Origin of the sequence: Streptomyces sp. NPDC058051 (assembly GCF_042885475.1) — a bacterium.
GTDB lineage: Bacteria > Actinomycetota > Actinomycetes > Streptomycetales > Streptomycetaceae > Streptomyces.
In genome coordinates this window covers 1-57,469 of the sequence record NZ_JBHVRW010000007.1, presented here as the reverse complement: position 1 = coordinate 57,469, position 57,469 = coordinate 1, and the positions used below count along the sequence as shown (strand labels likewise).

Annotated in this window: 48 protein-coding genes (1 of these 48 cut by a window edge); 24 read left to right on the top strand and 24 right to left on the bottom strand. The window is 70.4% G+C overall.

The annotated features are described in order from the left end of the window. On the top strand, positions 1-86 hold the end of the coding sequence (locus tag ACFVUT_RS13775; protein WP_389647851.1) for a tellurite resistance TerB family protein. The gene continues 370 nt to the left of window position 1, outside the view; only the last 86 of its 456 coding nucleotides appear in the window; the start codon falls outside the window, past its left edge; its stop codon occupies positions 84-86. A gap of 303 nt (positions 87-389) precedes the next feature. Continuing rightward, on the top strand, positions 390-779 hold the full coding sequence (locus ACFVUT_RS13770) for an SAV_915 family protein (protein WP_389647847.1): 390 nt from the start codon (positions 390-392) through the stop codon (positions 777-779). A 108-nt stretch (positions 780-887) separates the two neighbouring features. Here ACFVUT_RS13770 and ACFVUT_RS13765 read toward each other — a convergent pair whose 3' ends face one another. After that, on the bottom strand, positions 888-1,958 hold the full coding sequence (locus tag ACFVUT_RS13765) for a PucR family transcriptional regulator (protein ID WP_389647844.1): 1,071 nt from the start codon (positions 1,956-1,958) through the stop codon (positions 888-890). A gap of 297 nt (positions 1,959-2,255) precedes the next feature. On the opposite strand from ACFVUT_RS13765, the gene ACFVUT_RS13760 reads away from it, so the two are divergent. The 4 genes from ACFVUT_RS13760 to ACFVUT_RS13745 all read left to right on the top strand — a co-directional run bounded on the left by ACFVUT_RS13760 (position 2,256) and on the right by ACFVUT_RS13745 (position 12,629). Continuing rightward, positions 2,256-2,939, top strand: coding sequence for a hypothetical protein (locus ACFVUT_RS13760; protein ID WP_389647841.1), 684 nt, complete (start codon positions 2,256-2,258; stop codon positions 2,937-2,939). Between the two features lie 230 nt (positions 2,940-3,169). Continuing rightward, complete coding sequence (locus tag ACFVUT_RS13755) at positions 3,170-5,308, top strand: flotillin family protein (protein WP_389647839.1); 2,139 nt, start codon at positions 3,170-3,172, stop codon at positions 5,306-5,308. Between the two features lie 188 nt (positions 5,309-5,496). After that, on the top strand, positions 5,497-10,596 hold the full coding sequence (locus tag ACFVUT_RS13750) for a DNA repair ATPase (RefSeq protein ID WP_389647836.1): 5,100 nt from the start codon (positions 5,497-5,499) through the stop codon (positions 10,594-10,596). A 38-nt stretch (positions 10,597-10,634) separates the two neighbouring features. Next, a complete protein-coding gene (locus tag ACFVUT_RS13745; RefSeq protein WP_389647833.1) occupies positions 10,635-12,629 on the top strand; it encodes an NAD-binding protein in 1,995 nt (664 codons plus the stop codon). A 206-nt stretch (positions 12,630-12,835) separates the two neighbouring features. Here the strand turns inward: ACFVUT_RS13745 and trpS are convergent, their stop codons facing one another. Together trpS and ACFVUT_RS13735 are read right to left on the bottom strand one after the other, a co-directional pair. Then, positions 12,836-13,930 carry a tryptophan--tRNA ligase gene (trpS, locus tag ACFVUT_RS13740; protein ID WP_389647829.1) on the bottom strand — a complete coding sequence of 365 codons (1,095 nt, stop codon included), beginning with the start codon at positions 13,928-13,930 and terminating at the stop codon, positions 12,836-12,838. A gap of 259 nt (positions 13,931-14,189) precedes the next feature. After that, positions 14,190-14,609 (bottom strand): ATP-binding protein, encoded by a 420-nt coding sequence (locus tag ACFVUT_RS13735; protein WP_389647826.1) that lies wholly within the window; start codon positions 14,607-14,609, stop codon positions 14,190-14,192. Positions 14,610-15,132: 523 nt separating this feature from the next. On the opposite strand from ACFVUT_RS13735, the gene ACFVUT_RS13730 reads away from it, so the two are divergent. Together ACFVUT_RS13730 and ACFVUT_RS13725 are read left to right on the top strand one after the other, a co-directional pair. Beyond that, positions 15,133-15,996, top strand: a complete 864-nt coding sequence (locus ACFVUT_RS13730; RefSeq protein ID WP_389647823.1) for a helix-turn-helix domain-containing protein — start codon at positions 15,133-15,135, stop codon at positions 15,994-15,996. A 15-nt stretch (positions 15,997-16,011) separates the two neighbouring features. Beyond that, positions 16,012-16,221, top strand: coding sequence for a DUF397 domain-containing protein (locus ACFVUT_RS13725; protein WP_389647820.1), 210 nt, complete (start codon positions 16,012-16,014; stop codon positions 16,219-16,221). A 118-nt stretch (positions 16,222-16,339) separates the two neighbouring features. Here ACFVUT_RS13725 and ACFVUT_RS13720 read toward each other — a convergent pair whose 3' ends face one another. From ACFVUT_RS13720 to ACFVUT_RS13710, 3 genes are all read right to left on the bottom strand, one after another. After that, on the bottom strand, positions 16,340-17,479 hold the full coding sequence (locus ACFVUT_RS13720) for a Fic family protein (protein WP_389647817.1): 1,140 nt from the start codon (positions 17,477-17,479) through the stop codon (positions 16,340-16,342). Positions 17,480-17,577: 98 nt separating this feature from the next. After that, entirely contained in the window at positions 17,578-19,209 is a 1,632-nt protein-coding gene (locus tag ACFVUT_RS13715; RefSeq protein WP_389647814.1) for a hypothetical protein, read from the bottom strand. 1 nt (position 19,210) lies between these two features. After that, the gene (locus ACFVUT_RS13710) at positions 19,211-19,357 is read right to left on the bottom strand and encodes a DUF6126 family protein (protein WP_389648567.1); all 147 of its coding nucleotides are present in this window, start codon (positions 19,355-19,357) and stop codon (positions 19,211-19,213) included. A 168-nt stretch (positions 19,358-19,525) separates the two neighbouring features. Here ACFVUT_RS13710 and ACFVUT_RS13705 point away from each other — a divergent pair, with 168 nt between their 5' ends. From ACFVUT_RS13705 to ACFVUT_RS13695, 3 genes are all read left to right on the top strand, one after another. After that, on the top strand, positions 19,526-20,614 hold the full coding sequence (locus ACFVUT_RS13705; RefSeq protein ID WP_389647811.1) for an LLM class flavin-dependent oxidoreductase: 1,089 nt from the start codon (positions 19,526-19,528) through the stop codon (positions 20,612-20,614). A gap of 41 nt (positions 20,615-20,655) precedes the next feature. After that, the gene (locus tag ACFVUT_RS13700) at positions 20,656-21,309 is read left to right on the top strand and encodes an FMN reductase (protein WP_389648565.1); all 654 of its coding nucleotides are present in this window, start codon (positions 20,656-20,658) and stop codon (positions 21,307-21,309) included. A 153-nt stretch (positions 21,310-21,462) separates the two neighbouring features. Further along, complete coding sequence (locus ACFVUT_RS13695) at positions 21,463-21,885, top strand: universal stress protein (RefSeq protein WP_365689484.1); 423 nt, start codon at positions 21,463-21,465, stop codon at positions 21,883-21,885. A 165-nt stretch (positions 21,886-22,050) separates the two neighbouring features. Here ACFVUT_RS13695 and ACFVUT_RS13690 read toward each other — a convergent pair whose 3' ends face one another. Then, the gene (locus tag ACFVUT_RS13690; RefSeq protein WP_389647807.1) at positions 22,051-22,464 is read right to left on the bottom strand and encodes a hypothetical protein; all 414 of its coding nucleotides are present in this window, start codon (positions 22,462-22,464) and stop codon (positions 22,051-22,053) included. Positions 22,465-22,583: 119 nt separating this feature from the next. Between ACFVUT_RS13690 and ACFVUT_RS13685 the strand changes: the two genes are divergently transcribed. From ACFVUT_RS13685 to ACFVUT_RS13675, 3 genes are all read left to right on the top strand, one after another. Continuing rightward, positions 22,584-23,498 (top strand): hypothetical protein, encoded by a 915-nt coding sequence (locus ACFVUT_RS13685; RefSeq protein ID WP_389647804.1) that lies wholly within the window; start codon positions 22,584-22,586, stop codon positions 23,496-23,498. Between the two features lie 124 nt (positions 23,499-23,622). Further along, positions 23,623-24,669 (top strand): NADP-dependent oxidoreductase, encoded by a 1,047-nt coding sequence (locus ACFVUT_RS13680; protein ID WP_389647800.1) that lies wholly within the window; start codon positions 23,623-23,625, stop codon positions 24,667-24,669. Between the two features lie 53 nt (positions 24,670-24,722). Beyond that, positions 24,723-24,974, top strand: a complete 252-nt coding sequence (locus tag ACFVUT_RS13675; RefSeq protein ID WP_389647797.1) for a DUF2630 family protein — start codon at positions 24,723-24,725, stop codon at positions 24,972-24,974. A gap of 111 nt (positions 24,975-25,085) precedes the next feature. On the opposite strand, the gene ACFVUT_RS13670 is transcribed toward ACFVUT_RS13675, so the two are convergent. Together ACFVUT_RS13670 and ACFVUT_RS13665 are read right to left on the bottom strand one after the other, a co-directional pair. Further along, positions 25,086-25,487 carry an RNA-binding S4 domain-containing protein gene (locus tag ACFVUT_RS13670; protein ID WP_389647795.1) on the bottom strand — a complete coding sequence of 134 codons (402 nt, stop codon included), beginning with the start codon at positions 25,485-25,487 and terminating at the stop codon, positions 25,086-25,088. A gap of 113 nt (positions 25,488-25,600) precedes the next feature. Further along, the gene (locus tag ACFVUT_RS13665) at positions 25,601-27,112 is read right to left on the bottom strand and encodes a hypothetical protein (RefSeq protein WP_389647792.1); all 1,512 of its coding nucleotides are present in this window, start codon (positions 27,110-27,112) and stop codon (positions 25,601-25,603) included. 484 nt (positions 27,113-27,596) lie between these two features. Between ACFVUT_RS13665 and ACFVUT_RS13660 the strand changes: the two genes are divergently transcribed. Continuing rightward, on the top strand, positions 27,597-29,348 hold the full coding sequence (locus tag ACFVUT_RS13660; protein WP_389647790.1) for a VWA domain-containing protein: 1,752 nt from the start codon (positions 27,597-27,599) through the stop codon (positions 29,346-29,348). Here ACFVUT_RS13660 and ACFVUT_RS13655 read toward each other — a convergent pair. Both ACFVUT_RS13655 and ACFVUT_RS13650 read right to left on the bottom strand, forming a co-directional pair. Further along, positions 29,282-30,454: a sensor histidine kinase gene (locus ACFVUT_RS13655; RefSeq protein WP_389648562.1), complete on the bottom strand. Its 1,173-nt coding sequence runs from the start codon at positions 30,452-30,454 to the stop codon at positions 29,282-29,284. The genes ACFVUT_RS13660 and ACFVUT_RS13655 overlap by 67 nt on opposite strands. A gap of 89 nt (positions 30,455-30,543) precedes the next feature. Further along, on the bottom strand, positions 30,544-31,197 hold the full coding sequence (locus ACFVUT_RS13650; RefSeq protein WP_382217330.1) for a response regulator transcription factor: 654 nt from the start codon (positions 31,195-31,197) through the stop codon (positions 30,544-30,546). Between the two features lie 159 nt (positions 31,198-31,356). On the opposite strand from ACFVUT_RS13650, the gene metG reads away from it, so the two are divergent. Further along, positions 31,357-32,961 carry a methionine--tRNA ligase gene (metG, locus tag ACFVUT_RS13645; protein ID WP_389647788.1) on the top strand — a complete coding sequence of 535 codons (1,605 nt, stop codon included), beginning with the start codon at positions 31,357-31,359 and terminating at the stop codon, positions 32,959-32,961. Positions 32,962-33,050: 89 nt separating this feature from the next. On the opposite strand, the gene ACFVUT_RS13640 is transcribed toward metG, so the two are convergent. The 4 genes from ACFVUT_RS13640 to aspS form a co-directional block, all read right to left on the bottom strand. Next, the gene (locus ACFVUT_RS13640; protein ID WP_389647786.1) at positions 33,051-33,632 is read right to left on the bottom strand and encodes a Uma2 family endonuclease; all 582 of its coding nucleotides are present in this window, start codon (positions 33,630-33,632) and stop codon (positions 33,051-33,053) included. Positions 33,633-33,697: 65 nt separating this feature from the next. Next, positions 33,698-34,513, bottom strand: a complete 816-nt coding sequence (locus ACFVUT_RS13635) for a L,D-transpeptidase family protein (protein WP_389648558.1) — start codon at positions 34,511-34,513, stop codon at positions 33,698-33,700. A 292-nt stretch (positions 34,514-34,805) separates the two neighbouring features. Continuing rightward, positions 34,806-35,744, bottom strand: coding sequence for an intradiol ring-cleavage dioxygenase (locus tag ACFVUT_RS13630; RefSeq protein ID WP_389647784.1), 939 nt, complete (start codon positions 35,742-35,744; stop codon positions 34,806-34,808). 173 nt (positions 35,745-35,917) lie between these two features. Next, a complete protein-coding gene (gene aspS / locus ACFVUT_RS13625; RefSeq protein WP_389647782.1) occupies positions 35,918-37,714 on the bottom strand; it encodes an aspartate--tRNA ligase in 1,797 nt (598 codons plus the stop codon). Positions 37,715-37,909: 195 nt separating this feature from the next. Here aspS and ACFVUT_RS13620 point away from each other — a divergent pair, with 195 nt between their 5' ends. Next, entirely contained in the window at positions 37,910-40,000 is a 2,091-nt protein-coding gene (locus ACFVUT_RS13620; protein WP_389647780.1) for a SpoIIE family protein phosphatase, read from the top strand. Positions 40,001-40,117: 117 nt separating this feature from the next. On the opposite strand, the gene ACFVUT_RS13615 is transcribed toward ACFVUT_RS13620, so the two are convergent. The 3 genes from ACFVUT_RS13615 to ACFVUT_RS13605 form a co-directional block, all read right to left on the bottom strand. Continuing rightward, a complete protein-coding gene (locus ACFVUT_RS13615; protein ID WP_389647777.1) occupies positions 40,118-41,224 on the bottom strand; it encodes an AI-2E family transporter in 1,107 nt (368 codons plus the stop codon). 84 nt (positions 41,225-41,308) lie between these two features. Further along, positions 41,309-42,265 carry a pirin family protein gene (locus ACFVUT_RS13610; RefSeq protein ID WP_389647775.1) on the bottom strand — a complete coding sequence of 319 codons (957 nt, stop codon included), beginning with the start codon at positions 42,263-42,265 and terminating at the stop codon, positions 41,309-41,311. 132 nt (positions 42,266-42,397) lie between these two features. After that, a complete protein-coding gene (locus ACFVUT_RS13605) occupies positions 42,398-42,838 on the bottom strand; it encodes an SseB family protein (RefSeq protein ID WP_072487501.1) in 441 nt (146 codons plus the stop codon). A gap of 172 nt (positions 42,839-43,010) precedes the next feature. On the opposite strand from ACFVUT_RS13605, the gene ACFVUT_RS13600 reads away from it, so the two are divergent. The 3 genes from ACFVUT_RS13600 (at position 43,011) to ACFVUT_RS13590 (ending at position 46,799) form a co-directional block, all read left to right on the top strand. Next, on the top strand, positions 43,011-44,837 hold the full coding sequence (locus ACFVUT_RS13600; RefSeq protein WP_389647773.1) for an acyl-CoA dehydrogenase: 1,827 nt from the start codon (positions 43,011-43,013) through the stop codon (positions 44,835-44,837). A gap of 336 nt (positions 44,838-45,173) precedes the next feature. Next, on the top strand, positions 45,174-46,472 hold the full coding sequence (locus ACFVUT_RS13595) for a M18 family aminopeptidase (protein WP_389647772.1): 1,299 nt from the start codon (positions 45,174-45,176) through the stop codon (positions 46,470-46,472). Positions 46,473-46,577: 105 nt separating this feature from the next. Then, the gene (locus tag ACFVUT_RS13590; protein ID WP_389647770.1) at positions 46,578-46,799 is read left to right on the top strand and encodes a DUF6458 family protein; all 222 of its coding nucleotides are present in this window, start codon (positions 46,578-46,580) and stop codon (positions 46,797-46,799) included. Positions 46,800-46,913: 114 nt separating this feature from the next. Here the strand turns inward: ACFVUT_RS13590 and ACFVUT_RS13585 are convergent, their stop codons facing one another. Next, positions 46,914-48,740, bottom strand: a complete 1,827-nt coding sequence (locus tag ACFVUT_RS13585) for an NHL domain-containing thioredoxin family protein (protein ID WP_389647767.1) — start codon at positions 48,738-48,740, stop codon at positions 46,914-46,916. 64 nt (positions 48,741-48,804) lie between these two features. Between ACFVUT_RS13585 and ACFVUT_RS13580 the strand changes: the two genes are divergently transcribed. Beyond that, positions 48,805-49,296, top strand: coding sequence for an LURP-one-related/scramblase family protein (locus ACFVUT_RS13580; RefSeq protein ID WP_389647764.1), 492 nt, complete (start codon positions 48,805-48,807; stop codon positions 49,294-49,296). A 185-nt stretch (positions 49,297-49,481) separates the two neighbouring features. On the opposite strand, the gene ACFVUT_RS13575 is transcribed toward ACFVUT_RS13580, so the two are convergent. After that, positions 49,482-50,273: a carbon-nitrogen family hydrolase gene (locus ACFVUT_RS13575; RefSeq protein WP_389647761.1), complete on the bottom strand. Its 792-nt coding sequence runs from the start codon at positions 50,271-50,273 to the stop codon at positions 49,482-49,484. A 188-nt stretch (positions 50,274-50,461) separates the two neighbouring features. Here ACFVUT_RS13575 and ACFVUT_RS13570 point away from each other — a divergent pair, with 188 nt between their 5' ends. After that, on the top strand, positions 50,462-51,286 hold the full coding sequence (locus tag ACFVUT_RS13570) for a maleylpyruvate isomerase family mycothiol-dependent enzyme (protein WP_389647758.1): 825 nt from the start codon (positions 50,462-50,464) through the stop codon (positions 51,284-51,286). 240 nt (positions 51,287-51,526) lie between these two features. Here ACFVUT_RS13570 and ACFVUT_RS13565 read toward each other — a convergent pair whose 3' ends face one another. Both ACFVUT_RS13565 and ACFVUT_RS13560 read right to left on the bottom strand, forming a co-directional pair. Then, entirely contained in the window at positions 51,527-52,837 is a 1,311-nt protein-coding gene (locus ACFVUT_RS13565) for a nitrate/nitrite transporter (protein WP_389647754.1), read from the bottom strand. Beyond that, positions 52,834-53,568: a GntR family transcriptional regulator gene (locus ACFVUT_RS13560; protein WP_389647751.1), complete on the bottom strand. Its 735-nt coding sequence runs from the start codon at positions 53,566-53,568 to the stop codon at positions 52,834-52,836. The genes ACFVUT_RS13565 and ACFVUT_RS13560 overlap by 4 nt, the downstream gene beginning before the upstream one ends. Positions 53,569-53,918: 350 nt before the next feature. Between ACFVUT_RS13560 and ACFVUT_RS13555 the strand changes: the two genes are divergently transcribed. Next, on the top strand, positions 53,919-54,815 hold the full coding sequence (locus ACFVUT_RS13555; RefSeq protein ID WP_389647748.1) for a D-alanyl-D-alanine carboxypeptidase family protein: 897 nt from the start codon (positions 53,919-53,921) through the stop codon (positions 54,813-54,815). 111 nt (positions 54,816-54,926) lie between these two features. Here the strand turns inward: ACFVUT_RS13555 and ACFVUT_RS13550 are convergent, their stop codons facing one another. Both ACFVUT_RS13550 and ACFVUT_RS13545 read right to left on the bottom strand, forming a co-directional pair. Continuing rightward, a complete protein-coding gene (locus tag ACFVUT_RS13550; RefSeq protein WP_389647745.1) occupies positions 54,927-55,361 on the bottom strand; it encodes a VOC family protein in 435 nt (144 codons plus the stop codon). Positions 55,362-55,652: 291 nt separating this feature from the next. Beyond that, the gene (locus ACFVUT_RS13545; protein ID WP_389647743.1) at positions 55,653-56,564 is read right to left on the bottom strand and encodes an alpha/beta hydrolase family protein; all 912 of its coding nucleotides are present in this window, start codon (positions 56,562-56,564) and stop codon (positions 55,653-55,655) included. Between the two features lie 103 nt (positions 56,565-56,667). On the opposite strand from ACFVUT_RS13545, the gene ACFVUT_RS13540 reads away from it, so the two are divergent. Further along, positions 56,668-57,237, top strand: coding sequence for a TetR/AcrR family transcriptional regulator (locus tag ACFVUT_RS13540; protein ID WP_389647740.1), 570 nt, complete (start codon positions 56,668-56,670; stop codon positions 57,235-57,237). The last annotated feature ends 232 nt before the right edge of the window (positions 57,238-57,469 follow it).

Below are 57,469 nucleotides of genomic sequence, written 5' to 3'. Positions count from 1 at the left end.
ATGGCGACTTCGACAAGTCGGAGCAGGCGGTCGTGAGGGAGGCGTGCTTCGCGCTCGACCTTCCGCCGCACGAGTTCGACCTCTAAAGGCATTCCCTGACCGACGACCCGGCCAGGCCCGGTCCGTTGCCTCACCCCCTGTACTGCCGGAACAACCGCGGGCCGACTGACCACCGGCCCGTGTCCGGCAGGCCGGGGGTGCGCTACTCCCCCGATGCGCGCCCCCGGCCACCCCTCTTCGAGACCCCGCCCCCGCAGGACGCGTCAACGCCGCGTCATGGGGGCGGGGTTTCGCGCCACATACGCGTCAGGGCCGTACCGGCCGCCTTCACCGCGGGCATAACGTGAGCCGTGCAGCACTCACACCCGGGCCTGTCGAGGAGGCACCCCATGTCCGACCACAGCGGAACGGACGACCCCGAACCTCTTGAACCCGGCCCGGCCGGACCGCTCTTCGTTCCCGTCCGGCCGGGACCAGCCGGTTCTCCCACCGGTTGGACGGCACAGTTCTTCCGTACTCCGCTGGGCGACCGCACCGCTGTCGGCTTCACCTCCGCGCACCGGCTCGCCGCCACCCTGGGCGACGGCCAGCCCTGGATCAGGCTCTCCGAATCCGCCCTGCGCGCACTCGGCACACCGCTCGGTGTGGCCGTCCTCACCGTCGACCCCCAGCTGACCGCCCAGCCGCCCGGACGGTCCGGCACCCTTGCGGCCGGGGCGCGTCGACGCAGCCCGTACCCGAGGTCCGGGCCCGCCTCCGTCACCCGGTGCGGGCGTTGACGACACCGTGCGCCGGCCAGGGATCCCCCCTCGTCACCCGTCGCGCGCTCACCGCACCGCGCGAGAACCGGGGTTCCCACACAGGCGGGCCATCGGTGCGGCGCCGGGTCACACTTCCTTGGCCGGCCAGTCGAGCAGCCGGGCGCCGATGACCGCCGTCTGCAGGGTGTAACGGTTCATCGGGTCGGACGGATCGGACCCGGTCAGCTGATGGATCCGCTCCAGCCGGTACGTCAGCGCCCGCACGCTCAGCGAGAGGCGCCGGGCCGTCTCGGCGGCCACGCAACCCGCGTCGAAGTAGACGGTGAGCGTCTCCAGGAGAGGTTCGGCGCCGCCGCGCGCCTTCTTCAACGGGCTCAGCTGACTGCGTACCAGGTCGGCCATCGCCTGCCGGTCCCGGGTCAGCACCGGGTAGACGAGCAGGTCGGCGGCGTACAGCACCGGATCGTCCAGATCCATCCGCTCGGCGAGATCGAGTGCGTCGAGCGCCTCGTCGTACGAGTGGACCACGCCGCCGGGGCCGCGGTGCGCGCGACCGATCGCCACCTGTCCGCCCTCCGTCGCGGCATGCGACTGCTTGGCGAAATAGCGCAGGACGTCGGGCTGGCTGCCGGGGGCTATGCAGACCAGCCGCCCGTCCTTCGTCGTGATCAGGATCTTCCGGCCGCTGAAGCGCGTGAGCAGCGCCGACTCGACCGTGCGCGGCACGGAGTCCGTCTCCGTGTACGCCTCGGGGCCGGCCGCCACCGCGACCGCGTGGGCGCGCGAGAGCCGCAGCCCGAACCGGGTGGCCCGCTCGGCGAGCCGGCCCAGATCGCTGCGCCCGTACAGCAGATCGTCGATGAACTCGCGGCGCGCCGCCTCCTCGCGCCGGACGGTCAGCCGCTGGGCCCGCTCAAAGCCCTCGGCGAAGGCGTCGACGGCCTGCTCGACCGCGGCCAGCACGGAGTCCGCGGTGGCGGCACTGGCGGACGCGCCCTTCGGCCAGGAGGCGCGGGTCGCCGCGAGATGGAGGCCGACCAGGGCCCGCAGTTGGAATCCGGCCTCGGCGGCCTCCCGGCCCAAGCGCCGACGAGTGTCCAGTTCATCCCGATTCAACCGGCGCCCGGTGGAGGCCACCTCATCCAAAACGTGGGCGTAGCCCTCCAGATACTCCTCGGGAATCTCCGGCTCCGGCACACGCACTCCTCAAGTCCCCCACGCGACACTGACACTCGCTCAACGCATGGCGGCCGGTGCCGGTGCCCGGCACCGCGAACCGGTGAACATTGCCGGACTCCGGCAGTGCGACGTGCGGACCCGGCGTGACACGATCCGATCAGCACGAACGGGGGATACGGGGGATACGGGGAAAACAGGGGGATACGGGGGAAGACCCGGCTGCTGCGGCGCCGCCCATCGCGGAACCGCAGCGCCGGGGTCACCACCGGACCGCCCCGCACCCCGCACCGCCCGCACAGGACAGGGGGTGGACCGATGCAGGAGTTCCTGAACGCGGCAACTGCCTTTCCGGCCGTCCTGTTCGGTGCCGCGCTCGTCGTCGTCGTGTTCTTCTGGCTCCTGGTGCTGGCCGGTGCGGCCGACCACCATTCCTTCGACGGGGACCTCGACACCGGTACGGCCGGGATCGGCGGAGTGCCGGTGACCGTCTCGGTGTCCGTGATGGTCGTCGTCGGCTGGTTCACCAGCCTGACCGGTACGGTCCTGCTGCACCGCAGCGGAGTCACCGGCTTGGTCCGGGCGGGGCTCGCCGTCGCGGTGTTCGCCGGGGCGCTGCTGATCGCCTGGGCCGTGATGCGGCTGTCGGCTCGCTGGGTGCGCCGTCGTTTCGCGGACCAGCCCCCTCCATCGCGGCAGGACTTCCTCGGCCGGGTCTGCACGATCCGTACCGGTTCCGTCAGCTCCGACTTCGGTCAGGCCGAGGTCGCGGCGGCCGACGGTTCCACCGCGATCGTCCAGGTCAGGCTGCTCGGTCCGGCGGACGCCGCGGTACTCACCTCGGGCAGTACGGGACTTCTGTACGCGTACGAGGACGAGGGCGAGTTCTTCTGGGTCTCGCCGTACGACAGGGCGCTGGACCCGGGACCGCCGGAGCCGGACACGAGCCTGCGGCCCGGTACCCGCTCAGGTACGCGCCGGGACAGGCGTCGCTCGGGCTGACCGCCCCTGCCCTGCCCGTCCGTACCCGCGTCCCGTCCGCTTCCGCGCCGAGCCTCCCGTCCCGCGCGTTCTGACCCGCGCACTCCGTTCCGCGTTCTCCGTTCCGCGTTCTCCGTTCCGCCGATGCTGCCGCGCCGCGGCCGCATGTCGCCGAACCGCCCGAACCGCCCGGACCGTCCGGGCCGAACCTCGGTCCTCTTCACCTTTCACACCAGCCGCCAAGGAATGTCATGGATGCCATCACCCTGGGCTTCGCGGTGCTCGTAGCCGTTGTCCTGCTCATCGCCATCGCTCTGCTTCTCGTCATCAGCCGGCTCTTCCGCAAGGTGGAACAGGGCAAGGCTCTGATCATTTCCAAGACCAAGAAGGTCGATGTCACCTTCACCGGTGCCGTCGTCCTGCCGGTGCTGCACAAGGCCGAGTACATGGACATCTCGGTGAAGACCATCGAGATCCGCCGCACCGGCCGTGAGGGCCTCATCTGCCAGGACAACATCCGCGCCGACATCCACATCAACTTCTTCGTACGCGTCAACAAGACCGTCGAGGACGTCATCAAGGTCGCCCAGTCCATCGGTACGGAGCGGGCCAGCGACAAGGTGGCGATCCAGGAATTCTTCTCCTCGAAGTTCGCCGAGGCGCTCAAGACCGTCGGCAAGCAGCTGGACTTCGTCGACCTGTACACCAAGCGCGAGGAGTTCCGGGACCGGATCATCCGGGTCATCGGGACCGACCTGAACGGCTACCACCTCGACGACGCGGCGATCGACTTCCTTGAGCAGACGCCCCTGACGCAGCTCGACGGCGCCAACATCCTCGACGCGCAGGGCATCCGCAAGATCACCGAACTGACCGCGATCGAGCACGTGCGCACCAACGAGTTCCAGCGCACCGAGCAGAAGGAGATCACCCGGCAGAACGTCGACGCCCGCGAGACCATCCTGGAGCTGGAGCGCCGGCAGGCCGAGGCCGAGATCAAGCAGCGCCGCGAGGTGGAGACGCTGCGGGCCCGTGAGGAGGCCGCCACGGCCAAGGTCCAGGAGGAGGAACGGCTCGGCTCGCAGGCCGCGTTCATCCGCACCGAGGAGCAGCTCGGCATCCAGCGCGAGAACCAGGCCCGGGAGATCGCCGTCGCGCAGAAGAACCGTGAGCGCGTCATCGCCGTGGAGAACGAGCGCATCGAGAAGGACCGGCTGATCGAGGTCATCGGCCGGGAACGGCAGACCGAGCTCGACCGGATCGCCGCGACGAAGGAGGTCGAGGCCGAGCGCCGCGAGGTCGCGGACGTGATCCGGGAGCGGATCGCCGTGGACCGCACGGTCGCCGAGCAGGAGGAGTCCATCAAGACGCTGCGCGCCGTCGAGGAGTCGGAGCGCACCCGCAGGTCGGTCATCATCGCCGCCGAGGCGGAGGCCCAGGAGAAGCTGGTCAAGGACATCAAGGCGGCGGAGGCCGCGGAGGCGGCGGCCACCCACGTGGCCGCGGAGCAGCTGACGCTCGCCGAGGCCCGGCTGAAGACCGCCGATCTGGAGGCCCGGGCGAAGCTGCGGCTGGCCGAGGGAATCCAGGCGGAGTCCGCGGCGCCCGGACTCGCCGAGGTCCAGGTGCGCGACGCCGAGGCCGACGTCATCGAGAAGACCGGTCTCGCCGAGGCCGAGGCGGCATCCGCCCGGCTCAGGGCCGAGGCGGAAGGGTCCAGGCTCAAGGCGCTCGCGGCGGCGGAGGGCACGCAGGCCCAGGCGACGGCCGACGCGGCGATGATCGGCGAGAAGCTGAAGGCCGAGGCGGCGGGGCTCACCGAGAAGGCGGCCGCGATGGCGGCGCTGGACGACGCCTCGCGCGGGCACGAGGAGTACCGGCTGCGGCTCGCCGCGGAGAAGGAGATCCGGCTGGCCGGGCTCGATGTGCAGCGGCAGGTCGCCGAGGCGCAGGCGACGGTGCTGGCCACGGGGCTGGAGAACGCCGACATCGACATCGTCGGCGGGGAGTCGGTCTTCTTCGACCGGCTCGTCTCGTCCATCTCCATGGGCAAGAGCTTCGACGGGTTCGTCGAGAACTCGGACACGGCGAAGGCACTGGCAGGGCCGTGGCTGAACGGCACCTCGTCGTTCACGAACGACCTGACCCGGGTGCTGTCGTCGGTGTCGACGGGGGACGTCCAGAACCTGACGGTGTCGGCGCTGCTGATGCGGATGATGCGGACGCCGGGAGCGGGTGTGGCGCCGGAGCAGGTGCAGCAACTGCTGTCCGCGGCCCGGGAGCTGGGCCTGGCGGACGCACCGGTGTCCGCGCTGACGGGTACGCCGGCCGTGACCGGTGCGGATGTTTCCGACGTGCCCGCCTCGCAGAACGGGTCGCCGGTCGCATAGAGCGGCCACCGGCCCCCCGGCCACCGGCCACCAGCCGCCGGCCACCAGCCACCGGACGGACCGGAGCAGTTCGGGCCCGTCCGGCGGCCGAGTGACCCGGCGCGGCCGGCGGCCGCGCGGACACCGGCACCGGGACCGGCACCGGGACGCACCCGTACCCCACACACCTCGTAGAAAGAGCCGTACGTATGGAAACCGACACCACGACCGCTCCGGCCGCCGGCGGCCCCGTGGACGCGGGGACGTACGACGTGCTGCGCCGTCGGCTGACCGACCGGGCGGCCGACCTCGTACGCCGCGCCGAGGCCCTCAACACGCGCCGCACCGAGGAGTTCGGGTCGACCGAGCTCCGGCTCACCGGCACCGAGCAGATCCGTACCCGTCAGGCATCCGTACCCCGCGACCTGGTGGCCGTCGGCGGCCGGCTGCTGTTCGGGTTCGAACGGGGCCCGGGAGCGCCGGAGCCCGCCGAGATCGGCGACGTTCTCGCCCGGTACGGCCCCGAGTTGGCGGAACCGGACCAGCGGGGCCTGCTCGCCGACGAGGACTTCGTCCGCGAATTCGCCGCCCTGCACCGCTACTACCGCGACGCCCGCCTCCTCAGGCTGCGGCGCGTGGACGGCCGCCTGCTCGCCGTCTTCCGTACCGGCGAAAACGCCGACGGCATCCGCGTCCTGCGGTGGGCGCTCGCCCCCGACGGCTCGCCCGGGGCGTTCCTCGACGCGCGCGGCGACCGCGACCACGCCTTCCCGCCGTCGCACGACTTCACCTGGACCGTCGCGGGCCGCGCGTCCCATGTCCCCGGCCGGCACCCGCACATCGCCGTGGGCGGCGACGGGGAGGGCACGGGCGCCGTCCTCTTCGTCGACACGCTCGGCGGCACCCTCACCGTCAAGGCGGTCAACGACACCGACACCCCTGACGGGATCTACGAGGAGCCGGTCACCGAACCTCTTCAGTCCCTCGCCGACGCGGATGTCGAGTACGCCGTGTCCGGCCCGCTGGTCCTGCTCCGCGTCCGCCCGTACAACGAGGAGTCCTGGCGGTACCTGGTCTTCAACACGCTGCTCGGCACGGTGCTGCGCCTGGACCTCATCGGGCCCGCCTGCCACCGGCTCCCGGAGGACCAGGGGATCATCTTCCCCGGCGGCTACTACCTCACCACCGGCGCCGCCAAGACCTTCGACATCGCCGAACCGCTCACCGAGCCGGTCTTCGAGGGCGCCGTCCGCTCCCCGAACGGTGAGGACGTCCTCTACGTCTTCCGCTCGCCCGACGACGGCCGCAGCCTGCTCCTGCCCTACAACCTGATCCGGCAGGAGGTCGCCACTCCGCTGCAGGGCCGCGGCCACGCCCTGCTCGACGACGGCACGCTCGTCCTCCTGCGGGGGTCCGCCACCGGGGACGAACCGGCCCGGGTCCACCCGTTGCAGCGCTGGCAGACCCCGTTCGTCTCGGACACCTACGCCGCCTCCCGCCCCGCCGGGACCGGTCCGCTCGCCCGGGTCGGCAACGCCGACCTGGTGCGCGGCATCTCGGACTGCCTGGCGCTCGCGCACAGCGCCGCCGAGACGACACCGACCGCCGCCGTCTACGCACAGCTGGTCGCGGACTGCACCCGCGCCACCGACCGCTACCACTGGCTGTCCGACCCGGAACTCGGCTCGCTGTCCGCTCCGTTGGCCGAGCTGCGGGACACCGCGCGGCAGGTCCTCACCGAGTTCGAGACGGTGCGGGAGCTGACCCGGCAGGCCGCCGACGCTCTCGACGAGACCGCCGAGCGGATCACCACGCTCGTCCGCCGCATCCGCGGCGAGGCCCTGCACTCGGCCGCCGAGTGGGTCGGCCGGCTGACCGAACTCCGCGGGGCGCACGGCCATGTCGCGACGCTCGCCGACCTGCGGTACGCGGACCCGGAGCGGATCGCCGAACTGACCGCCGCCACGGCCGACGCCCTCGCCTCGGCCGGCCGGCGCGCTGTCGCGTTCCTCGGCCGGGAGGACGCGTTCGCCGACTACCACGAGGACATCGCGCGCCTGGCCGCCGAGGTGTCCGCGCTCACCACGGTCGTGGACGCCTCGGCGCTCGGCGACCGGCTGACGGAGATGGCGGACGGTCTCGGCACCGTCACGGAGGTCGTCGCCGGGCTCGACATCGGTGACGCGACGGTCCGTACGTCGATCCTGGAGCGGATCGCCGAGGTACTGGGCGGGGTCAACCGGACCCGCGCCGCTCTCGACGCGCGGCGGCGTGAACTCCTCGACCACGAGGGGCGTGCCGAGTTCGCCGCCGAGTTCGCCCTGCTCGGGCAGGCCGTCACGGGGGCGCTGGCCGCGGCGGACACCCCGGACACCTGTGACGAACAACTGACGCGGCTGCTCCTTCAGTTGGAGAACCTGGAGTCGCGGTTCGCCGAGTTCGACGACTTCCTCGCCGAGCTGGCCGAGCGGCGCACGGAGGTGTACGAGGCGTTCTCGGCCCGTAAGCAGACGTTGCAGGACGCCCGGGCCCGGCGTGCGGAACGGCTGGCGGATTCGGCGGGCCGGGTCCTCGAAACGGTCTCCCGGCGCCTGGCCGCCCTGCCCGACCTGGACGCCGTCCACACGTACTTCGCCTCCGACCCGATGGTCGCCAAGGTCCGCCGCACTGCGGACGAGCTGCGGGAACTCGGCGATCCCGTGCACGCCCAGGAGCTGGACGGGCGGCTCCTGGCCGCCCGCCAGGAGGCCGGGCGGGCCCTGCGCGACCGCGGGGAGCTGTACGCGGACGGCGGTGCGACGATCCGTCTGGGCCGGCACCGGTTCGCCGTGAACACCCAGCCGTTCGACCTGACGCTCGTCCCGCACGGGGACCGGCTCGCGTTCGCCCTCACCGGCACGGACTACCGGGCGCCGGTCAGCGACCCGGAGTTCGAGGCGACCCGCCCGTACTGGGACCGGACGCTGCCCTCGGAGTCCGCGCGCGTCTACCGCGCCGAGCATCTGGCGGCCCGGCTCCTGGACGAGCACGGCGCCGACGCCCTCGCCGCCCTGAGCGCGGCCGATCTCGCGGGTCTCGTGCGGGAGTCGGCGGCGGCCTCGTACGACGAGGGCTATCAGCGCGGGGTCCACGACGAGGACGCCACCGCGATCCTCACCGCCCTGCTGGCCCTGCACGCCGGGGCCGGTCTGCTGCGCTGCCCGCCCGCCGTGCGAGCGGCGGCGCAGCTCTTCTGGGCGTACGGGACGGACGAGGCCCGGCGTACCTCCTGGACCCGGCGGGCGGTGTCCCTGGCCCGCGCCCGCGAGACGTTCGGCCTCGCCCCGGCCGTCGCGTCCCTCCAGGAGGAGTGGGCGGACGCCATCCGGAGCGAGGGCGCCCCGGCCGCGCACATCGCGGACGCCGGCTCCGGGACGGTTGGCCCGGGGGCCCACGGCTCGGGGGCCGCCGGTTCCGACACGGCCGGTTCCACGACCGTCGGCCCGGGGATCACCGGCTCCGGGGCCGATGACTCGCGCGCCGTCGCCGCGTACCTCTTCGAGGAGCTGACGAGCGGACCGGCCGGATTCGTCACGAGCGCCGCCGCCCGCACGTTCCTGGACAAGTTCCGTCGCACGACGGGCTCTTCGGCGTACGACGACGATCTCGCCGCCCTCCACGACGACCTGCCGGCCCGGCGCCAGCTGGTCGAGGGCTGGCTGACCTCGTACGCCGCCGCGAGCGGCACGGAGATCGACGCGGGCGATCTGGCGGAGGCCGTCGCCGTGGAGCTCTGCCCGGAGCCGGTGCTCGACCGGTACGAGTGCGACGCGCCGCTCTCCACGACCGTGGACGGCCTGCTCGGCACCCACCCGCGCGTGGAGCGGGGCCGGCTGGCCGTGCGCCTCGACGAACTCCTCGCCCGGACGGCCGACTTCCGGTCCCGCTCCGTCCCCGGCTTCCGCGCCTACCAGCGCAGGCGCGGCGCACTCGTGGCCGCAGAGCGCGCCCGGCTGCGGCTGGACGACCACCGGCCGCGCGTCATGTCGGCGTTCGTCCGCAACCGGCTCCTCGACGAGGTGTACCTGCCGCTGATCGGCGACAGTCTCGCCAAGCAGCTCGGCACCGCCGACGCCGACCGGCGCACCGACTCGCAGGGCCTGCTCCTGCTCGTGTCGCCGCCCGGCTACGGCAAGACGACGCTCATGGAGTACGTCGCCGACCGGCTCGGCCTGGTCCTCGTCAAGATCAGCGGACCGAACCTCGGCCACGACGTGACCTCCCTCGATCCGGCCCAGGCGCGCTCCGCGACCGCCCGCCAGGAGATCGAGAAGATCAACTTCGCTCTGGAGGCGGGCAACAACACGCTCCTCTACCTCGACGACATCCAGCACACCTCGCCCGAACTGCTCCAGAAGTTCATTTCGCTGTGCGACGCCACCCGCCGCGTCGAGGGTGTGCGGGACGGCGAGCCGCGCAGCTACGACCTGCGGGGCAAGCGGTTCGCGGTGTGCATGGCGGGCAATCCGTACACCGAATCGGGGGCGCGGTTCCGGATCCCCGACATGCTCGCCAACCGGGCCGACGTGTGGAATCTCGGTGAGGTGCTGAACGGGCACGAGGACGTCTTCGCGCTGAGCTTCGTCGAGAACGCGCTGACCGCCAACCCGGTGCTCGCGCCGCTCGCCGGGCGTTCCCGCGACGATCTCGCGCTGTTCGTCCGGCTGGCCTCCGGCAGGGACACGGCAGCCGTCCCGGACCGGCCGGACCATCCGTACGCACCCGCCGAGGTGGACCGGATCGTCTCCGTCCTGCGCCATCTGCTGACCGCCCGGGACACGGTCCTGGCCGTGAACGCCGCGTACATCGCCTCGGCCGCGCAGACGGATACGACGCGCACCGAGCCGCCGTTCCGGCTCCAGGGCTCGTACCGCAACATGAACAAGATCGCCGAGCGGATCGTGCCGGTGATGAACGACGCGGAACTCCTCGCCGTCATCGACGACCACTACGCGGGCGAGGCCCAGACGCTGACCGCGGACGCGGAGTCCAATCTGCTGAAGCTCGCCGCACTGCGCGGGCGGCTCACCGCCGAACAGTCCGCGCGCTGGTCCGCGGTCACCGCTTCCTACGTCCGTCACCAGGCGCTCGGCGGCCCGGACGGCGATCCCCTCGCCCAGGCCGTCGCCGCGCTGGGGCTGCTCGCGGACCGGATCGCGGCGGTCGAGTCGGCGATCGTCCGCGTCGCGGACCCGCGCCATCTCCTCGCGGGCCCGGCTCCGGCGCCCCGGCACGCGGCACCGCGCACCACGGCACACGAAGATCACTGACCGGCCGGAACCGGTCGAACATCGGAGGTGGGCAAGGCATGCTGGGTTTCGTGTCCACACTTCCCCAGCAGCCCCAACGCCCCCCTCTCAGCGGCCACATGGTCATCTGCGGCGACGACGCACTCGCCCAGCGACTGGCGGTGGAGCTGCGGTACGTCTACGGGGAGCGGGTCACGCTGCTGCTCCCACCGGGACGCGACCCACGCCGCCCGGAGCTGCCCCTGACCCAACGCGGCCGGGCAGCAACGCTGTTCGGACGGATGTCGGCCGCGATGAACCGCAATCTCGGCAACGGCGGCGGGACCTGGGCCGGCTCCGACAACGACACCAACGCCGGGGTCGAGGCGGTACGCATCCTGGAGGCTTCGGAACCCTCCGACGAGGCATTCGAGGACGCCGGGGTCGAGTCGGCCGCCGCACTGGCGCTGGTCTACGACGACGACGAGCGCAACATCCGCGCCGCACTGACGGCGCGCCGCCTCAACCCGCGGGTCCGGCTCGTCATCCGGCTCTACAACCGCAAGCTGGGACAGCACCTGGAGACCCTGCTCGACCAGGCCGCGGCCGTCGCCATGCCCGGGCTCGACGCGACCGCGCTGGACGCCTCCACCACCGTCCTCTCCGACGCCGACACCGCGGCGCCCGCCCTCGCGGCGACGGCGGTGATCGGCTCCAGCAAGGTCATCCAGGCGGAGGGCCTGCTGCTGCGCGCCGCCGAGCGCACCCCGCCCGAGGACGGCCGGATCGCCGACCCCGGCCTGTGCACCCTGGCGCTGCTCTCCTCCACCACCCACGACCCGGCGGGTGCCGAGGGCTCCGACAGCAGTGGTGCCGAGGGCCCCCAACTCCTTCCCGACGAGCGGCAGGTGGCTGCCGCGACGGGCCGTGGCACGATCGTCCTGGAGGCGGTCAGCCAGGCGGACCAGACCGGTCCACCGCCCCGGATGGGCGGCCGGAGCGCACCGCTCAGCCAGTTCTTCTCCCGGCGGCTGCGCTGGTCGGCGCTGGGCGTCGGCCTGGCCGTCGTGGCCCTCGCCGTCGCCTCCACGCTCACCACCGGCGACAACCCGCTGCACGCCGCGTATCTGACGCTGTTGGACCTGTTCGCGATGGGCGACCCCGCGATCGGCGACCCGACGGCCCGTCAGATCATTCAACTCCTCTCCGGTGTAGCCGGATTGATGCTGCTGCCCCTGCTCGTGGCGGGTGTTCTGGAGGCGTTCGGCTCGCTGCGCACGGTGTCCTCGCTGCGCCGCCCGCCCCGGGGCCTGTCCGGTCATGTGGTGCTGCTCGGCCTCGGCAAGATCGGTACGCGGGTCCTCGTCCGGCTGCGTGAGCTCGACATCCCCGTGGTGTGCGTGGAGGACGACCCGGACGCCCGCGGCATCCCCGTGGCCCGCCGGCTGCATGTGCCGGTCGTCCTCGGCGACGTCACGCAGGAGGGTGTGCTGGAAGCGGCGAAGATCCAGCGCTCGCGCGCACTCCTCGCCCTGACCAGCATCGACACCACCAACCTGGAGGCCGCGCTCTACGCCCGCTCGATCAAGCCGGACCTGCGCGTGGCCCTGCGCCTGTTCGACGACGAGTTCGCGACCGCCGTCTACCGCACCCTGCGCACCGCGCACCCCCAGGCCCTGACGCGTTCGCGTTCCGTGTCCCACCTGGCCGCCCCGTCCTTCGCCGTCGCCATGATGGGGCGGCAGATCCTGGGCGCCATCCCGGTCGAGCGGAAGGTGATGCTGTTCGCGGCGATCGAGGTGGCGGGCCACCCGCAGTTGGAGGGCCGCACGGTGGAGCAGGCGTTCCGGGCGGGTGCCTGGCGGGTCCTCGCCCTGGACGCCACCCCGCCCGAGGACCGCCGCCCGGACCTGACCACGGCCACTCCCGGCACCCCGGACAGCCCGTCGGGCCTGATCTGGGACCTGCACCCGGGCTACGTGCTGCGCCCCCAGGACCGGGTGGTGATCGCCGCGACCCGACGCGGCCTGGCGGAGCTGCTGCGCAGGCGGCACACGGTGATACCGCGGTCGTAGCCGGGGTGCGTCGGGAGCGGCGCGGACGACGCCTGGAACATCGCCGCGCTGATCCTGGACATCGCGGCACGCGGCGCCTGGCCGGAGGCCGCCGGCTCACTGCACGGCTTCTGACCGGACGCGACCGCCTCACCGCAGAACGCCCGGCCGGGCGCCACCAGCCGGCCACGGGCGCCCGATCGGACACGGCACCTGGCCACGCGTCGCTACAGCACGCCTCCCATCACACCTCGTACCTCGGCCAACGTGGTCTCCGCGATCTCGTTCGCCCGCGCGTTCCCGGCCCGGAGCACAGACCTCACGTACGCCATGTCCCGCGCGTACGCGGCCCGCCGGGCCCGGATCGGCGCCATCCGGCTGTTGACGGCATCGGTCACCGTGCGTTTGAGCGCGGCGGCGCCCCCGTCACCGATCCCCTCGGCGACGGCGTACGGGTCGCGGTCCAGACAGAGCGCGGCCAGCAGCACGAGCGAGGACACCGCGGGCCGGGTCTCCGGTTCGTAGCTGATGTGCCGGTCGGCGTCCGTCTTCGCGCCCTTGATCAGCCGTGCCGTCTCGTCGGCGGTGGCACGGAGCGCGAGGGAGTTGCCTCGGCTCTTGCTCATCTTGGTGCCGTCGGTGCCGAGCAGGAGCGGTGCGGCGGAGAGCAGCGCGTCCGGCTCGGGAAAGACCGCCCCGTACCGCTCGTTGAAGCGGCGGGCGACGGTCCGCGTCACTTCGAGGTGCGGCAGCTGGTCCTGTCCGACGGGGACGAGGTTGCCCTTGCAGAACAGGATGTCGGCGGCCTGGTGCACGGGATACGTGAACATCAGCCCGCTGACGGCGGACTGCCGGGAGTGCGCGATCTCGTCCTTGACGGTGGGGTTGCGGTTCAGCTCGGCGACGGAGACGAGGCTGAGGAAGGGCAGCATCAGCTGGTTGAGTGCGGGCACGGCACTGTGGTTGAAGATCGTCGCGCGTTCCGGGTCGATGCCGATGGCCAGATAGTCCAGCAGCATCCCCTCCATGTGCACGGAGAGCCGGTCGGCGAGATCCCGGTCGGTGAGGACCTGGTAGTCCGCGATGATCACGAAGACGTCCACCCCGAGGTCCTGGAGCCGGACACGGTTGTGGAGGGTGCCGAAGTAGTGCCCGAGGTGCAACGGCCCGGTGGGCCGGTCCCCGGTCATCACCCGGAACCGGCCCGGAGCCTGCCGGATCTGCTCCTCCAGCTCGGCACTGCGGCGCCGGGCAGACGCGGCGGTGGCAGTGGCGGTGGCAGCGGCAGTGAGGGCTGATCCGGCGGCAGATGCGATGGTCATGGGTCTCTCTCTCCTCGCGCGTGCTGGTTGCGTGGAGGACGGCCCGCCAGGATCGGCATCCGTACCCGTACGAGGGCAGAGAAAAAGGGCCGTCCTTATCGAACGGCCCTGGTTCCGTGCAGATGAGGCGGCCGCTCCTAGAAGGAGCGCCACCAGTTTCGGCACGGTACGGAGGTCATGGGCCGATGCTAACGCGCCCCGCCGATCCGGTCACGGCCCATTTACCCGGTTCCCCGATCGGGCGGCCCATTCCCCAGACTCACAGACCGGGTGCCAGTTCCGCCCAGACGACCTTTCCGGGCCCGTGCCGCGCCCTGTAGCCCCAGCGGTCCGCCAGCGCGGCGACCAGCACCAGCCCCCGCCCGCCGCAGGCGCCAGGTTCCGGATCGCGCATCTGCGGCGCGTCGGCGGACGCGTCGTGCACCTCGATCCGTACGCCGTCGGCCACCGGCAGGAACCGGGTCTCGATCTCCCGGCCCGGCGAGACGCGCGCGTGCCGCCCCGCATTGGTCAACAGCTCGGACAGCACGAGCACAGCGGATTCCTCCAGCCCCGAGAGCCCCCAGTCCGCGAGTGCGGTACGCAATTCCGCCCGGGCCAGCGAGACGCACCGCGGATGCCGGCTCCAGCGCAGCACGACGGTGCGATCCGTCGTCGCGCCCGTCGTCCCGTCCCTCACCACGTCACCACGCCCAGGACGATGCTGGGTTCCGCCTCGATGCCGTGCTGAGCCAGCCACCACACCCGCCGCCGCTCCCGCCGGTACCGGTTCTCGGCCCGCTCCCAGCGGCCGAACGCGGCTTGCCCGGCGCTTGGTTGAAGCCTGACGGGTACCGGGAAGCAGGGAAGTACGTGCCCGTCGGGGAATGTGTCACCCCCTAAGGGCCGAGTCGGCTGATGCCTGAGTACGTCGAGGAATCGGACGATAAGGTTCAACACGTTGACGCCCCTTCGAAAGCGTTGGCCACGCCCCCGGACCGGTGCCACGGTCGCGGGGGTTTTCTGCTGAGGCAGCACAAGCCGCCACATCCACCCCACCGTGCTTGTTCAACCACGGACGGTGACTGCACGCCCAGCATGCTCTTGCACACACAAAGAATGCAAGGATTGCGTACTACTTCCATGCGTTCGAAGTGAGTTGAGGTGTCACGCAGTGACCATCCACACTCGCGGGTACCACCCAGGCAGCGAAGGGACGCACCGTGCCGGACAAGCGACAACGCCCTCCCACCGTGAGGCTCCGGCGTCTGGCCGCCGAACTGGGCCGACTTCGAGCCACGGCAGACCTGACCCGTGAAGACGTGGCCAAGGCGACGGGGATCAACGAGGCGACCCTCTACCGCATCGAAAAGGCACGTGCCCGGCCGCAGAAGCGGACTCTGATTGCCCTGCTGGATCTGTACGCAGCGGACGAGGCGCACCGCACAGATCTACTGGCGGTTCAGAGTGGCTCCAACGACATGGGTTGGCTGCGTCCGTATCACTCGGAGTTGCCCGAGGAGTACACCGCCTACATCGGCTTCGAGAGCGAAGCACGTACCGTCCGTAACTACGAGTCCCTCTTCATTCCGGGACTTGCCCAGACCGAGGCTTACGCCCGGGCCGTGGTCAAAGGCGTGTTGCCCACAGCGAGTCGCAAAGAGGTGGATCAACGCGTCCGAGCGCGCGTCGAGCGTCAGGTACTGCTCAGCGGGGAAGACCCGCTTCAGCTCTGGGCCATCGTGGACGAGGCCGCTGTGCGACGCGTGGTGGGTGGCAGGGAAGTGATGCGGGCTCAGGCCGGGCACCTGCTCCGACTGATGGAGGAACCCCACATCACGTTCCAGGTGATTCCGTTCGAGCAAGGTGCTCACGCGGGCATGACGGGCAACTTCGTTCACATGGACTTCCCGGATCCCGCAGACCCGGAGCTGGTCTACGTGGACACACCGGCGGGCGATCTCTTCCTGGAGTCCGAGGCGGAAATGCGACGTTACAAGTCGATGTTCGAGCACCTTCAGGCCGTGGCCCTGGGACCGAACGACAGTGCTGATCTGCTGACTAGAGTTGCAGAAGCGAGAGACTGAGAGCAGGTGTTGAGAGTGCAGTACGACCGCACGCAGCTCACATGGCGGAAGAGCAGCCACAGCAGCGGCAACGGACAGTGTCTTGAGGTGGGCGACGGCCTGCCGAACGTCATGCCTGTACGGGACAGCAAGAACGTTCAAGGGCCCCTGATCCTCTTCAGCACCTGCGCCTGGTCGGCGTTCGTGGCCGTAGCGAAAACCGGAGCCCTTTCCACCGGCGCCTGACGCTCAACAGCCCGGTGGAGCAAGCCTGTACGCGGAGGCAGGCCGTCGATGACGAGTGCGGTCACCGCGCCAAGCCGCTTGCCGCGGCAGAGCGGGACGGAACAAGGGGACGCCGCCGCTACACGGCGTACGGGTTACTGATCGTGTGGTGCCGTCGCGCGGTGGTCAGCACCCGCTCCGGGAACCGAGGGCCGGCGACGTAGTGGCGCCCCTTCGTCCGGCCCACGGCGGTGAGCAACTGGGCCTTGGTCAGCGCCTGGAGATCACGGGTCGCCTGCTGGGTGTTGATCGCTTCCGCCTTCTCGTAGCGGGAGCGGCGCACCCGGCCGGCCATCGCCACCTCATGGAGGGCTGTCACCTGTCGTTCGGTGATCCCGAACGCGTCGGCCTCCTGCGTGAGTTGCGTCCAGCAGTCGTTGGACCGGTCCACACGGTATTGCACCCGCTGAGTCTGCTGGTGATGGGCGAGCAGGTTGAACTTGATCCAGGGCAGCGTGTCCCGCTCCGGCGACCAGACGGGGCCTCCGACCTCGCGCAGCACCTTGTAGTACTCCCAGGTGTTGCCCGGCATACCCAGCCATTCCTCGATCGAGGAGAACTCGGGAGCAAGGACTCCGCCTCGGGCGATCAGCAGCGTCTGGAGGGAACGGGACATGCGACCGTTGCCGTCGGACCAGGGGTGGATCTTCACCAGGTTCAGGTGAGCCATCGCGGCACGGATCAGGACATGGCTGTCGAGATCGCCCTCGTTGAGCCAGTCCACGAGTTCACTCATGAGTCCGGGCAGCAGGTCCCTGTCCGGGCCTTCGTAATCGGTGGCGAGCTCGTCGCCGGGGGCGGTGATACGGATGGCCGTCCTGCGCCACTGGCCGGCGATCTTGCGCGGGTGGTGATGCCCCTGGAGCATCCAGTGGAGGCCGTTGAGGAGTTCCTTGCTGTACCGGAAGTCGGCGACGTCGTGGAGCGACTGGATGTATGTCATGGCCTGCTGGTAAGCCAGCGTCTCCGCTTTGTTCTCGTCGCTGGTCTCGACCTCGCGCTCACCGTCCATGAGGTCGGCGACATCCGCGGCGGCGACCTGGTACCCCTCGATGGTGTTCGACGCCGCGATGGCGCTGGCCGTCAGCGCCTTTCGCAGATCGAGTGTCCATTTCATTGGGGCCTGCTGCACCGCATATCGCAGCCGGTCGCGCATCGCATCGACCTGTTCCAGGACCCGAAGGTCGAGCGAGTCCAGGCGGGGCCTCTCGTACAGCATGACGCAATGATACCAAGCTTCTATCATTCAGGCAGGGGTGCCGACCGCAGCCGGCCCAGCGACCGCCACCGCCACCGCCACCGCCACCGCCACCGCCCCTACAACTGCCCGATCACCTCTCCGTACGCCGCGCTCCACCCCTCCTCCGGGCCGCAGTTGTCCTCCGCCCGCGCCAGGAGCACGACCCTCGCGGGTATGCCGGCCGTCGCGTAGGCGGCGAGCTTGTGGTGGCCGTCCAGGACCGCGGCGACCAGGAAGCGCTCGGGGTACTCGGCCTCGACCCAGATGTCCTCCACCCAGGCCAGGGCCAGGGCGGCGGGGCGGCGGCCTGCCGCGATCGCCGAGGTGTACCGGGCCACCGTGTCCGCGTCGAGCGCGTCCAGCGGCTGGCACGGGAGCAGCGCACCGTACGTCGGGGTCTCGCCGGGGATGCGGTCGCGCAGCTGGAAGTGGTCGGTGCCCGGCCAGTCGTCGAGGCCGTCCCCGCCGTACGGCTCGGCATCCCCGCCGTACGCGTCGTCCCGGCGCAGTTCGTGGCGCCGGGCCCACCAGGATGCCGCCGGGTCGGTCACCCGCTCCAGGTCGAGGTCGAGCAGGTGGGCCCGGTAGTGACCGGCCGGGAACTCCTCGATGAGGGGGACGGCCGCGTCGAATGCGCCGGCGCCCAGGTCGGCCACGTCGGCCAGTGCGGTGCGCAGACCGTCCGCACCCCGCCGGGCCGCACGGGGAGGCCAGCCGAGGAGGTGCATCGTCGTCTCGCACGTACCGCAGTCGGAACCGACGTGGTAGACCGGCTCCCCGTCGATCCGGAGGGACTTGCCCCAGCGGGGCCAGGAGGAGCCCGGTACGGGCGGGTCGTAGTCGATCCGGATGCGGCCCCGGCCGTCCTCGACCGTGAATCGCGCCCGGCGCGGGGAGCCGGGCACGAGGGGACCGACCGACGGGGTGCGCCGCCCTCTCGACCGGTGCTCCGACCAGACCCGGTACAGGAACGCGCCGTAGTCACCGCTCGGGGGCGTCGGCGGCAGCAGCGGGTCCTGCCCCGTCAGCGCGACCAGCGCGTCGTGCACATCGCCCGCCGGACCCTGCCCCTCCGCCAGCTCCCGCAGGAGGTGGGGTATCGCCGCGGGATCACCCATCAGCTTCAGGGCCGCGACGAGGGCGGCGTGCTCCAGCCCCGTCAGCCCGCCCAGACGCTCCGCGATCGGAACCGTCCATTCCCGTGCGCCGATCCGGCCCAGCGCCAGGGCCGCGCGCCCGCGCAGGTGCTCGTGGTCCAGCAGCCCTCCGAGGAACGGCGCGAAGCCGAGGTCCTCCGACAGACCGAGGGCGTCCACGAGAGGACCCGCCGGGCCGAGCTCCGCCGACAGTCTGCGCAGTTCGGCGGCGGGGAGCCGCAGCCGTCGCTGCACGGCCTTGCCGAGCAGGTCCTCCGCGTCGTCGCCGCGGCTCGTGCCCAGCAGGCGCAGGAGCACCGGATCGGCCTGTTCGCCGAGGCCCCGGAGCAGCCAGGAGAGGTGACGTCGCTCGTCCTTCGACGCCCATCCGTACCGGTCCTCGACAGCAGCGGCCAGGCCGTACGGCGGCTTCTCTACGAGCGCGAAGAGCGCTTCGTGCACGCTGTCCGCCGTGAGCGCCGCATCCAGGCGTGCCGGTGCCGTGCCATCCACGCCGCCCACACCGTCCAAGCCGTCCACGCCGTCCATGCCGCCCACCCCCGCCCCGCTCACGTCACTTCTTGGCGTGCTCGCCCACGTAGAAGAGGATCCAGACGAAGCCGGCGAAGAGGTGCGTCGCGAAGACGTACACGAAGACGCGCAGCGCCACGCCGCGCTCCTTCCAGCGCTCGCTCCCGCCGCCACCGCCGCTCTCGCTCACCGAGCCCTTGCCTTCCCGCACACCGGAGGCCGTCCATGGCCTCCGCACCCGGTCCAGGGTACGCACGGCCCCGCGCCTCCTCCTCGGAATAGGTCAGGGGGGTGCTCCGTTGTAGGGTGTGTTCACATAGTTCAATGTTCAACAAGAACAGTTCTGGAGGCGGGCGCCATGGAGTTCGGGATCTTCACTGTCGGTGACGTGACCACCGATCCGACGACCGGCAGGACACCGAGCGAGCACGAGCGGATCAAGGCCACCCTCGCCATCGCGCAGAAGGCGGAGGAGGTCGGCCTGGACGTCTTCGCGACCGGCGAGCACCACAACCCGCCGTTCGTCCCGTCGTCCCCGACGACCACGCTCGGCTACATCGCCGCCCGCACCGACCGCATCATCCTGTCCACGTCCACGACGCTGATCACCACCAACGACCCGGTGAAGATCGCCGAGGACTACGCGACGCTCCAGCACCTCGCGGACGGCCGCGTCGACCTGATGATGGGGCGCGGCAACACCGGCCCGGTCTACCCCTGGTTCGGCAAGGACATCCGCCAGGGCATTCCGCTCGCCATCGAGAACTACGCCCTGCTGCACCGGCTGTGGCGTGAGGAGGTCGTCGACTGGGAGGGCAAGTTCCGTACGCCGTTGCAGTCGTTCACCGCGACCCCGCGCCCGCTGGACGGCGTCCCGCCGTTCGTCTGGCACGGCTCGATCCGCTCCCCGGAGATCGCCGAGCAGGCCGCGTACTACGGCGACGGCTTCTTCCACAACAACATCTTCTGGCCCATGGAGCACACGAAGAAGATGGTGGACCTCTACCGCCGCCGGTACGCGCACTACGGGCACGGCACCGCGGAGCAGGCCATCGTCGGCCTCGGCGGGCAGGTGTTCATGCGGAAGAACTCGCAGGACGCGATACGGGAGTTCCGCCCGTACTTCGACAACGCCCCGGTCTACGGGCACGGGCCCTCGCTGGAGGACTTCACCCGGCAGACCCCGCTGACCGTCGGCTCCCCGCAGGAGGTCATCGAGCGGACCCTGACCTTCCGGGATGTCGTCGGTGACTACCAGCGCCAGCTGTTCCTGATGGATCACGCGGGACTCCCGCTCAAGACCGTCCTGGAGCAGCTCGACATCCTCGGCGAGGAAGTCGTGCCGGTGCTGCGCAAGGAGTTCGCCAACCTGCGGCCGGCCGGAGTCCCCGAGTCCGCCCCCGTGCACCCGGCCGTCGCCGCCCGCACCGCCACGAAGGAGGCCTGACCACCGTGTCCGTCACGTCCGCCACGTCCGCCACGTCCGGTGTGTTCGCCACCGAGCCCCTGAGGATCGTCGCCGTATCGGCCGGGCTCAGCAGTCCGTCGTCGACCCGGCTGCTGGCCGAGCGGCTGGCCGGTGCCGCCCGCGAACGCCTGATGGCCGAGCAGGACCGCACGGTCGAGGTGCGGGTGATCGACCTGCGCGACCTGGCGGTCGACATCGCCAACCACCTGGTCACCGGGTTCCCGCCCGGCGCGCTGGACGAGGCGATCAAGGAGGTGACGCAGGCGGACGGACTGATCGCCGTCTCACCCGTCTTCACCGCCTCGTACAGCGGACTGTTCAAGTCGTTCTTCGACCTGATCGACAACACGGCGCTGACCGGCAAACCCGTCGTCATCGCGGCGACGGGCGGGACCGCCCGCCACTCGCTGGTCCTGGAACACGCGATGCGTCCGCTCTTCGCCTACCTGCGGGCCACCGTCGTACCGACCTCCGTGTACGCGGCGTCGGAGGACTGGGGCTCGTCCGGCGACGAGTACACCGACGGCCTGCCGTCCCGCATCCGGCGTGCGGGCAGCGAGCTCGCGGCCATGATCGCGGGCGGCCGGGCGGTCTCCGGGGCGCGGAAGACCCTCGGGCTCGACGACGAGGTCGTGCCGTTCGAACAGCAGCTCGCCGACCTCCGGCTGGACTGACCGGCCCCCCGGCCACGGGCCGGGAGGCCCTATCCCTCGAAGCCCTGTCCGGTTTGACTAGAGTTGGACCGAAAGACGCGTCGTGCGGCGTTCTCCCGCAGGAGTCCCGCACGACGCCTCTGCACACTGAGCGGAATCGAGCTGGAGGCAGAGATGGGCAGGATCGTGGTGGGCGTTGACGGCTCCGATTCGTCGGTCAAGGCGCTGCACTGGGCCGTACGCCAGGCGGAACTGACCGGTGACACGGTGGAGGCCGTGAACAGCTGGGAGTACCCCGCGACCAGTTGGGCGTCGATGATGCCGGGCATGCCGGAGGACTTCGACCCGCAGGCCGTCGCGACCGTGGCCCTCACCGAGACGCTGGAGGAGGCCCTGGGAGCCGAGGGCGCGGCCGCGGTCAGCAAGATCGTGGTGATCGGCAACCCGGCCCAGTCCCTGCTGGAACGCGCCAAGGGCGCGAACCTGCTGGTCGTCGGGGCGCGCGGCTACAGCGGCTTCAAGGCGACCCTGCTGGGCTCGGTCAGCCTCCACGTCACCCAGCACGCGCCGTGCCCGGTGACGGTCGTACGCGACTGAGCACGACCGCGTACAGGTCGACGGGATGACCGGCATGACCGCATGACCGCATGACCGACCGGCATGACCGACCGGCATGAGGACGGGCCCGCGCCGAGCGCGGGCCCGTCCTCATGCCTCATGCCGTATGCCGTCCTCATGTCCCGGGTGCGCCGGGAGGCGCGCTCACGTCCGCTCGTGCGTGTAGAAGAGATAGAACGTCGTGATGAACATCCCGAGGCCGACCGCCAGCCCCAACGCCGAGGACCGCAGCACGCTCGAACCGGTCAGCCCGACCAGCAGGCCGATCGCCGCCGCCGTCAGCGCGCCGTACGCCACCCCCCGCACCAGGGGCAGCAGGGTGTGCTGGATCCGCCCCAGCGCGAAGCACAGGACAGCGAGCACCACCGCGGTGATCAGGCCGTACCAGAACTGACGGCCACCGCTCGCGCCGTGGTTGCGGAGGATGAACGACGCGTAGAGGCCGTACGCCGCGCCCAGCGTGGCGGGTACGCCCCAGCCGTGCGCACTGCCCCGGCTGCGCCGACGCGTCCCTGTCCCGGCCCGTCGGCGGGTCGGCATCGCTGCGTGAGTGGCCATGGCGGAGTGCTCCTTCCGTCGCCCCTTTTCCCTCCAGAGCACACCCGGCCGCGCCGCCCGGCAACTCGGATGGCTCAGTGCCCGGGGCGTGCCGCCGCCGTACGGGATTCCCTTGACAGATGCGGACGAATCTCTCGACGGCTCTGACAGTGGTGGTGCTGGTACTGCTCGCCGTGCTCGTCCCGCTGAGCGCACTCTGCGCCTGGGTGGATCTGGAGATCGACAACACGGACCGCTACGTCGCGGCGGTGGCCCCGCTCGCCTCCGACCCCGAGGTGCGAAGCACCGTCGGCGACCTCATCACCGACGAGGCGATGAAGCAGATCGACGCCGGTCCGCTCCAGGACACCGTGCGGGACTTCCTGCACGAGGCGGTGATGTCCTTCACCACCACCGACGCCTTCCAGGAGGCATGGAACTCCGCCAACCGCACCGCCCACACAGCCGTCACCGCCGCGCTGCACGGCAACACCGGCAAGGCCGTGACCATCGACCTGGCGCCGGTGACGGAGCAGGTCAAGAAGAACCTGGAACGGAACGGGGTGCCGTTCGCCTCCTCGATCCCCATCCAGCACACCGACATCACGATCATCTCCGCCGACCGCGCCGACCAGTTGCGCCAGAGCTTCCGCCTGCTGCGCTACGGCAGCATCTGGCCCGCCGTGGGCACGGTCGTGTTCGCCGTCCTGACGGTGCTCGTGGCCTGGCTGCGCGGGAGGCCGGGGCGCAGGCGCTCCGCGCTCGCCGCGCTGTCGGCCACCGCGGTGACCGGGTTCGGTTTCGCGCTGGGGGCGCTCGTGCTGCGCGCGCTGATCGCTCTCGCTCGCAACCGGGTGCTGTCCGGGGTGGCGGACGGCGAGAAGGGCGGTGCGGCGGCGGTGTACGACGCGCTCACGGCTTCCCTGCGCACGACGGCGTGGGTCGTGTTCGCCGTGGGGCTCGCGGTGGCGCTGGGCGCGGTGCTCGGGCGGCTGTGGGCGGAACGCAGAGTGGGCGGGACGCACAGCGGCGAGCAGCACGAGCAGCAGCCGTAACGGATTCGACGTGCGGCGACGGGCAGTAACCGTGACGGACCGGATTCGACGTGCGGCGGCGAGCGGGCCGGTGAAGAGTGGTTGTCGTGACTGTCGGATCGGGGACGACTGAGAGGTCATCCACATGCGAGCCATAGCCGTCAGCGCGTTCGGGAGCGATCCCGCACTGGTCGAGATACCCAAGCCCGAGCCGGAGGCCGGTGAGGTACGGGTCAGGGTCGAGTACGCCGCACTCAACCCGTGCGACTGGCAGGCCGCCCAGAGCTCCCGGAGCTCCCAGGACTCCCAGGGCTCCCAGGGCTCCCAGGGCTCCCAGAACTCCCAGAACTCCCAGGACTCCCAGGACTCCCAGGACTCCCAGGACTCCCAGGACAACGGAACCGTCCCGCAGGCGTTCCCTCTGGTCGTCGGTGTGGACTTCGCGGGCCGGGTGGACATGATCGGCAGCGGCGCGAACCGGTTCCGGGTCGGCGACCAGGTATTCGGCCGGGTGGCCGGGCCCGCGGTCGGTAACGGTACGTACTGCGATTACGTGTCCGTACCGCAGGACTCCGCCATCACGCTCGTCCCGCACGGCCTCCCCCTCCGTACCGCGGCGGCACTGCCCTCCGCCGGGATGGCCGCCGCCCAGATCCTGGAGATCGCGGTGCTCCGCGGCCACGAGAGCCTGCTCGTCATCGGTGCGGCGGGCGGCGTCGGCAGCTGTCTGACCCAGCTCGCGTCGGCCCGCGACGTACGCGTGCTCGCGGCCGTGCGCGGCGACGAGCACACGCGCATGACGGCCCTCGGCGCCACCGTCACGATCGACACCACGGACCGCCCCCTCGAAGCGGCGGTGCGGGAAACCTGCCCGGACGGCGTCGACGCACTCGTCGACCTGGTCTCCACGACCCCGGAGGACTTCGCCGCCCGCGCCGCGCTGGTACGCGGCGGCGGCATCGCCCTCACCACGCGGGGCGTCGCCACCGGGGCAGCGTTGCCGGCGGGCGTCACCGGGATCGACTTCCGGCTCGAACCCACCCCGGTGCTGCTCGACGTCCTGGCCGCGGGCGCCGCCGAGGGCGTGCTGCGTGTGCCCATCGACATCGAACTCCCGCTGGAGAAGGCACCGCAGGCCCTCGAACGGAACCGGACCGGCGGCGCGCGCGGCAAGACGGTCATCGCCCTCTGAGCCCCGCACGTCCACCGATGCCGAAGGAGACGTCCGATCCCGAAGGAGACGCCATGGACGACCCGGAACGCGACATCATCGACAACATCGGCGGGCTCATCTCCGAGGAACGGGAGCTGCGCAACCGCTCCACCGCGGAATCCGGCCTCACCGAGGACGAGAAGTCGCGCCTGCGCAGGGTGGAGATCCGGCTCGACCAGTGCTGGGATCTGCTGAGGCAGCGCCGCGCCCTGAGCGAGTTCGGCGAGGACCCGTCCGCGGCGAAGGTCTGGCCGGCCGATGAGGTCGAGGGCTACCGGGGCTGATCAGCGGCGGGGCGACAGCCGCCGGGCGACTCCGGTCCCCCGCACGGCCGCCGGGCGACTCCGGCTCACCCCGTAAGGCCGCCGGGCCGCCGGGCCGCCGGACGGCTCCTGTCACCCTGTGGGCTCGGACCCCCGCAGCCGCTCCATCTCCCGCCGGTCCCGCTTCGTCGGCCGTCCCGCGCCCCGGTCCCGTACCGGGACCTGGATCGCGGCCTCGCGCGGAGGCGGAGGCGGGCTGTTGTCGACGAAGCACTCCACCGCCACCGGAGGGCCGACCCGCTTCTTCACGATCTTCGTCACGACGACGATCCGGTCCCGGCCCGCGTGCCGGAGCCGCACCTCGTCGCCGACGCGCAACGCCTGGGCGGGCTTGGCGCGCTCGCCGGCGACCTTCACATGTCCCGCGCGGCAGGCGGCAGCGGCCTGCGAACGGGTCTTCGTCAGCCGGACCGACCAGATCCAGACGTCGACCCGAACGCTTCCCTCTGCCTGCGGCGCCTCACCGGAAACCATGCAACCGACTCTAGTGCGGCACGCGCTCCGGTTCAGGCCGGTTCAGGCCGGATCGGACCGGAGCGGGGGCGGATCGAGACGGTTCGGTGTGGTCCGGGGCAGTTCGGGACGGATCAGCCGAAGTCGCTGATCACTTCGCCCATGTTGTAGCTGTACACCTCCCGCTTGCACGCCCCGCACATGCTCGGTGCGTGCTCGCTCAGCGACCAGAGCTGTGGTGCGAACCCGTCACCGCGCCCGTGCGCGAGGTAAAGGTCCTCGGGCCCGAACGACGACTCCAGGGTCTTGGCATTGCCGACGAGCTGGGTGGTTCCGTCGACCGTCCCCGGAGTGGCCTGGAGCAGTCGGCCGTTGTCGAAGCCGTTGCTGCGGTGGAAGTACCACGCGCCCTCGTACCGCACGACGCCCTGGATCTTGTGCCAGAGCGCCTCGTTGCCGAAGGTGGCGCCGGTCGGCAGGCCATAGGCGAGGTCGGCGTCCGCGACGGTGCCGGCCGCGCCCTCGACCGCGGTCGTCAGCGCGGTCATCGGATACGTACCGACGCGACCGGGGCTGGTGCCGCCGTTGTTGGTGTTGCAGTACTCACCCAGAACCAAGTGGTCGGTACCGGTGCGGTCCAGCGAGATGTAGGAGGCCTTGGGGCGCCCGGTGGCGTAACACTGGTTCCCGCTGGTGGTCCCGCCGTTCTTCGCTGTGGTGAACTTCAGGGTGGCGACCTGCGGCATGACGTAGCGGTAGCCGTAGCTGTACCAGACGTTGCTCTGCCGGCCGACCCGCTTCTTGTCCAGGACATCGCTGACCAGGCCGTCCGGCGTCGGGTCGTTGACGTCGGCGTCGTTGTCCGGGTTGAGGTCCATGATCTTGCGCAGGTCGAACACCCGCAGGCCATTGGCGGTGTCGGCGACGTACAGGTAGTTGCCGTACCAGACCATGCCACCGGCGTGAATGCCGTTCTGCGCCGCGCAGGACGACGTCACGACGCTCGCACACGAGCCCTCGCGCGCATGCAGAGCATCGAAGGAGATGTGGTCCTTGGAGTTGATGTACGGCCAGACCAGCAGGACGTGGCGGTACATCTGGGTGGCCTGGTTGAAGAAGGTGACGCGGATGCCTTTTTCGTTGCAGGCGTCCGAGACGGATGCCTGGACGCAGTTGTCGCGACCCGCGGCGTAGTCGCTGCGGCCCGGATTCTCCGCGTCATATCCGGCCACGGCGATCGGATCGGAGTTCGACGTTCCCCAGTCCTCGTCCTCCTGCGCGTCCGAGACCCCGGTGATGGCCTGCGGTACCCATTCCGAGGAGGTGGCGTCGTCGCTCTTCCAGCAGACGCGGTGATTGACGGCCAGGTCGGATCCGTAGATACCGTCGTTTCCGCAGGCACCCTCCCAGGTGGCACGCCGATTGGCCTGCTCCATCAACGCGGTGAGGCCCTGCTTGGGCAGCGCGTCGTCGAGTGCGGTGACGAGTCCGGAGAGATCGGAGCCCGCCGCCAGCCGGAAGTCGGCGGACCGGCCGGGGACGGGAGCGGCGGGGATCGCGGCCCGTGGAGCGGCCGTCGCCGCTCCGGTTCCGGCGAAGTCGTCCTGCTCACCCTCGGGTTCGTCGTCGAAACCGTCGTCCGGCATACTCTCGTGACCGGGTACGGGATCGTCCGCAGCCGGTGCCGCAGTGGACACGGACGGCACGGCGTCCGCCGCGGCGGCGGAGGCTCCCGCCGCGGGGGCAAGGCCGGAAAGCATCATCCCTGCCGCCGCGGCACAGGTGGCAAGCCGTATGGTGCGTGATCGTTTCCCCATGTGAGGGCCCTTCTTGACAACGCATGCGGACACCTGGACAGGGCGGGCTTGATCACCTGTCAGCCCCGCCGGCCGCACACGCTAACAAGGCGACTCAGAACCCGGTGGGCACATGTGAACGACGCACATCAGGCCCACACACCATGCACACAGGACTCGATCAGGGCTCGGTTGCGGCTCAGTTGCCCCACGGGCGGGCCGCGCCACCAGATGGCCTGATCCGGCCGCTAACCTTACGTATCCGCCCTGGCCAGGGATGAATTCCCACAGGTCGGACATTTATCGCACCCAACTCACGCGAAAGGCCTCGCCCATGGGGATTCGGAGCTTGCTGCGCAAGGTGTTCGGCCGCGACCATGCGGAGCAGGACGCTCCGACTCCGGCGGCCACAGTCCCGCCCCAGACCGAACGCAGTGCATCCGTGGAGGCGGAGTCGGTCACGGTCACGGTCTCGGAGAACGAGCCGGCCGTGGAGACCTCCCCGGTGCACGAAACCGCCCCGTCCGCCAAGGCATCGGTGCCGGCCCCCGCCTCTCCCCGGTCCGCGACCGGGGACAGCGGGCTGGCGTCGGACCTCGTGGCGGCGGCCTTCGACAAGGCGTCCCTCCCCAAGGTCCCGGCACAGGGTTCGGCGGCGAAGCCGAAGCCTGCGGAGCCGGAGACCGAGGTTGAGGTCGAAGCCAAGGTCGAGGAGCCGAAGGCCGAGGTCAAGGTCGAGGAGCCGAAGGCCGAAGCCGAGGCCAAGGTCGAGGAGCCGAAGGCCGAAGCCGAGGCCAAGGCCAAGGAGCCGGAAGCCGAAGCCGAGATCGAGGAGCCGAAGGCCGAGGTCGCGGAGGCGAAGACCGCCGAGGACGCGGAGGTGAAGGACGCGGAGGCTGACAAGGTCGAGGACGAACCGGCCGCTCCGGAGCAGGAGTCCGCGCCCGAGGCCGAGGCCGAGGCTTCCGCCGAGCCCGAGGCGAAGGCCACGCCCGAGGCCGAGCCTGCACCCGTCGCCGAAGCCGCACCGGAGACCGCACCCACCCTCGTCGAGCCCGAGGCCGAGCCCGAGTCCGAGCCCACCGAGGTGGTGGCGGAGCCCGAGGCAGAGGCGGAGCCCGAGGCCACCCCCGTCGCGGAGGCCGACACCACACCCGCCGAGCCCGAACTCGGGCCCGAGCCCGTCAAGGCTGAGGCCGACCCGGAGCCCGCACCCGCCGCCGAGGTCACACCCGCGACCGAGTCGGCCCCCGAGCCCCTCGCCCCCACCGAGCCCGCCAAGGCCGAGGCCGAGGCGCCCGCCGAGCCCACGCCCGCACCCGCCGAGACCCCGGCCCCGGCCGCGGTCCCGGCCGCGTCCACGGTCCCGGACGCGGACGCGGAAGGCCCCGCGCCCAAGCCCGCCGTGCCCCTCGCCCGGGTCACGTCCGATGCGCCCGCGCTCGTCGACGCGTACAAGGCCGCCGAGGCCGGGCTGAGGGCGCACGGGCTGACCGGACTGCGCGCCACCGTCTACCTGGTCCTCGACCGCTCCGGTTCCATGCGGCCGTTCTACAAGGACGGCAGTGCCCAGCACCTGGGCGACCGCACCCTGGCCCTCGCCGCGCACCTGGACGAGAACGCCACCGTCCCCGTCGTCTTCTTCTCGACCGACATCGACGGCACCGGCACGGTCGGCCTCACCGCCCACGAAGGCCGGATCGACGAGCTGAACGCGGGCCTGGGCCGCCTCGGCCGTACGAACTACCACCGCGCCGTCGAAGAGGTCGTCGCGCACTACGAGAAGTCGGAAGCGACCGGCCCGGCCCTGGTGATCTTCCAGACGGACGGCCCGCCGGACGCCAAGCAGCCCGCCAAGCAGGCACTGGCCGAGGCGGCACGGCTGCCGCTGTTCTTCCAGTTCGTCGCGTTCGGCGACGAGGACGCGAAGGGCTTCGACTTCCTGCGGAAGCTGGACGTCCCGAACGCCGGGTTCTTCCACGCGGGCCCCGCCCCGCGCGAGGTGCCGGACAACACGTTCTACCGCGAGGTCCTCGCCGCCCTCCCCGCCTGGGTCACGGCCCGCGAAGCGGCGGCCGAGGACTGATCCACCGGCAGTCGTACGGTCACGGCGAGGCCGCCCTCGGGGCCCGGCACCGCCGTGACCGTACCGGCGTGCGCCACCGCGATGGAGCGCACGATCGACAGGCCGAGGCCCGAGCCCCGCCCCATCCGGTCCCGGCCCTCACCCCGCCGGAACGGCTCGAACAGCCCGGGGATGTCCCCGGCGTCCACCACGGGCCCGGTGTTGCGCACCTCCAGCAGCCCCCCGTCCCCGGCCGTCACCAGGGACACGTCGACCCTCCCACCGGGGACGTTGTACGTGACGGCGTTGGCCAGCAGATTCGCCACCAGTTGGGCGAGCAGCAGCCGGTTCCCCCGTACCGCGCACGGCCCGGCGTCGACCTTCACACCCGGGTGCCGGGCCGCCTCCTCGGCCACCACCTGCGCCAGATCCACCGCTTCCCGTTCACCCGCCGCGAGCCCGCGCTCGCTGCGCGCCAGGACCAGCAGCCCCTCGATGAGCCGCTCGCTGCGCCGGTTGTTGTCCAGGAGCGTCTGGCGGGTCCGCTCAAGATCCTCCTGGGACGGGTCGTCCAGGCCGATCTGGATCGCGGCCCGCTGGGTGGCGAGCGGTGTCCGCAGCTCGTGGGAGGCGTTGGCGATGAACCGGCGCTGACTGTCGAACGCCTTCTCCAGCCGGGCCAGCAGCGCGTCGATCGTGTCGCCGAGCTCCTTCAGTTCGTCGTCGTGACCGCTGGACGCGATCCGTTCGTGCAGATTGTGCTCGGACAGCCGCCGCGCCTTCGCGGTCATGGCGTGGACGGGCCGCAGGAACCGCCCCGCGGTCCACCACCCCACACCGACCGCGCAGGCCGTCATGACGAGCAGCGCGGCCACCGACCACACCAGCAACTGATGACCGGCCGCGTCGCTGACGTGGTCGGTGAGGTCGTAGACCGAGGGCGGCCCCAGCCTGCGCCGGGTGACGAGAGGGCCGTTCACCGCGTATCCGGGCTGGGCGACCGCCGCCGTGCGGGCGATGGCACGCGCCTGGGAGTCCGTACCCGCGCGCGAGGCGAGGTTGACGGTGGCGAGCAGCGCCGTCCCGAGCACCAGGAACACACCGCCGTACACCAGGGCGATCCGCATCCGGATCGTGGAGTGCTGGACGTGCGGAACACGAGGGATGCGCGGAATCCGGAGGACGCGCAGGACACCCGGAACGCGCGCGGCGCGCTTCACAGGGCGTACCCCACGCCCTGCACCGTACGGATCAGGGCCGGCTCGCCGAGCTTCCCGCGCAACTTGCTCATGCAGACGCGGACGGCCCCGGTGAACGGATCGGCGTTGGCGTCCCAGGCCCGCTCCAGCAGTTCCTCGGCGCTGACGGTCCCGCCGTCGGCCTCCAGCAGCAGTTGCAGCACCGAGAACTCCTTCGGCGAGAGGTCCAGCTCCCGCCCCTCCCGGGAAGCCGTGCGCCGTACGGTGTCGAGCCGGATGCCGTGCCGCTCCAGCTGCGGCGGTACGGGGCGGGCGCTGCGCCGCCGCAGCGCCCGTACGCGCGACACCAGCTCGGGGAACTCGAACGGCTTGCCCAGATAGTCGTCGGCGCCGAGATCGAGCCCGGCGACCCGGTCCTCCATGGAACCCGCGGCGGTGAGCATCAGGATCCTGGTCCGGGAGCCGGAGGCGACCAGCCTCCGCGCCACGTCGTCGCCGTGCACGCGTGGCAGGTCGCGGTCGAGGACGACGACGTCGTAGTCGTGCAGCCCCAGGTACGCGAGAGCGGCGTCGCCGCTGTACACCGTGTCGACGGCGAATCCCGCCCGTCGCAACCCGGTGGCGACCAGCTCCGCCAGGATCTCCTCGTCCTCGGCGACCAGTACCCGCATCGTGATGTCCCCTGCCTCGTGCATGCGCGTCCACTCCCTCCCAGGATGCGTCTTTGCTACGGGAACCCATGTTTCGCAAAGGTCTCCGCCCCGCTCCCGCGTCCGGGCCAGGCATTATCGATGTGAGTTGATCTCCCGCGGGCCGTTAGGATTTCGACCATGGCGGCCACTGGATCCGAGAAGCAGGGGGCGAAGGCGTTCTACGTCTCGACCCCCATCTACTACGTCAACGACGCTCCTCACCTGGGCCACGCCTACACGACCGTCGCAGGCGACGTGCTCACGCGCTGGCACCGCCAGCGCGGCGAGAAGGTGTGGTACCTCACCGGCACGGACGAGCACGGTCAGAAGATCATGCGCACTGCCGAGGCGAACGACGTCACCCCGCAGGAGTGGTGCGACAAGCTCGTCGAGGAGGCATGGAAGCCCCTCTGGGAGCACCTGGACATCGCGAACGACGACTTCATCCGTACGACGGAGAAGCGGCACACCGACCGGGTGCAGGAGTTCGTGCAGGACCTGTACGACAAGGGCGAGATCTACAAGGGCGGGTACGAGGGCCCGTACTGCGTGGGCTGCGAGGAGTACAAGCTTCCCGGTGACCTCATCGAGGGCGAGGACGGCGCCAAGCTGTGCGCGGTCCACAAGAAACCGGTGGAGATCCTCAAGGAGGAGAACTACTTCTTCAAGCTGAGCGCCTACGGGCCGAAGCTGATGGAGTTCTACGCGAACAACCCGGGCTTCATCCAGCCCGAGTCCGCCCGCAACGAGGTCGTGAACTTCGTCAAGCAGGGACTCCAGGACCTCTCCATCTCCCGCTCGACCTTCGACTGGGGCGTCCCGGTGCCGTGGGACGAGAAGCACGTCATCTACGTGTGGGTCGACGCCCTGCTGAACTACGCCACGGCGGTCGGCTACGGCGCCAACCAGGAGAAGTTCGACGCGACCTTCCCCGCCGACGTCCACCTGGTCGGCAAGGACATCCTCCGCTTCCACGCGGTGATCTGGCCCGCGATGCTGATGGCGCAGGGCCTGCCGCTGCCGGGCCGGGTCGCGGCCAACGGCTGGCTGATGGTCGGCGGCGAGAAGATGTCGAAGTCGAACCTGACGGGCATCAAGCCGCAGGACCTGACCTCGCACTTCGGCGTGGACGCGTACCGCTGGTACTTCCTGCGCGCCATCGCGTTCGGCAGCGACGGCTCGTTCTCCTGGGAGGACTTCTCCGCCCGCTACACCTCCGAGCTCGCCAACGACTACGGCAACCTCGCCTCGCGCGTCGCCGCCATGGTCGGCAAGTACTTCGGCGGAGCGCTCCCGGAGGCCACCGCCCCGGGTGACGCCGAGAAGGCGGTCCAGGAAGGACTGGCGAAGGCCGTCGCCACGGCCGACCTGAAGATCGGCGAAGAGCTGGACTTCCAGGCCGGCATCCTGGCGATCTTCGACTTCGTGAAGCAGGTCAACGGCTACATCACGGAGCAGGAGCCCTGGAAGGTCGCCAAGGACACGTCCCCCGAGGGCCAGGCCCGCCTCGCGACGATCCTCTACACGGCGGCCGAGTCGCTGCGCGGTGTCGCGGTCCTGCTGAACGCCGTGATGCCGGAGACCTCGCAGAAGCTGTGGGACTCCCTCGGCGCCGAGGCGTTCCTGGGCGCCCTGTCCGGCCAGCGCGTCCAGGACGCGGGCACCTGGGGCCTGCTCCCCGTGGGTGCGACGGTCACGAAGGGCGCGGTGCTGTTCCCCCGTCTGGAGGAGAAGCCGGCCTGACCGACGGGCACACGCACGACACACGGTGAAGGGCCGGAACCCAAGCTCTCGCGGGTTCCGGCCCTTCGCCATGCTCTGCCGCCTTCGGGTCAGCGGACCCAGTTCTTCAGCGGCTCGGTGTCCAGTTCGATGCCCACCGGGTCGGGCAGTTCGACGGTCTTCCCGTACGGCACCGTCACCACCAGCTCGTAGCGCACGCCATCGGGCTGCGCGTGCACCTTGACCTCGCACGTGTCGCGGTCGATGAGCAGGTAGACGGGGATGCCGGTCTCGGCGTACGCGCGCGGCTTCTCGACACGGACCCGGCGGTCGGTGTCCTCGTCGTACGAGGTGACCTCGACGACCATCAGAACCCCGTCGGGACTGGCCCACTCACCCTGACCGACGAAGGTTTCGAGCGGAACGAAGGCACCGTCCGGGCGCGCGTTGCCCTTGCGATACGTCTCGATACGCAGTCCCTGTTCGGCGAAGAGCCAGTTGCCCGGGCCCGACTGCATGCACATCTGCGTCAGCCAGGCGATGATCCGCCCGTGATCCCCGTCCGGCACAGCCTTGACCCCCAGTTTTCCGTTCACGAACTCCAGACGCAGTGCTTCTTCGGCGCGTATGGCGTGACGGGCGAGGTCCTCGAAGACCTCCTGGGTCAGCACACTCTCCTCAACCACAATCATCACTGCCTCCTGAAGGAAACCGGGCTGTGCCAGCGTACGGACCGGATGCCGGGCCCGTACCCGGTTCACCGCTCCAGGCCCTCGGCGTCCCCCATCACGACGACCGGCTTCTTCGCCGGGTCGAGGAGCTGGAGCAGTTCCCTCATCCGGTCCTCGGGGAGCGAGATGCAGCCCTGGGTCGGGCCGTCGTGGTCCACATGGATCCAGATGCCGCCGCCCCGCTCCTGGCCGAGCGGACGCTTCTGGTCCAGGGGTGAGGCGCCGGGCACCCGGTTGTAGTCGACGGCGATGACGTAGTCGAAGGAACCCTCCAGCGACTCCCCGTCGAACCCCTCACCGCTCAGCGCGAACGCCGGGCTCTGGTTGTACGGGAGCATGGTTCCCGGCGCATCGAGCAGCCCGCCCGCTGACGTCAGTCCGTAGACCCCGGTCGGGGTGCGGAGGTCGTTCTCCCAGTGCTCGTCCGTCCATCCGTTCAAGGCGTTGCGGGCCGGCCAGCGGTCCGTGACCGCGCGCCAGCCCAGCGCCGGGTCGTCGCGGGTGTACAGGACCGCGGTCGACAGGCTGGAGTCGTAGGAGTCACCGGTCACGACGAGTGCCTGCCGCGCACCCGCCGGGATCGCGACGCTGGTCCTCGGCCCCAGCGCGGGGATCGCACGGGGGCTGATGCGCGGCGCGCGCGGAGCGGCGGCGGGTCCGCGCCCCGCGTCGGCCTGCGGGCCCGCGACGCCGGGGGTGTTCGTGGCGGCCACCTCGGCCCTTCGGGGACCGGTGGTGGTACCGGAACCGCTGCCGCAGGCGGTGAGCAGCAGGATCGCGACGGCACACGTTCCGGCACAGACGGCGTACGGGGAACGCCGGGCGGCCGACGGACGGAACACGGACACGGGAACTCCTCTGCGGTCGTGGGCGGACGCGGCACGGGCGAGCGCACCGTCACGCCTCGTCCCGCTGATCCCAGTTAACGCCGCGCCATGCCGGCGCGAACCCGCACGAGGGCCATCCGGCGGTATGGCCCGCCGGACCCACGAGGAAAGGCCGGAACGCGTACGGACAGGGCCCGGAACCCGTACGGAGAAGCCCCGGAGCCCACACCGGCAGGGCCCGGAAGCGTGGGGGTGGCGGCTTCCGGGCCCGTCATCTCCGCAGGGATTCGGGGATGCTGAGGGCAGGTCAGAGATCCGTTCCGTCGTGGGTCTCGTCCGGGTCCACTCCCATGGTGATCGAGCCGACGACGCCCCGTGCCATGTGGTGCTTGCGGTACGAGAGCTTCATCAGCCCGCCCGTGACGCCGCTCTGGTCGTAGATGGTGTCCTCGGTGAGGGTGGTACGGGTGGTGGTGCTCGTCGAGTACGGCTCGACGGTCGCCGATTCGAGGACCGCGGACTCCGCGAAGAAGAACTGTCCGGTGTGGCAGGTGTGCCCGCCCTCGTACCCGGCGTCGGTCATCTTCCCGCCGACGTGCACCTTGGTGTGGATGTGCACGCAGCGCCCCTGGTACCAGCCCGGGAAGATCGTCGTGAACTCCACGTACCCGTGCTTGTCGGTGAGCTGGGTGCCTCTCAGGTAGCGCTCGTCGTCGGTGGGCTCGCTGTGCCCGCCGCCTCCGCCGCCGGGTCCGCCGGACGGCGGCGTACCGGTGGGCGCGTCCGTGGGGGTTCCGGTGGGAGCGTCGGTGGGCATACCGCTGGGCGGCGTACCGCCGCCGGGGCCGCCGGAGCTCATCGCCTCGTAACCCGAGTAGATCCCCAGAGCGTCGCAGTGCCAGATGTCGACGGCGGCGTGGGCGACCGGCTTGCAGGTGTCGGAGTCGATCACCTTGAGCCGGAGGGTGAGCGGGATGCCTTCCTTGTCCTCGGTGATGTCCTTCCGGATCTTGTCCGCGTCGATGTAGTACGGCCCTTCGGTGGTCTCCGAGGTGAGCCGGTAACACTCCTCTCGCTGTCCGCCGGATTTCTTCGCGCCGGCAGCGCCGGCCGTGTCCTCGTCGGCGGACGCGGTGGCGACGACACCCGCCCCGATCCCGGCGGCGACGATCGCCGCACCTCCGGCGAGCACCATCCTGCGGCGCGTCATGTCCTTCTTGTGCGCGGGCCCTTGAGTCTCTGTCATGGACAGGGAATCTAGGCGGGGGAACTGGCAGGGGCGTGGGTGCGAGCTGTGCGTTGCTGTGAGAGCCCGGTGAGCGCACCCGCCGGGAACAGCGAACATCCCCCGGCCGAACCCGGCCGGGGGATGTTTCACGTGGAACCAGGAGAAGAAGGTCCAGGAGGAGGACCGGGTGCCTACTTCTCCGCCTTGTCCTTGTCCTTGTCCTTGGCCGACGCCGCCGGCTTGCGCAGCTGGATGTTCAGCTCGCGCAGGCGGGACTCGTCCAGCTCCGTCGGGGCACCCATCATCAGGTCCTGGGCGTTGCCGTTGAGCGGGAAGGCGATCGTTTCGCGGATGTTGGGCTCGTCGGCCAGCAGCATCACGATGCGGTCGACACCCGGGGCGATACCACCGTGCGGCGGGGCGCCGAGGCGGAAGGCGCGGAGCATGCCCGCGAACTCGTGCTCGACGGTCTCGCGGTCGTAACCGGCGATCTCGAAGGCCTTGAGCATCAGCTCGGGCTCGTGGTTACGGATGGCTCCGGAGGACAGCTCGATGCCGTTGCAGACGATGTCGTACTGCCAGGCGAGGATGTCCAGTGGGTCTTTCTCCTCCAGGTCCTTCAGGCCGCCCTGAGGCATCGAGAAGGGGTTGTGCGAGAAGTCGATCTTGCCCGTGTCCTCGTCCTTCTCGTACATCGGGAAGTCGACGACCCAGCAGAACCGGAAGACACCCTCCTCGAAGTGGCCGGCGCGCTTGGCCGCCTCGACGCGGACGGCGGACATGACCTTGGAGACCTCGTCGAACTCGCCCGCGCCGAAGAAGATCGCGTGGCCGGGAACGAGGGAGAGGCGCTCGGTGAGGGTCTTGACGTCGGTCTCGGTGAGGAACTTGGCGATCGGGCCGGTGAGGCCGCCGTCCTCGCCGACGCGGACCCAGGCCAGGCCCTTGGCGCCGTGCTGGACGGCGTAGTCGCCGAGACCGTCGAAGAACTTCCGGGACTGGCCCGCGGTGTCCGGGACCGGGAGGGCGCGGACGTGCTTGCCCGCGAAGGCCTTGAACTCCGAGTCGGCGAAGATGTCGGAGATGTCGACCAGTTCCAGCTGGGCACGCAGGTCCGGCTTGTCGTTGCCGTACTTCAGCATCGACTCGCGGAACGGGATGCGCGGGAACGGCGAGGTGACGTGGCGGCCGTTGCCGAACTCCTCGAAGAGCTCGGTCATCAGCTTCTCGATCGGCCGGAAGACGTCCTCCTGCTCGACGAACGACATCTCGACATCGAGCTGGTAGAACTCGCCGGGCGAACGGTCGGCGCGGGCGTCCTCGTCGCGGAAACACGGCGCGATCTGGAAGTAGCGGTCGAAGCCGGAGATCATCAGCAGCTGCTTGAACTGCTGCGGGGCCTGCGGCAGGGCGTAGAACTTGCCCGGGTTCAGGCGGGACGGGACGACGAAGTCACGGGCGCCCTCGGGGGACGTCGCGGTGAGGATCGGGGTCGCCATCTCGTTGAAGCCGAGGGCCACCATCTTGGAGCGGATGGCGGCGATGACGGCCGAGCGCAGCATGATGTTGCGGTGCATGCGCTCGCGGCGCAGGTCGAGGAAGCGGTACTCCAGGCGCCGCTCCTCGTTGACCCCGTCCTCGGTGTTGATCGTGAAGGGCAGCGGGGCGGCCTCGCCCAGCACCTCGACCTCGCTCACCTCGATCTCGATCTCACCGGTCGGGAGCTCCGGGTTGACGTTGTCGGCGCCGCGCGCGGAGACCTTGCCGTCGATCCGTACGACGGTCTCCTTGGTGAGCTTCGCAAGAGCCTCGTTGCCGGGGGTGCCGGGACGGGCGACGAGCTGCACCAGACCGTAGTGGTCGCGCAGATCGATGAAGAGGATGCCACCCAGGTCTCGGCGATTGTGCAGCCAGCCGCTCAGCCGGACGTCGGTGCCGACGTCAGAGGCGCGGAGCTCGCCGCAGGTGTGGGACCTGTACCGATGCATTCTCGTTCATCCAGTCTTCGCGATTCGGGGTGGCTTCAGCCTCCCCAGGCTACCGCCCGCACCCGCACCACTTCATTGACATTGACATTTCAAGATCATCCGAGGCGCGCGGAGCGGTCCGCGGGCCGTGCGGACCGGACCCCGGGCGGGAATCCTCGGTGGCGTCCATGGAGCAGACCTTCTTAAAGTAGGGCAATGCGCACCGAGGACATCCTGGCCGCGACCGCGACCGGTCTGTGGCGGTGGGACAACGGAGCCGGGACCGTCACGCTCGATGCGGAGGCGGCCCGGCTGCTGGAGCTGCCCGCCGCTGCCGGTGTCTTCCGCGAGTCCGCGGTGCGTTCCCGTTTTCATCCCGTCGACTGGAACGAGATCAACGGGGTGGTGAATCTCGCAGTGGCCGAGGGCACCCTCGCCGAGGCCCGGCTGCGGATCGTGGACGGGAGCGGCCGGGTGTTGCGTACCGTCCGCAGCCGCTCCAAGCCGCTCCCGCCCGAGGAGCCGGGCAGCACCGCCTATGTGCTGATCGGCACCCTTCAGGAGGTCGCCGAGCCGCAGCCCGGCACCAACGGGGCGCACGTCCCCATCACCGGTGACTGGCGCCGCTCGCGCGAGGCCTTCCTGCTGGACGCTGGCCGGGCGCTGGCCGAGGCCCGGTCGACCGAGGAGGTGCTGCGGGTCGCCTCCTCGCTCTCCATGCCCGGTTTCTCCCCGGACGGCCTGGCGGTCTTCGGGGTCGCGGGCGAGCGGCTGACGATCGTCGGGCACCACGGGCACAGTGCGGGCGACGAGGGCCCGTTCACCGACATGACGCTGGAGACCGACTATCCGGCCGCCGAGGTCATACGGACGGGAAGGGCGATCTACCTGCCCTCGCCCGAGGACTACAGCAACCGCTACCCGGCCACCTGGCCGCTCGCCAGCCGCTTCGGGCGCCGCTCCTGGGCCTTCCTCCCGCTGACCGCGGCGGGGCGGACGATGGGCGCCTGGATGGCGGGGTTCCGGCACCCGGTGTCGTTCTCACCGGACGAGCGGTCCGTGCTGACGACCGTGGCCCGGATGCTCGCCCAGGCGCTGACCCGTGCCGGGGCCGCCGAGACCGAGCGCGAGCTCTCGCTGGGTCTCCAGCGCTCGATGATGCCGTCCCTCGGTCCCGACATCCCGGGGATGTCGGTCGCCGCCCGCTACATCCCGACGGGTGGCGGGCTGGAGGTCGGCGGCGACTGGTACGACCTGATCCCGCTGCCCAACGGCCGCGTGGCCCTGGTCATGGGGGACGTCCAGGGCCACGATGTGCGCGCCGCGGGCCTGATGGGGCAGCTGCGGATCGCTCTGCGCGCGTACGCCGCCGAGGGACACCGCCCCGATGCGGTGCTCTCCCGCGCGTCCCGGTTCCTCTCCGGGCTCACCGACGCGTACGAGGACGGGGAGGAGACCGGGCCGCGCTTCGCGACCTGCCTGTACGCGGAGGTCGACCCGGAGACCGGCGTCCTCGACATCGCGCGGGCCGGCCATCCCGACCCGGTGGTGATGACCGCCGACGGGACCGCGATGATCCAGCACACCGAGGGCGGGCTGCCGCTCGGCGTCGAGGAGGACGCCGACTATCCGACGACCCGGCTCACCCTGGAGGCCGGAGAGACGATCATGCTCTGTACGGACGGGCTGATCGAGACCGGCGGCCATGACCTGTACACCGGCTGGCACCGGCTGCGGCCGGTCCTGGAACGGGACACGTCCGATCTGGAGAAGCTCGCCGACGCCCTCGTCCAAGCCGTGCACGGACCGCCGTCGCACTACACGACCGGGCCGTTGGCGGACCGCAGGGAGGACGACATCGCGCTCCTCCTGCTGCGGCGCGACAGCGGGATTCCGCAGGAGGCTCCGCCGCGGCGCACCGCACTGACCATCGCGCAGGCCGAGCCGGAGCGGATCGCGGCGGCCCGGCAGCACCTGCGGGACCTGCTGCACGACTGGGCGGACCCGGAGCAGGTCGACGCGGCGGTGCTCATGATCTCCGAGATGGCGACCAATGTCCTCGTCCACACCGACGGGGACGCGCTGATGGTCGCCCTGGCGACGGGGGAGCACGGAGAGCGTCGCCTGCGGGTGGAGGTGGCGGACGCCAGCGACGAACTGCCGCACAGGCGGCGGCCCGGGGAGATGGCCTCCAGCGGGCGGGGGCTGGTGCTGATGGAGGTGCTCGCCGACGCCTGGGGCGTGGATCCGCAGGGGGCGGGGAAGTCGATCTGGTTCGAGCTGTACGAGTCGGAGCCGGAGGACTGAACGGGCACGAGCCGGAGCCGGAGTCGGAGTTGGAGCCGAAGGACTGAACGGGCACGAGCCGGAGCCGGGGCCGAGGCCGGGCAGGGGCCCGGGCCGAACCCGGGCTGACCCGGTACGTCAGGCGTCGCCCCCTCCACCGGGCGGGGTCGGGGCCGGCCCGCCCGGTTCTCCGCCCGCACCTCGCTCTGCCCGCCCCGCGCGCAGTTCGCCGATGATGCCGAAGGCCGCCGCGCAGGCCGGTACCGCGAGCAGCATGCCCAGCAGGCCCGCCACACTGGCGCCCGCGGTGAGGGCGATCATGATGGTGGCGGGGTGCATCTGGACCGTACGGCTCTGGATCACCGGCTGCAGGACATGGCCTTCCAGCACCTGGACCGCCAGGACGACCCCCAGCGCCCAGAGCGCGATCACGAACCCGCGGTCGGCGAGGGCGACCAGCACGGCGACCGCGCCGGAGATGAACGCCCCGAGGTAGGGAATGTAGGCGCCGACGAGGACCAGCGCGCCGAGCCCCACCGCGCCGGGGACGCGCAGGATCAGCAGCCCCACGGTGATGCAGACGGCGTCGATCAGCGCGATGAACGTGGTGCCGCGCATGAAACCCTCGACCGCTTCGAAGGCCCGCCGCCCCATGGCCTCGACCAGGTCCCCGGTGCCGCGCGGCGCGATCGCGTGGGCGAGGCCCGCGGCCCTGTCGGAGTCGCGCAGGAAGAAGAAGGTCAGCAGGAAGGCGAGAACGCCGGTCGCGATCAGCGAGCCGATCAGGCTGATCCCGGTGAGGAGTCCGCCCGCGGCGCTCGCGCCGAACTTCTCGACGAGCTTCTGGGCGTTGGCGGCGAGGCTGTCCACATTGGTGTTGCTGCGGATCCCGAAGTGGTCGACGACCCACTGGGCGGCGTCCTTCAGGGACCGGACGATGTGGTCGCCGGTGTCGACGAGCGCGGTGACGACGATGTATCCGGCACCGCCGACCACCGCGACGAGCAGGGCGCAGGTGAGCCCCGCGGCCAGTGAGCGGTTCATCCCGCGGTCGGTCAGCCGACGGTGGACCGGCCCGAGCAGTGCGGTACCGAGCAGCGCGAGCAGAACGGGGGAGACCGCGGTCTTGAAGACGACGCACAGCCAGACGGCGACCGCGGCGACACCGGTGACGAGGAGCACGACACCGCACCAGGCGGCTGTGCGCCGCGCACCGTCGGGCAGGAGGGGCTTGGTGATCTGCACCCTCCCACCCGACCACGGTGCGGTGGTCGTGTCCCGCGTGCGCCGCCGTACGAGTGACGGAGTGTCACACCCCGGCGGCGGCTGTCACATCCCGTGGACGGCGGGCACCGTACCGAGGCGGCCGGCCTGGAAATCCTCGAAGGCCTGCTTCAGTTCGGCCTGGCTGTTCATCACGAACGGCCCGTAGTGCGCCATCGGCTCGCGGATCGGACGGCCGCCGAGCAGAACGACCTCCAGGTCCGGCGCGTTGCCGTCCTGCCTCTCGTCCGCGCGGACGGTCAGCGAGGAACCGGCGCCGAAGACGGCGGTCTGCCCCATGTGGACGGGCCGGCGCTCCGCGCCGACGGAGCCGCGCCCGGCGAGCACGTACGCGAGGCCGTTGAAGTCCTCGCGCCACGGCAGGGTCACCTCGGCGCCGGGACGGACGGTCGCGTGGATCATGGTGATCGGGGTGTGGGTGATGCCGGGGCCCTGGTGCCCGTCGAGCTCACCGGCGATGACGCGGAGCAGCGCGCCGCCGTCCGGGGAGGCGAGGAGCTGGACCTGGCCGCCGCGGATGTCCTGGTAGCGGGGGTCCATCATCTTGTCGGCCCTGGGCAGGTTCACCCAGAGCTGAAGGCCGTGGAAGAGGCCGCCCGACATCACGAGGGACTCCGGCGGGGCCTCGATGTGGAGGAGGCCGGATCCGGCGGTCATCCACTGGGTGTCGCCGTTCTGGATGGTGCCGCCGCCACCGTTGGAGTCCTGGTGGACGAAGGTTCCGTCGATCAGGTAGGTGACGGTCTCGAAGCCGCGGTGCGGGTGCCAGGGGGTGCCCTTCGGCTCTCCGGCCGCGTACTCCACCTCACCCATCTGGTCCATCATGATGAACGGGTCGAGGTACTTGTAGTTGATCCCGGCGAACGCACGGCGAACCGGGAAGCCCTCGCCCTCGAATCCGCTCGGCGCCGTGGTGACGGCGAGCACGGGACGGGCCGTGGCGTCGCCCGAGGCGGCGACCTTGGGCAGGGTCAGCGGGTTTTCGACGGTCACTGCGGGCATGGGAGCCACCTCCGGGATTGTCCTGAGAACAATTTAGTTGAACGGTGAACATCTCGCAAGGCGCCCTTCATTCCCGCGCACGAAGAAGGGCCCGTACCGTGCGGTACGGACCCTTTCGGGAGGAATCGGACGTCAGCCGTACATGCGGCGCATCGCGAAGTCGACCATCTGCTCCACGGCCTTGGCGTCGAAGACCATGCGGTGCTCACCCTCCATGTCGAGAACGAAGCCGTAGCCGGTCGGCAGGAGGTCGATCACCTCGGCCCCAGTGATCACGAAGTACTTGGACTCCTTGCCCGCGTACAGCCGCAGCTCCTTGAGCGTGGTGAACATCGGGATCACCGGCTGCTGGGTGTTGTGCAGCGCGAGGAACCCCGGATTGTCACCGCGCGGGCAGTAGACCTTCGACGTCGCGAAGATCTGCTGGAAGTCCTCGGCGGACAGCGAGCCGGTGGTGAAGGCCCGCACCGCGTCCCCGAGGGACGGCGGCGAGGGCTCGGGATACAGCGGCTGCTCGCCGTAGCCGCCACCCATCTGCTGCTGTGCACCCGGGTTCTGGTCGTAGCCGTACATAGCGCAAAGAGTAATCGGACACATCAGGCCCTTGAGGGGTTGCGCCTTATTACTCACGGGTAGCATCATCGGAGAGGTCAGGTGATAAACGCACCGCCAGCTCGTCGCCCGCCCGGCCCACACCCCTCACCGGGGCGCTGCGCGCCACTGCTATTGATTACGGAGCCTTCCCATGGGGCACTACAAGTCGAATCTCCGCGACATCGAGTTCAACCTCTTCGAGGTGCTCGGGCGCGACAAGACGTACGGCACCGGCCCGTTCGCCGAGATGGACGTCGAGACGGCGAAGAGCATCCTCGACGAGGTCGCCCGCCTCGCGGAGAACGAGCTGGCCGAATCATTCGCCGACGCCGACCGCAACCCCCCGGTCTTCGACCCGGAGACCAACACCGCGCCGGTCCCGGAGTCCTTCAAGAAGTCGTACCAGGCGTTCATGGACTCCGAGTACTGGCGTCTGGGCCTGCCCGAGGAGATCGGCGGCACCACCTCGCCGCGCTCCCTGATCTGGGCCTACGCGGAGCTGCTGCTCGGCTCGAACCCGGCCGTCTGGATGTACTGCTCCGGCCCGGCGTTCGCCGGCATCCTCTTCGAGGAGGGCAACGAGGCGCAGAAGAAGATCGCCGAGATCGCCGTCGAGAGGCAGTGGGGCTCGACGATGGTGCTCACCGAGCCGGACGCCGGTTCGGACGTCGGCGCGGGCCGCACGAAGGCCGTCGAGCAGGAGGACGGCTCCTGGCACATCGAGGGTGTGAAGCGCTTCATCACCTCGGGCGAGCACGACATGTCCGAGAACATCATCCACTACGTGCTGGCCCGTCCCGAGGGCGCGGGCCCCGGCACGAAGGGCCTCTCGCTCTTCATGGTCCCGAAGTTCCACTTCGACTGGACCACCGGCGAGCTGGGCGAGCGCAACGGCGTGTACGCGACGAACGTCGAGCACAAGATGGGCCTCAAGGCGTCCAACACCTGCGAGATGACGTTCGGCGACCAGCACCCCGCCAAGGGCTGGCTGATCGGTGACCGGCACGACGGCATCCGCCAGATGTTCCGCATCATCGAGTTCGCCCGCATGATGGTCGGCACGAAGGCCATCGCGACCCTGTCGACCGGCTACCTGAACGCGCTGGAGTACGCCAAGGAGCGCGTCCAGGGCTCCGACCTGTCGCAGTTCATGGACAAGACCGCCCCCAAGGTCACCATCACGCACCACCCCGACGTGCGCCGTTCGCTCATGACGCAGAAGGCGTACGCGGAGGGCATGCGCTCCCTCGTCCTGTACACCGCCTCCGTCCAGGACGCGATCCAGGAGAAGGAGACCGCGGGCGAGGACGCCAAGGCGCTGCACGGCCTCAACGACCTGCTGCTCCCGATCGTGAAGGGCTACGGCTCCGAGAAGTCCTACGAGCAGCTGGCGCAGTCGCTCCAGACGTTCGGCGGCTCCGGGTACCTCCAGGAGTACCCGATCGAGCAGTACATCCGTGACGCCAAGATCGACACGCTGTACGAGGGCACGACGGCGATCCAGGGCCAGGACTTCTTCTTCCGGAAGATCGTCCGTGACCAGGGCGCCTCGCTGAACACCCTGTCCGAGGAGATCAAGAAGTTCCTCGCCGGCGCCCAGGGCAACGAGGAGCTGTCCGGTGCGCTGGACTCGCTCGCCAAGGCGGCCGTGGACCTGGAAGCGATCGTCGGCACGATGATCACCGACCTCACCGCGACCGGCGAGGACGTCAAGAACATCTACAAGGTGGGCCTCAACACCACCCGCCTGCTGCTGGCCTCCGGCGATGTCGTCGTCGGCTACCTGCTGCTCAAGGGCGCGGCCGTGGCGACCGAGAAGCTGCCGACCGCCGCCGCGAAGGACGTCGCCTTCTACCGGGGCAAGATCGCCGCCGCGAAGTTCTTCGCCGCGAACGTCCTGCCCGGCGTCTCCACCGAGCGCGCGCTCGCCGAGTCGGTCGACAACTCGCTGATGGAGCTGGACGAGGCGGCTTTCTGAGGCCCGTCCGAGAGCATCGACGCACCGCCCACCCGGACACGCTTCCGGGGGGCGGTGCTGTCGTTTCGGCCGGTACGAGCGGAAGCGGCCGGCAGGTACGACGGCGTGGCCGGCAGGTACGACGGCGTGGCCGGCAGGTACGCGGGCGCGACCGGCAGGAGGCGTGCGCGGCCGGCACTTGCGTGCGTGGCCGCGGGCATCGAGGCCGGTCGGAGGGGGCCGCGCGGACCGCGGAGGCACCGGCATCGAGACCGGTCGGAGGGGGCCGCACGGCCGTGGGGCGCGAAGCGGGGCGAGGAGGAAATCTACCGGTCCCGCCTGGTTACAGTGATGAACATGAGTTCCTCCCTCCGCTTCGACCGCGGTCACACCGACGATCTGATGGCCTTCCTGATGGCCTCCCCCTCCCCGTACCACGCCGTGGCCACCGCAGCCGAGCGGCTGGAGAAGTCCGGATTCCGCCAGGTCGAGGAGACCGCCGCCTGGGACGGCACCAGCGGTGGGAAGTACGTCCTGCGCGGCGGCGCCATCGTGGCCTGGTACGTGCCGGAGGGCGCCGCCGCACACACCCCGTACCGGATCGTCGGGGCACACACCGACTCGCCGAATCTGCGGGTCAAGCCGCTGCCCGACACCGGGGCGTACGGCTGGCGCCAAGTCGCCGTGGAGATCTACGGCGGAACGCTCCTCAACACCTGGCTCGACCGTGATCTCGGTCTCGCCGGCCGGATCTCGCTGCGCGACGGCACGCACCGGCTGGTGAACATCGACAGGCCGCTGCTGCGCGTACCGCAGCTGGCCGTACACCTGGACCGGTCGGCCAACCCCGACGGACTGAAACTGGACCGGCAGAAGCACATGCAGCCGATCTGGGGACTCGGGGACGTCGAGGAGGGCGACCTGATCCGCTTCGTCGCCGAGGAGGCGGGCGTCGCCGCCGAGGACGTGACCGGCTGGGACCTGATGCCGCACGCCGTCGAGCCGCCCGCCTACCTGGGCCGGGACCGGGAGCTGCTCGCCGGGCCCAGGATGGACAACCTGCTCTCCGTGCACGCGGCGACCGCCGCGCTCGCCGCCGTGTCGGGGCAGCCGGACGCCGAGCTTCCGTACATCCCCGTCATGGCCGCCTTCGACCACGAGGAGAACGGTTCGCAGTCCGACACCGGAGCCGACGGACCACTGCTCGGCACGGTCCTGGAGCGCTCGGTGTTCGCCCGCGGCGGTACGTACGAGGACCGCGCCCGCGCCTTCGCCGGGACCGTCTGCCTCTCCTCCGACACCGGCCACGCGATCCACCCCAACTACGCCGAGCGCCACGACCCGACCCACCACCCGGTCGTGAACGGCGGACCGATCCTCAAGGTCAACGTCAACATGCGGTACGCGACCGACGGCAGTGGCCGGGCCGTGTTCGCGGAGGCGTGCACGAAGGCGGACGTGCCGTGGCAGACGTTCGTCTCCAACAACTCGATGCCCTGCGGCACCACGATCGGCCCGATCACCGCGGCCCGGCACGGCATCCAGACCGTGGATGTCGGCGTCGCGATCCTGTCGATGCACAGCGCCCGTGAGCTGTGCGGCGCGGACGACCCGTATCTGCTGGCCAACGCGATGACGGCGTTCCTCGCGGGCTGACCCCGCACCGCCCGCTCCCGCGGTCCCGGGCATGGCCGTCACCGGGCCGGGTACGCGCTCCGTACACCGGCCCGGAGCCACCGGGCCTTCGAGGAGGCGGGAATCATGGGACTCGGAGGATGCATCGTCCTCATCGGTGCCGGAGCGATACTGGCCTTCGCGACCGACTGGAAGATGGACACCGTCAACGTCGACATGGTCGGCTGGATCATGATGATCGTCGGCATCATCGGGGTCTTCGTCTACGTGAGCATCGCACGACGCCGCCGGATGGTCGTGCCGTCCAACACCACGGTCGTGTCCGAGGACGAACGCCATCACCTGTGACGCACGGCACCCGCCGGCCCGACACGGCGCCGGTGGGCTGCGAACGGGCCGCCGCCCCGGCGCACGAGGAACGCGCCGCGCACACCGGGACGCCGGCCGGGTCGTGACCGCCCGTCAGGCCTGCTCGTCCATCCCGGCCAGCACCAGCGGCAGCCGGGCCGTTCCTTCCGCGGTCACGCGGACGGGGACGCCCCAGTCCTGCTGGTGGACATGGCAGGCCGGGTATTCGTTCGCCGGGTCGTCGTCACAGGACGCCGCCATCGCGGACACATGCAGAACGCCCTCGGTGACGCCGTCGGCCAGGACCAGTTCGCGGAACAGGTCGGTGCCGGGACCGGAGCCGTCCGCCAGCAGTTCGGGCGGGGTCGCCGAGACCAGCAGACGGGTCGAGGGACCGTAGCGGGTGTCCAGCTTCTGCCCGGCGGGCGCCTGGAAGACCACATCGAGCCGGAGCGTGCCCGGGGCGATCTCGGTGGCCGCGCGCCGCGTGTGATGGGCCTGGTCGGCGACGCGTACGGCCTCCTCCGGGAGGCGCAGCCGGGTCAGCCGGTGCCCGGCGGACTCGACGACGACCAGATCGCCGTCGACCAGCACGGCGTCACTCGGCTCGCGCAGATCCGTGGCCAGGGTGGTGACCTCACCGCTCGCGGGGTCGTAGCGCCGCAGCGCGTGGTTGTACGTGTCGCAGACGGCGACGGACCCGTCGGGCAGCGCCGTCACCCCCAGCGGGTGCTGGAACAGGGCCTGGTCCGCGGCTCCGTCGCGGTGTCCGAAGTCGAAGAGGCCGGTGCCGACGTCCGTGCGGACGGCGAAGCCGCTGCCGTCACGCTCGACGTGGCGCAGGGCCGACGTCTCCGAGTCCGCGACCCACAGCCGCTCCCCGTCGGCCGACGGGGCGAGCCCCGACGACTGGGCGAACCATGCCTCGTCGGCCGGTCCGTCGACCAGGCCCTCGTTGGTCGTGCCGGCAGCGACCCGCACGGTCTCCGTCGCGGGGTCGTACGTCCACAGCTGGTGCACGCCCGCCATGGCGATCCACAGCCGGTCCGCGAACCAGGCGACGTCCCACGGCGACGAGAGGTCGACCTCGCGGGCCGGGCCGCTCGTCGGCGAGCCCTGCCACCACTGACGGCCGGTACCCGCGAGGGTCGTCGTCACGCCGGTGGCGAGATCGAGGGCGCGGACGGCGTGGTTGACGGTGTCGGCGACCGCGATCCGGCCGTCGGGCAGCACGGCGAACCCCTGCGGCTCGGAGAACCGGGCTTCGTCGGGCCCGCCGTCGGCGAACCCCCTGTCGCCTGTTCCGATGTGACGGCGAACCGTTTCGCAGTCGGGTTCCATCTCGACCAGGCGGTGGCGGGTGGTGTCGGAGACGAGGAAGCCGCCGTCGGGCAGGAGCAGCGCCTTGCCGGGGAAGCGCAGATGTGTGGCGACCGGCTCCGGCGCGACATACGGGCCGTCGCCGCGGCGCAGCGTGCCCTTCGCTCCGTGCTCCGCCTCCAGCTCCTCGACCAGTTTCGCGATGGCGTGCGCATGGCCCTCGCCCGCGTGCTGCGCGACGACATAGCCCTCGGGGTCGATGACGACGAGCGTGGGCCAGGCCCGTACGGCGTACTGCTTCCAGGTCTCCAGCTCCGGGTCGTCGAGCACCGGGTGATGGACCTCGTACCGCTCGACGGCGTCGACGACGGCCTGGTGCTCGGCCTCGTGGACGAACTTCGGCGAGTGCACACCGATGATCACGACGGTGTCGCGGTGCTTCTCCTCCAGCTCGCGCAGCTCATCGAGGACGTGCAGGCAGTTCACACAGCAGAAGGTCCAGAAATCCAGAATCACAATGCGCCCTCGCAGGTCAGCGAGGGTGTACTGCTGGTCGCCTGTATTGAGCCAACCGCCCTTGCCGATCAGCTCGGGGGCCCTGACGCGCGCACGTGTTGCCATATCGCTAGTCAACATCACCGTGGCCCGCACGCATTCCGGAGGGTCCTGGGGGAACCTGTGAGCCATGAGATTCCTGGTACGCGAACGACTCTTCGCCGTCGGTGACGACTACTGGATCGAGGACGCGGACGGTCGCAAGGTCTTCCTAGTCGACGGCAAGGCCATGCGGGTCCGTGACACCTTCGAGCTGAAGGACGCGCGGGGCCGGATCCTGATCGAGATCCGGCAGAAGCTGATCAGCCTGCGCGACACGATGGTCATCGAGCGCGACGGCGAACGCCTCGCCAAGGTCAAGCGCAAACGGCTGTCACTGCTGCGCAACCACTACCGGGTCACGCTGGTGGACGGCACCGAGCTCGATGTCAGCGGCAAGATCCTGGACCGCGAGTTCGCCGTCGACTACGACGGGGAACTCCTGGCCCAGATCTCGCGGCGCCGGCTGACCGTCCGGGACACGTACGGAATCGATGTCGTGCGGGAGGACGCCGACGCGGCACTGCTCATCGCCGTGGCGGTGTGCGTCATCGTGCTCGCGGACAAGGAGCGCGAGGACTGATACGAGGAGTGGCAGGGGGGGAGAGCCACGCCCGCGGAACAGGCCGCCCGGCGACCGAGGACGACGGACGTCCGCCCGCCTGATGGCGCTCGCCCCGGTTTCACGTGAAACGCAGGGGCCGACCCACAGACACCCGGGGCCGACCCACAAACACCCAGGGCCGACCCACCGGGCCCACCCGCGGGTCAGTGCGGGGGTGCCAGTCCCAGACGCCGGTCCTTGAGGGCCGGGAACTGCTCGCGCGTGGCCACGACCTTCGACGGGTCGAACTCCACGGTGAGCACCTCCTCGTCCGCGCCGGCCTGTGCGAGCACCTCGCCCCAGGGGTCGACGACGATGCTGTGCCCGGCCTGCTGGATCCCGGCATGGGTACCCGCCGTACCGACGGCGAGGAGGTACGACTGGTTCTCGACCGCACGGGCCCGGGCCAGCAGCGTCCAGTGGGCGCGGCGGCGCTCGGGCCAGCCCGCCGCGACGATCAGCGTCTCGGCACCCGCGTCGACCAGGCCACGGAACATTTCCGGGAAGCGCAGGTCGTAACAGGTGGCGAGACCGAGGGTGGTCTGCGGCAGGGCGACCGTCACCAGGTCCTCACCGGCGCCCATCATGACCGCCTCGCCCTTGTCGAAGCCGAAGCGGTGGATCTTGCGGTAGGCGGCGGCCCGCTCACCCTCGGGCGTGAAGACGAGCGCCGTGTTGTACAGCGTGCCGTCGGCGGCGCGCTCGACGAAGGAACCCGCGTGCAGCCAGACCCCGGCGTCGGCTGCGGCCTTCGCCATGGTGTCGTGGGTGGGCCCCTGAAGCGGTTCGGCCTCGCTCTCGAAGGCGGTGTACGCGAACGCGCCGACCGGCCAGAGCTCGGGAAGGACCACCAGATCCGTGCCACGCTGGGCCGCGACCAACGAAGCCGCGCGTTGCCTGCGGGAATTGACGGATTCGTCCGGGTCTACTGCGATCTGGATGAGGGAGGCGTGCACACTACCACCGTCCTGGCATTCGAGCCGTCAACACGGGCCTACGATCGTCACACGAAAGCACTGCCGGGGTGCCTGCTCGCAGCGTAACTTAGAGCGCCGGACGCCCTGAGCGACCGAACCTCCCACGCAGCCCGCCGCCCGCGCCCAGCACTCCAGCCCATGCACCGCAGAACCGCACGAGGGGTCCCGTGACCGTCCATCCCAGCCTCCAGACCTACGCCGATGCCTGGACCCACTCCATCGAGTCGATAGCCGAGCTGGTGAAACCACTCGCCGAGGGAGAGTGGAACCGCCGTACACCCTGTCCCGCGTGGTCGGTGCGTGACGTCGTCTCCCACATCATCGGCATGGAGTGCGAGCAGCTCGGCGACCCGCGTCCGATCCACACACTGCCGCGCGATCTCTACCACGTGCAGAACGACTTCGCGCGTTACATGGAGATGCAGGTCGACGTGCGGCGTCACCACACCGCGCCGGAGATGACCTCCGAGCTGGAGTACACGATCATTCGCCGCGCACGCCAACTGCGCAACGAGACACGGGATCCCGAGACCATGGTCCGCGCGCCGCTCGGCGCCGAGCAGACCCTCGAACTGGCGCTGCGGATGCGGGCCTTCGACGTCTGGGTGCACGAGCAGGACCTGCGGGCGACGCTGGGGCGGCCCGGGAACCTGGACTCCCCCGGCTCCACCATCGCCCGGGACACGCTGCTTGCCGCACTGCCGAAGGTGGTCGCCAAGGACGCCGGCGCGCCGGCCAATTCGGCGATCGTGCTCGATGTGCACGGGTCGGTGGAGTTCCTGCGCACGGTCAGGGTCGACGCGGAGGGCCGCGGTTCGGTGGACGGTTCGCCGTCGCTCGGCCCCGCGGTGACGCTGGCGATGGACTGGGAGACGTACTCCCGTCTCGCCTGCGGACGGGTGCGGGCGGCTACGGTCGCCGACCGGATCAAGGTCGAGGGCGACCAGGATCTCGCGGCGGCGATCCTTCAGAACTTCGCCGTGACGTCATGACGTCATGACGCCGTGATGCCGTGATGCCGTGGTGCTGTGGTGCTGTGGTGCCGTAGTCGGCGTCGCGCCCCGCACCCGGCCTTCCCGCACCCGGTCTCACCGAGTCGGCCGCACCCGTCCTCGACGCGACGGGCGCGGCCGATGCGGTGAGACCGGCGAGACGGACGCGGCCGGTCCGCCGCGGCAGACGACGCCGCCGATCGGCGCGACAGACACGGCCGGTCCGGTACGCCGGACGCGCTACGCGGGTACGTGCACGGCTTCCACCCGGCTGATCACATGGTGGTCGCGCTCGCGATGCGCGGCGCGGGAGCGCAGCCGCAGAATCTGCACCACGCCGAGTGCCTCCAGGACGAAGACCGAGGAGAACGCGATCCGGTAGTTGTCCCCGGTCGCGTCCAGCAGCACGCCGACGGCGAACAGTGTGGTCATCGAGGCGATGAACCCGCCCATGTTGACGATGCCCGAGGCGGTGCCCTGACGCTCCGCCGGGTTGGCGGGCCGCGCGAAGTCGAAGCCGATCATCGAGGCGGGGCCGCACGCGCCGAGCACCACGCACATGACGGTCAGCAGCCACATCGGCGCGCGGTCGCCCGGGTAGAAGACGGTCGACGCCCAGAGCAGGGCCGTCACGGCGACCGTCCCGAGGGCCAGCGGAGCGCGGGCCGCATGGTGGCGGGCGATGATCTGGCCGTAGACCAGTCCGAACGCCATGTTGGAGAGCACCACCAGGGTCAGCAGCTCACCGGCGGTGGACCGGCTCAGCCCCTGCGCCTCCACCAGGAACGGCAGCCCCCACAGCAGGAGGAACACCATGGCCGGGAACTGCGTGGTGAAGTGCACCCACATGCCGAGCCGGGTGCCGGGCTCCCGCCAGGAGGCGGCGATCTGCTTGCGCACGTAGGCGGCGCCCGCGTGCTCGGCGGGCGGCGGTTCGTGGCCCTCGGGGTGGTCCTTCAGAAACAGCAGGAGGAGCACGAGGACGATCACCCCGGCGACGGAGCTGCCGGCGAACGTGGTCGTCCAGCCGAAGCCGTGCAGGGCCCGCGCGATGAAGAGCGTCGAGACGAGGTTGCCCGCCATCCCGAAGAGCGCGGCGACCTGCCCGATCATCGGTCCGCGCCGTGCCGGGAACCAGCGGGTGCCGAGCCGCAGCACGCTGATGAACGTCATCGCGTCGCCGCAGCCGAGCAGCGCCCTGGACGCCAGTGCCATGCCGTACGAGGGGGAGAGCGCGAAGCCCAGCTGTCCCAGGGTGAACAGGACGACCCCGAGCGTGAGGACCTTCTTGGTGCCGAGCCGGTCGACCATCAGGCCGACGGGTATCTGCATGCCCGCGTAGACGAGGAGCTGAAGGATGGAGAACGTGGAGAGCGCGGAGGCGTTGACGTCGAACCGGTCGGCGGCGTCGAGACCGGCGACGCCCAGGCTGGTGCGGAAGATGATGGCGACGAAGTAGACGGCGACACCGATGCCCCAGACCCGGACGGCACGCCGGCCGCCGGGGGGATCTCCGGGCAGGGACAGAGTGGGAGCGGCGGCAGAGCTCACCGGTCCTCACCCCTGACCAGCACCTTGACCCGGCTGACATGACGCCGCACGACCTGCGCGGCCCCGTCCGCGTCGCCGGACCTGATCGCCTCCAGCAGCTCGCCGTGCTCGCTGATGTTGGCGGCGATCCTGCTCGGGTTCGCCTCCATCACGGCGACGCCCATCCGCAACTGCCGGTCGCGCAACTGGTCGTAGAGGCGGGAGAGGATGTCGTTGCCCGCGTTGCGCACGATCTCGGCGTGGAAGCAGCGGTCCTTCACGGACATGGCGGCCAGATCCCCGGCCTCGGCCGACCGCCGCTGTTCGTCGAGGAGTTCTTCGAGACGGCCGATCAACTGCACGGAGGCGGGCACGGCCTTGCGGGCCGCGAACTCCTCGACGAGCAGCCGGGTCTCGACCACATCGGCGATCTCCTGTGCGGAGACGGCGAGGACGAGAGCACCCTTCTTCGGGTACAGCTTGATCAGCCCCTCGACCTCCAGCCGCAGCAGCGCTTCGCGCACGGGCGTACGGGAGACACCGACGGCCTCCGCGAGATCACCCTCGGTGAGGAGCGTGCCGCCCTCGTAACGGCGGTCCAGGACCGCCTCCTTGATGTGGGCGTAGACGCGCTCGGCGGCGGGGGGCTGCTTGGCGGCGGGCTTCACGGACGACTGCGCGTCCGTCTTCGCCGAGGAATTCACAGGGGACTTCACAGGAGGCTTCACGGCAGGGGGTGCGGCGGCAGGCATGTACACAGCATAGATACAACATGCGTACATCGCGAACGCGTCCGCGATCCGGACACCTCCGCCCCCACCAGGGCAGACCAAGGGGGCCGCGGAGGGGCAGGGCGATCAGGGGCGGTCGGACCAGGGCGAGCCGACGCGCGGACCAGGGCGGGCCGATGCGCGGACCAGGGCGGATCACGGCAGGCCCGAGCGAGCCGACACGGACCTCAAGGCGGCCATCCCACCCGAACAAGAGACCCGGGCCGGAAATCGCCACAGGAATCAGCACATCCTTCCCCCGGCCTCATGAGTCTCATCACCGAGCGGCACCTTCATGTGGCCGCATTCCAGGGGCATTTGGAGCGTAGAAGTTGAAAATCGGCATTAAGGGCATAAACCGCGTTTCCGCCGCTGCCACCGTGGCCCTCACCGCGGGTGCCGTCATCGCGGGCAGCGCGTTCGCCTCCACGGCGCAGGCCGCGACGCCCACTCCCACGATCACCGCCAAGGGCGGGTACGTGATGAACAACGGGACCGCGAAGACCCTGTTCAGCAAGGCCGCGGACACCCGTCGCTCCACCGGCTCCACCACCAAGATCATGACCGCCAAGGTGGTCCTGGCGCAGAAGAACCTCAACCTGGATTCGAAGGTCACGGTCCAGAAGGCGTACAGCGACTACATCGTCGCCAAGGGCGCCTCGTCGGCCCGCCTGATCGTGGGCGACAAGGTCACGGTCCGCCAGCTGCTGTACGGCCTGATGCTGCCGTCCGGTTGCGACGCCGCGTACGCGCTGGCCGACAAGTTCGGCTCCGGCTCGACCCGCGCGGCCCGGGTGAAGTCCTTCCTCGGCAAGATGAACGCCCAGGCCAAGTCCCTCGGGATGAAGAACACCCACTTCGACTCGTTCGACGGCATAGGGAACGGCTCGAACTACTCGACGCCGCGCGACCTGACGAAGCTCGCCAGCAGCGCGATGAAGAGCTCCACGTTCCGCACGGTCGTGAAGACCAAGTCGACCAAGCAGAAGGTCACCACGAAGTCCGGCGGCTACCGCTACATGTCGTGGTCCAACACCAACACCATGCTCAGCAGCTACAGCGGTGCGATCGGCGTGAAGACCGGCTCCGGCCCGGCGGCGAAGTACTGCCTGGTCTTCGCCGCGACCCGTAACGGCAAGACGGTCATCGGCACGGTGCTCGCCTCCACGAGCGCGACCACCCGTTCCGCGGACATGAAGAAGATCATGGACTACAGCTTCAAGAAGTAGACCGAAGCCTCAAGAAGCAGTCCGGAGCCTCAAGAAGCAGTCCGGCCCGGCAAAGCACGCACAGAGGGGGCTCGCACCACGCGGGCCCCCTCTCGCCGTACCGGAGGATGCTCAGTCGAGACAGAACTCGTTGCCCTCGATGTCCTGCATCGTGATGCACGACTCGTTGTTCTCGTCGGCATACAGCACCTGCACGCACACCGCGCCGAGCGCCACCAGCCGATCGCGTTCGGCCTCAAGCACGGCCAGCCGCTCCGCACCCACGAGCCCGGTGCCGGCCCGCACATCGAGATGCACCCGGTTCTTGGCGACCTTGCCTTCGGGAACGCGCTGGAAATACATGCGCGGGCCCTCACCCGTGGGATCGGAGCACGCGAACCATGCACCCCGCTCCTCGGACGGCAGCGAGTCGTTGTAGGCGTCCCAGGTATCGAACCCCTCCGGAGGCGACGGTGCGACGTACCCGAGCACCTCGCACCAGAACCGGGCGACGCGCTCGGGGTCCGCGCAATCGAAGGTGACCTGGATCTTCTTGACCGATGCCATTCGGCCACCCTAACAGCGGGCCTCCGAAAGCCAGTTCCCCTTTATTGAGCCCGAGATTCCGAGCGTCCCTCTGGGCCGCGTATCGAAAGTGCCGGTCACGTGCTGGTCACTCGGCCGCGTGGCGCTCGCGGCGGTTGGCCACCGCGAGCCGCCGTGCGGTGGGGGATCAGGCCGGGCTTCTTCGGAATCGTGCAGCCGATTCCGCGTCGGCGCAGGCAGCCGCGGTTGGTGTGGTCCCGCAGGCCCACACCAACCGCACCTGGCTCGGTCGGCAGCGCGGTCTGGGTGGGTTCACTTGCCGGCGATGCTCCACGTGCCGTCGCCCGCCGCAGCGGCGTTGTTGAGGGCGGTCCACGCGGCGTCGTCGAGCTTGAAGGCGTCGTGGAGGTAGGCCGAGATCGCGTCGGCGACGAGGGCGACGCGGGCGGGGTCCTCGTCGGAGGTCTCGGCGACCTTCTCGCCGGCGAGGCCGCCCAGGGTGTGCTCGCCCTCGACGATGGCGAGCAGGCTCTTCGGGGACGGGCTGAGGTGGTAGGCGTCGGTGAACCACTCCGGTCCCCGGGTCGAGAGCGGGGACTGGTCCTTGCCGCCCGCGATGACCAGGGCCGGGGTGGTCATGGTGGAGTAGTCCGGCCTCATGAACGGAAGGTGTTCGGCGGCGAACGGGGTGAGGGTGTCGCCGGTTCCGGTCGCGGCGATCAGCGCGCCGGCCGAGACCGCAGAGTGGGAGAAATCCTCTCCGGGAATGCCGTCGGCGTCGAATACGCGCGCGCCCAGGATCACGCCGGCGGTTTGAGCGCCCCAGGAGTGGCCGACGACCGCGATGCGCTCATGGTCGACGCGGGTCTCCAGGCCGCCGGCCTGGAGAAGGATGTCGCCGAGGCCGTCGAGGACCGCGTGGAGGTCGGCGATCCGGACGCGCCAGATGGTGGCGAAGCGCGGGTCGTCCCACCCGATGCCGTTGCGGCGGGAGTCCAGGTGGGTGGGCTGCACGACGATGAATCCGGCGGCTGCCCACCGGTCGACGAGGGGTTCGTATCCGTCCAGGGACCATGCGTTGCCGTGGGAGAACACGATGACGGGAAGGTTCTGGCCTGACAGTGGGGCGGTGACCTTCACCTGGAGGTCGACGCTGCGGCCGGGCGCGGGAACGGTGATGGGCTTGACCGCGACGATCCGCTGGTTGAGGTGGCTGGAAGACATGGGGTGCCCTGCGCTTTCTCCACGGGATCGCTCTGCCATACTTTGGCGGAGCGCCGTTCCGCCAATTTAGCGGAACATTGTTCCGCGAGTAAAGGAGGGTCTCGTGCCTGAAGCGGGCGGAGTACGTCAAGCACAGGCGCAGCGCACCCGCAGCGGCGTGCTGGCGGCCGCATCGGCGGTCTTCGTGGACCAGGGCGTCCAAGCCCCCATCCGCGACATCGCCGAACGCGCCGGCGTCGGCGTCGGCACGATCTACCGAAACTTCCCGACCCGGGCGGACCTCGTCACCGCCGTCTACCGGCACCAGATCGACACCTGCACCGCACTCGCGCCCCGGCTCCTGGAGGAATCAGCCTCCCCGTTCACCGCCCTGACCCGCTGGGCGGACGCGTTCGTGGAGTTCCTGGTGACCAAGCACGGCCTCGGTGCCGCCCTGGGGTCCGGTGATCCAGGGCTGGAGAACCTCCACGCCCTCATGCTCGACACCCTGGTCCCGGCCTGCGCGATGCTGCTCGACGCCTGCGCCGCCGCCGACGAACTCAGCCCCGGTATGACCGCCTACACACTCATGCGCGCCATCGGAAACCTCTGTATCACCGGCCCCGACTACGACCAGGCCGACGCCAAGCACATGGTCGCGACCCTCCTCGCCGGATGCCGTCGCAGGGCATAGCGACAGGACCCGGCCGCCCGCTGTGCGCACCATCGATCTCTGCCCAGGACGTGGAGCCGTGGCGCCCACCACGTGACGGCCGAGGTCACAGCCACTCGTTGATGGCTGCGACAAGGACGGTTGCCTCATAGCGGACGGCGAGCTTGTCGTATCGCGTGGGTGCGCCACGAGGCGCCATGGAATCGAGTGAGGTGAGAGACCTTCACCGCCGGGTTGTCGCAGCAACCTGGTT

Coding starts and splice junctions, on each gene's coding strand:
- ACFVUT_RS13745 (WP_389647833.1), top strand. CDS start 10,635: ATGCTGGGTTTCGTGTCCACACTTCCCCAGCAGCCCCAACGCCCCCCT.
- ACFVUT_RS13610 (WP_389647775.1), bottom strand. CDS start 42,265: ATGCCCGCAGTGACCGTCGAAAACCCGCTGACCCTGCCCAAGGTCGCC.
- ACFVUT_RS13655 (WP_389648562.1), bottom strand. CDS start 30,454: ATGCGGATCGCCCTGGTGTACGGCGGTGTGTTCCTGGTGCTCGGGACG.
- ACFVUT_RS13665 (WP_389647792.1), bottom strand. CDS start 27,112: ATGCCGGACGACGGTTTCGACGACGAACCCGAGGGTGAGCAGGACGAC.
- ACFVUT_RS13695 (WP_365689484.1), top strand. CDS start 21,463: ATGGGCAGGATCGTGGTGGGCGTTGACGGCTCCGATTCGTCGGTCAAG.
- ACFVUT_RS13640 (WP_389647786.1), bottom strand. CDS start 33,632: ATGATTGTGGTTGAGGAGAGTGTGCTGACCCAGGAGGTCTTCGAGGAC.
- ACFVUT_RS13670 (WP_389647795.1), bottom strand. CDS start 25,487: ATGGTTTCCGGTGAGGCGCCGCAGGCAGAGGGAAGCGTTCGGGTCGAC.
- ACFVUT_RS13680 (WP_389647800.1), top strand. CDS start 23,623: ATGCGAGCCATAGCCGTCAGCGCGTTCGGGAGCGATCCCGCACTGGTC.
- ACFVUT_RS13760 (WP_389647841.1), top strand. CDS start 2,256: ATGCAGGAGTTCCTGAACGCGGCAACTGCCTTTCCGGCCGTCCTGTTC.
- ACFVUT_RS13545 (WP_389647743.1), bottom strand. CDS start 56,564: ATGTCTTCCAGCCACCTCAACCAGCGGATCGTCGCGGTCAAGCCCATC.
- ACFVUT_RS13650 (WP_382217330.1), bottom strand. CDS start 31,197: ATGCGGGTACTGGTCGCCGAGGACGAGGAGATCCTGGCGGAGCTGGTC.
- ACFVUT_RS13590 (WP_389647770.1), top strand. CDS start 46,578: ATGGGACTCGGAGGATGCATCGTCCTCATCGGTGCCGGAGCGATACTG.
- ACFVUT_RS13585 (WP_389647767.1), bottom strand. CDS start 48,740: ATGGCAACACGTGCGCGCGTCAGGGCCCCCGAGCTGATCGGCAAGGGC.
- ACFVUT_RS13770 (WP_389647847.1), top strand. CDS start 390: ATGTCCGACCACAGCGGAACGGACGACCCCGAACCTCTTGAACCCGGC.
- ACFVUT_RS13690 (WP_389647807.1), bottom strand. CDS start 22,464: ATGGCCACTCACGCAGCGATGCCGACCCGCCGACGGGCCGGGACAGGG.
- ACFVUT_RS13705 (WP_389647811.1), top strand. CDS start 19,526: ATGGAGTTCGGGATCTTCACTGTCGGTGACGTGACCACCGATCCGACG.
- ACFVUT_RS13595 (WP_389647772.1), top strand. CDS start 45,174: ATGAGTTCCTCCCTCCGCTTCGACCGCGGTCACACCGACGATCTGATG.
- ACFVUT_RS13550 (WP_389647745.1), bottom strand. CDS start 55,361: ATGGCATCGGTCAAGAAGATCCAGGTCACCTTCGATTGCGCGGACCCC.
- metG (WP_389647788.1), top strand. CDS start 31,357: ATGGCGGCCACTGGATCCGAGAAGCAGGGGGCGAAGGCGTTCTACGTC.
- ACFVUT_RS13720 (WP_389647817.1), bottom strand. CDS start 17,479: ATGCTGTACGAGAGGCCCCGCCTGGACTCGCTCGACCTTCGGGTCCTG.
- ACFVUT_RS13600 (WP_389647773.1), top strand. CDS start 43,011: ATGGGGCACTACAAGTCGAATCTCCGCGACATCGAGTTCAACCTCTTC.
- ACFVUT_RS13660 (WP_389647790.1), top strand. CDS start 27,597: ATGGGGATTCGGAGCTTGCTGCGCAAGGTGTTCGGCCGCGACCATGCG.
- ACFVUT_RS13630 (WP_389647784.1), bottom strand. CDS start 35,744: ATGACAGAGACTCAAGGGCCCGCGCACAAGAAGGACATGACGCGCCGC.
- ACFVUT_RS13605 (WP_072487501.1), bottom strand. CDS start 42,838: ATGTACGGCTACGACCAGAACCCGGGTGCACAGCAGCAGATGGGTGGC.
- ACFVUT_RS13675 (WP_389647797.1), top strand. CDS start 24,723: ATGGACGACCCGGAACGCGACATCATCGACAACATCGGCGGGCTCATC.
- ACFVUT_RS13685 (WP_389647804.1), top strand. CDS start 22,584: ATGCGGACGAATCTCTCGACGGCTCTGACAGTGGTGGTGCTGGTACTG.
- ACFVUT_RS13750 (WP_389647836.1), top strand. CDS start 5,497: ATGGAAACCGACACCACGACCGCTCCGGCCGCCGGCGGCCCCGTGGAC.
- ACFVUT_RS13560 (WP_389647751.1), bottom strand. CDS start 53,568: ATGCCTGCCGCCGCACCCCCTGCCGTGAAGCCTCCTGTGAAGTCCCCT.
- trpS (WP_389647829.1), bottom strand. CDS start 13,930: ATGACCATCGCATCTGCCGCCGGATCAGCCCTCACTGCCGCTGCCACC.
- ACFVUT_RS13755 (WP_389647839.1), top strand. CDS start 3,170: ATGGATGCCATCACCCTGGGCTTCGCGGTGCTCGTAGCCGTTGTCCTG.
- ACFVUT_RS13580 (WP_389647764.1), top strand. CDS start 48,805: ATGAGATTCCTGGTACGCGAACGACTCTTCGCCGTCGGTGACGACTAC.
- ACFVUT_RS13620 (WP_389647780.1), top strand. CDS start 37,910: ATGCGCACCGAGGACATCCTGGCCGCGACCGCGACCGGTCTGTGGCGG.
- aspS (WP_389647782.1), bottom strand. CDS start 37,714: ATGCATCGGTACAGGTCCCACACCTGCGGCGAGCTCCGCGCCTCTGAC.